This window comes from Lentzea pudingi, assembly GCF_014646255.1.
GTDB lineage: Bacteria > Actinomycetota > Actinomycetes > Mycobacteriales > Pseudonocardiaceae > Lentzea > Lentzea pudingi.
In genome coordinates this window covers 1-57,671 of sequence record NZ_BMNC01000019.1, presented here as the reverse complement: position 1 = coordinate 57,671, position 57,671 = coordinate 1, and the positions used below count along the sequence as shown (strand labels likewise).

The 57,671-nt window shown below is 66.5% G+C and carries 48 protein-coding genes and 5 pseudogenes (1 of these 53 running past the window's edge); 32 read left to right on the top strand and 21 right to left on the bottom strand.

Features of this window, described 5'->3' with window-relative positions; translation table 11 throughout:
* The 4 genes in view from IEY88_RS38145 to IEY88_RS38130 are tightly spaced (at most 53 nt apart) and all read right to left on the bottom strand, a layout consistent with a single transcriptional unit that may run on beyond the window.
* Window positions 1-648: the beginning of a DUF8128 domain-containing protein gene (locus IEY88_RS38145; protein WP_189159794.1), read on the bottom strand. The gene continues 2,001 nt to the left of window position 1, outside the view; 648 of the gene's 2,649 nt are visible here — the first part of the coding sequence; it begins with the start codon at window positions 646-648; its stop codon lies beyond the left edge, outside the window.
* A 53-nt stretch (window positions 649-701) separates the two neighbouring features.
* Window positions 702-2,651: a VirB4 family type IV secretion system protein gene (locus tag IEY88_RS38140; protein ID WP_189159793.1), complete on the bottom strand. Its 1,950-nt coding sequence runs from the start codon at window positions 2,649-2,651 to the stop codon at window positions 702-704.
* The gene (locus IEY88_RS38135; RefSeq protein ID WP_189159792.1) at window positions 2,651-3,916 is read right to left on the bottom strand and encodes a PrgI family protein; all 1,266 of its coding nucleotides are present in this window, start codon (window positions 3,914-3,916) and stop codon (window positions 2,651-2,653) included. The genes IEY88_RS38140 and IEY88_RS38135 overlap by 1 nt, the downstream gene beginning before the upstream one ends.
* Window positions 3,913-5,559, bottom strand: a complete 1,647-nt coding sequence (locus tag IEY88_RS38130; RefSeq protein WP_189159791.1) for a TrbL/VirB6 family protein — start codon at window positions 5,557-5,559, stop codon at window positions 3,913-3,915. Before IEY88_RS38130 ends, IEY88_RS38135 begins: the two co-directional genes overlap by 4 nt.
* On the opposite strand from IEY88_RS38130, the gene IEY88_RS38125 reads away from it, so the two are divergent.
* Window positions 5,546-5,695, top strand: coding sequence for a hypothetical protein (locus IEY88_RS38125; protein WP_189159790.1), 150 nt, complete (start codon window positions 5,546-5,548; stop codon window positions 5,693-5,695). The two genes, IEY88_RS38130 and IEY88_RS38125, sit on opposite strands and share 14 nt — an antisense overlap.
* Window positions 5,696-5,976: 281 nt before the next feature.
* On the opposite strand, the gene IEY88_RS38120 is transcribed toward IEY88_RS38125, so the two are convergent.
* The gene (locus tag IEY88_RS38120; protein WP_189159789.1) at window positions 5,977-6,342 is read right to left on the bottom strand and encodes a pilin; all 366 of its coding nucleotides are present in this window, start codon (window positions 6,340-6,342) and stop codon (window positions 5,977-5,979) included.
* Window positions 6,343-6,497: 155 nt separating this feature from the next.
* The gene (locus tag IEY88_RS38115; protein ID WP_229694141.1) at window positions 6,498-7,406 is read right to left on the bottom strand and encodes a hypothetical protein; all 909 of its coding nucleotides are present in this window, start codon (window positions 7,404-7,406) and stop codon (window positions 6,498-6,500) included.
* 534 nt (window positions 7,407-7,940) lie between these two features.
* On the opposite strand from IEY88_RS38115, the gene IEY88_RS38110 reads away from it, so the two are divergent.
* The 6 genes and pseudogenes from IEY88_RS38110 to IEY88_RS45745 all read left to right on the top strand — a co-directional run.
* Window positions 7,941-9,179, top strand: a complete 1,239-nt coding sequence (locus IEY88_RS38110) for a hypothetical protein (protein ID WP_229694140.1) — start codon at window positions 7,941-7,943, stop codon at window positions 9,177-9,179.
* Window positions 9,176-10,363, top strand: a complete 1,188-nt coding sequence (locus IEY88_RS38105) for a TRM11 family SAM-dependent methyltransferase (protein ID WP_189159787.1) — start codon at window positions 9,176-9,178, stop codon at window positions 10,361-10,363. The genes IEY88_RS38110 and IEY88_RS38105 overlap by 4 nt, the downstream gene beginning before the upstream one ends.
* A pseudogene (locus IEY88_RS44665) lies at window positions 10,360-10,884 on the top strand (DNA cytosine methyltransferase); the annotation flags it as partial. The gene IEY88_RS38105 and the pseudogene IEY88_RS44665, both read left to right, overlap by 4 nt.
* An 85-nt stretch (window positions 10,885-10,969) precedes the next feature.
* Window positions 10,970-11,494, top strand: a complete 525-nt coding sequence (locus tag IEY88_RS44660; RefSeq protein WP_229694162.1) for a hypothetical protein — start codon at window positions 10,970-10,972, stop codon at window positions 11,492-11,494.
* A gap of 415 nt (window positions 11,495-11,909) precedes the next feature.
* Entirely contained in the window at window positions 11,910-12,485 is a 576-nt protein-coding gene (locus IEY88_RS38095) for a VUT family protein (protein WP_189159785.1), read from the top strand.
* A pseudogene (locus IEY88_RS45745) lies at window positions 12,482-12,880 on the top strand (deazapurine DNA modification protein DpdA family protein); the annotation flags it as partial. The gene IEY88_RS38095 and the pseudogene IEY88_RS45745, both read left to right, overlap by 4 nt.
* A 30-nt stretch (window positions 12,881-12,910) precedes the next feature.
* Here IEY88_RS45745 and IEY88_RS38090 read toward each other — a convergent pair.
* The 3 genes from IEY88_RS38090 to IEY88_RS38080 form a co-directional block, all read right to left on the bottom strand.
* Entirely contained in the window at window positions 12,911-13,636 is a 726-nt protein-coding gene (locus IEY88_RS38090) for a S1 family peptidase (protein ID WP_189159784.1), read from the bottom strand.
* Between the two features lie 96 nt (window positions 13,637-13,732).
* Window positions 13,733-16,153: a tyrosine-type recombinase/integrase gene (locus IEY88_RS38085; protein WP_189159783.1), complete on the bottom strand. Its 2,421-nt coding sequence runs from the start codon at window positions 16,151-16,153 to the stop codon at window positions 13,733-13,735.
* Window positions 16,150-17,232, bottom strand: coding sequence for a tyrosine-type recombinase/integrase (locus IEY88_RS38080; protein ID WP_229694139.1), 1,083 nt, complete (start codon window positions 17,230-17,232; stop codon window positions 16,150-16,152). The genes IEY88_RS38085 and IEY88_RS38080 overlap by 4 nt, the downstream gene beginning before the upstream one ends.
* 3 nt (window positions 17,233-17,235) lie before the next feature.
* Between IEY88_RS38080 and IEY88_RS44655 the strand changes: the two genes are divergently transcribed.
* The 3 genes from IEY88_RS44655 (at window position 17,236) to IEY88_RS38065 (ending at window position 19,653) form a co-directional block, all read left to right on the top strand.
* Window positions 17,236-17,874 (top strand): deazapurine DNA modification protein DpdA family protein, encoded by a 639-nt coding sequence (locus tag IEY88_RS44655; RefSeq protein WP_229694138.1) that lies wholly within the window; start codon window positions 17,236-17,238, stop codon window positions 17,872-17,874.
* Between the two features lie 115 nt (window positions 17,875-17,989).
* A complete protein-coding gene (locus IEY88_RS38070; RefSeq protein WP_189159781.1) occupies window positions 17,990-18,316 on the top strand; it encodes a helix-turn-helix domain-containing protein in 327 nt (108 codons plus the stop codon).
* A 140-nt stretch (window positions 18,317-18,456) separates the two neighbouring features.
* Window positions 18,457-19,653, top strand: a complete 1,197-nt coding sequence (locus tag IEY88_RS38065; protein WP_189159780.1) for a tyrosine-type recombinase/integrase — start codon at window positions 18,457-18,459, stop codon at window positions 19,651-19,653.
* A 113-nt stretch (window positions 19,654-19,766) separates the two neighbouring features.
* Here the strand turns inward: IEY88_RS38065 and IEY88_RS38060 are convergent, their stop codons facing one another.
* Window positions 19,767-20,093, bottom strand: a complete 327-nt coding sequence (locus IEY88_RS38060; protein ID WP_189159779.1) for a hypothetical protein — start codon at window positions 20,091-20,093, stop codon at window positions 19,767-19,769.
* Window positions 20,094-20,984: 891 nt separating this feature from the next.
* Between IEY88_RS38060 and IEY88_RS38055 the strand changes: the two genes are divergently transcribed.
* The 4 genes from IEY88_RS38055 to IEY88_RS38040 all read left to right on the top strand — a co-directional run bounded on the left by IEY88_RS38055 (window position 20,985) and on the right by IEY88_RS38040 (window position 24,889).
* Window positions 20,985-21,245 carry a hypothetical protein gene (locus IEY88_RS38055; protein ID WP_189159778.1) on the top strand — a complete coding sequence of 87 codons (261 nt, stop codon included), beginning with the start codon at window positions 20,985-20,987 and terminating at the stop codon, window positions 21,243-21,245.
* A gap of 174 nt (window positions 21,246-21,419) precedes the next feature.
* Window positions 21,420-21,875, top strand: coding sequence for a hypothetical protein (locus IEY88_RS38050; protein WP_189159777.1), 456 nt, complete (start codon window positions 21,420-21,422; stop codon window positions 21,873-21,875).
* A 548-nt stretch (window positions 21,876-22,423) separates the two neighbouring features.
* Window positions 22,424-23,953 (top strand): serine/threonine-protein kinase, encoded by a 1,530-nt coding sequence (locus IEY88_RS38045; protein ID WP_189159776.1) that lies wholly within the window; start codon window positions 22,424-22,426, stop codon window positions 23,951-23,953.
* A 147-nt stretch (window positions 23,954-24,100) separates the two neighbouring features.
* Window positions 24,101-24,889, top strand: coding sequence for a hypothetical protein (locus tag IEY88_RS38040; RefSeq protein ID WP_189159775.1), 789 nt, complete (start codon window positions 24,101-24,103; stop codon window positions 24,887-24,889).
* 403 nt (window positions 24,890-25,292) lie between these two features.
* Here IEY88_RS38040 and IEY88_RS38035 read toward each other — a convergent pair whose 3' ends face one another.
* From IEY88_RS38035 to IEY88_RS38025, 3 genes are all read right to left on the bottom strand, one after another.
* Window positions 25,293-25,502: a hypothetical protein gene (locus IEY88_RS38035; protein ID WP_189159774.1), complete on the bottom strand. Its 210-nt coding sequence runs from the start codon at window positions 25,500-25,502 to the stop codon at window positions 25,293-25,295.
* A 293-nt stretch (window positions 25,503-25,795) separates the two neighbouring features.
* Complete coding sequence (locus IEY88_RS38030) at window positions 25,796-26,293, bottom strand: hypothetical protein (RefSeq protein ID WP_189159773.1); 498 nt, start codon at window positions 26,291-26,293, stop codon at window positions 25,796-25,798.
* 315 nt (window positions 26,294-26,608) lie between these two features.
* A complete protein-coding gene (locus IEY88_RS38025; RefSeq protein WP_189159772.1) occupies window positions 26,609-27,469 on the bottom strand; it encodes a helix-turn-helix domain-containing protein in 861 nt (286 codons plus the stop codon).
* Window positions 27,470-27,599: 130 nt separating this feature from the next.
* Here IEY88_RS38025 and IEY88_RS38020 point away from each other — a divergent pair, with 130 nt between their 5' ends.
* On the top strand, window positions 27,600-28,679 hold the full coding sequence (locus tag IEY88_RS38020) for an aldo/keto reductase (protein WP_189159771.1): 1,080 nt from the start codon (window positions 27,600-27,602) through the stop codon (window positions 28,677-28,679).
* 309 nt (window positions 28,680-28,988) lie between these two features.
* On the opposite strand, the gene IEY88_RS38015 is transcribed toward IEY88_RS38020, so the two are convergent.
* The 4 genes from IEY88_RS38015 to IEY88_RS38000 all read right to left on the bottom strand — a co-directional run bounded on the left by IEY88_RS38015 (window position 28,989) and on the right by IEY88_RS38000 (window position 32,143).
* Window positions 28,989-29,354 carry a glutathione S-transferase family protein gene (locus tag IEY88_RS38015; protein WP_189159770.1) on the bottom strand — a complete coding sequence of 122 codons (366 nt, stop codon included), beginning with the start codon at window positions 29,352-29,354 and terminating at the stop codon, window positions 28,989-28,991.
* A gap of 29 nt (window positions 29,355-29,383) precedes the next feature.
* Window positions 29,384-29,959, bottom strand: a complete 576-nt coding sequence (locus IEY88_RS38010) for an NADPH-dependent F420 reductase (protein ID WP_189159769.1) — start codon at window positions 29,957-29,959, stop codon at window positions 29,384-29,386.
* The gene (locus tag IEY88_RS38005; protein ID WP_189159768.1) at window positions 29,956-31,176 is read right to left on the bottom strand and encodes a CynX/NimT family MFS transporter; all 1,221 of its coding nucleotides are present in this window, start codon (window positions 31,174-31,176) and stop codon (window positions 29,956-29,958) included. The genes IEY88_RS38010 and IEY88_RS38005 overlap by 4 nt, the downstream gene beginning before the upstream one ends.
* 73 nt (window positions 31,177-31,249) lie before the next feature.
* Window positions 31,250-32,143, bottom strand: a complete 894-nt coding sequence (locus IEY88_RS38000; protein ID WP_189159767.1) for a LysR family transcriptional regulator — start codon at window positions 32,141-32,143, stop codon at window positions 31,250-31,252.
* A gap of 317 nt (window positions 32,144-32,460) precedes the next feature.
* On the opposite strand from IEY88_RS38000, the gene IEY88_RS37995 reads away from it, so the two are divergent.
* From IEY88_RS37995 to IEY88_RS37985, 3 genes and pseudogenes are all read left to right on the top strand, one after another.
* Window positions 32,461-32,886, top strand: coding sequence for a Rossmann-fold NAD(P)-binding domain-containing protein (locus tag IEY88_RS37995; protein WP_189159766.1), 426 nt, complete (start codon window positions 32,461-32,463; stop codon window positions 32,884-32,886).
* A gap of 150 nt (window positions 32,887-33,036) precedes the next feature.
* Window positions 33,037-33,387 (top strand): TetR family transcriptional regulator, encoded by a 351-nt coding sequence (locus tag IEY88_RS45635; protein ID WP_373294269.1) that lies wholly within the window; start codon window positions 33,037-33,039, stop codon window positions 33,385-33,387.
* Between the two features lie 405 nt (window positions 33,388-33,792).
* Window positions 33,793-34,572 (top strand): annotated as a pseudogene (locus IEY88_RS37985) (transposase family protein).
* Between the two features lie 1,750 nt (window positions 34,573-36,322).
* Here IEY88_RS37985 and IEY88_RS37980 read toward each other — a convergent pair.
* On the bottom strand, window positions 36,323-38,446 hold the full coding sequence (locus IEY88_RS37980; RefSeq protein WP_189159765.1) for a penicillin acylase family protein: 2,124 nt from the start codon (window positions 38,444-38,446) through the stop codon (window positions 36,323-36,325).
* 483 nt (window positions 38,447-38,929) lie between these two features.
* A complete protein-coding gene (locus IEY88_RS37975) occupies window positions 38,930-39,670 on the bottom strand; it encodes an IclR family transcriptional regulator (protein WP_189159764.1) in 741 nt (246 codons plus the stop codon).
* A gap of 105 nt (window positions 39,671-39,775) precedes the next feature.
* Here IEY88_RS37975 and IEY88_RS37970 point away from each other — a divergent pair, with 105 nt between their 5' ends.
* The 3 genes from IEY88_RS37970 to IEY88_RS37960 are packed head-to-tail and all read left to right on the top strand — an operon-like array spanning window position 39,776 to window position 42,314.
* Entirely contained in the window at window positions 39,776-40,858 is a 1,083-nt protein-coding gene (locus IEY88_RS37970) for a cupin domain-containing protein (RefSeq protein WP_229694157.1), read from the top strand.
* Window positions 40,855-41,667, top strand: a complete 813-nt coding sequence (locus tag IEY88_RS37965; protein ID WP_189159762.1) for a fumarylacetoacetate hydrolase family protein — start codon at window positions 40,855-40,857, stop codon at window positions 41,665-41,667. Before IEY88_RS37970 ends, IEY88_RS37965 begins: the two co-directional genes overlap by 4 nt.
* Before the next feature lie 23 nt (window positions 41,668-41,690).
* Window positions 41,691-42,314: a maleylpyruvate isomerase family mycothiol-dependent enzyme gene (locus IEY88_RS37960; RefSeq protein WP_189159761.1), complete on the top strand. Its 624-nt coding sequence runs from the start codon at window positions 41,691-41,693 to the stop codon at window positions 42,312-42,314.
* Between the two features lie 726 nt (window positions 42,315-43,040).
* Here the strand turns inward: IEY88_RS37960 and IEY88_RS37955 are convergent.
* Entirely contained in the window at window positions 43,041-44,012 is a 972-nt protein-coding gene (locus tag IEY88_RS37955) for a transposase (protein ID WP_229694156.1), read from the bottom strand.
* Window positions 44,013-44,191: 179 nt separating this feature from the next.
* Between IEY88_RS37955 and IEY88_RS44645 the strand changes: the two genes are divergently transcribed.
* From IEY88_RS44645 to IEY88_RS37920, 7 genes and pseudogenes are all read left to right on the top strand, one after another.
* Window positions 44,192-44,644, top strand: a complete 453-nt coding sequence (locus IEY88_RS44645; protein WP_308426048.1) for a GNAT family N-acetyltransferase — start codon at window positions 44,192-44,194, stop codon at window positions 44,642-44,644.
* Window positions 44,645-45,242: 598 nt separating this feature from the next.
* Window positions 45,243-45,449: pseudogene (locus IEY88_RS37945) on the top strand (NCS2 family permease); the annotation flags it as partial.
* Window positions 45,450-45,877: 428 nt separating this feature from the next.
* Window positions 45,878-46,768 (top strand): annotated as a pseudogene (locus IEY88_RS37940) (integrase core domain-containing protein).
* A 376-nt stretch (window positions 46,769-47,144) separates the two neighbouring features.
* Window positions 47,145-47,735, top strand: coding sequence for a hypothetical protein (locus tag IEY88_RS37935; protein WP_189159760.1), 591 nt, complete (start codon window positions 47,145-47,147; stop codon window positions 47,733-47,735).
* A gap of 56 nt (window positions 47,736-47,791) precedes the next feature.
* Window positions 47,792-48,223: a GNAT family N-acetyltransferase gene (locus tag IEY88_RS45630; protein ID WP_373294268.1), complete on the top strand. Its 432-nt coding sequence runs from the start codon at window positions 47,792-47,794 to the stop codon at window positions 48,221-48,223.
* Window positions 48,224-48,873: 650 nt separating this feature from the next.
* Window positions 48,874-49,443, top strand: coding sequence for a hypothetical protein (locus IEY88_RS37925; RefSeq protein WP_189159758.1), 570 nt, complete (start codon window positions 48,874-48,876; stop codon window positions 49,441-49,443).
* Between the two features lie 218 nt (window positions 49,444-49,661).
* Window positions 49,662-50,333, top strand: coding sequence for a class I SAM-dependent methyltransferase (locus IEY88_RS37920; RefSeq protein ID WP_189159757.1), 672 nt, complete (start codon window positions 49,662-49,664; stop codon window positions 50,331-50,333).
* A gap of 1,798 nt (window positions 50,334-52,131) precedes the next feature.
* Here the strand turns inward: IEY88_RS37920 and IEY88_RS37915 are convergent.
* The gene (locus IEY88_RS37915; protein WP_189159756.1) at window positions 52,132-53,055 is read right to left on the bottom strand and encodes a LysR family transcriptional regulator; all 924 of its coding nucleotides are present in this window, start codon (window positions 53,053-53,055) and stop codon (window positions 52,132-52,134) included.
* Window positions 53,056-53,174: 119 nt separating this feature from the next.
* Here IEY88_RS37915 and IEY88_RS37910 point away from each other — a divergent pair, with 119 nt between their 5' ends.
* The 4 genes from IEY88_RS37910 (at window position 53,175) to IEY88_RS37895 (ending at window position 56,967) form a co-directional block, all read left to right on the top strand.
* A complete protein-coding gene (locus tag IEY88_RS37910; protein ID WP_189159755.1) occupies window positions 53,175-54,179 on the top strand; it encodes an SMP-30/gluconolactonase/LRE family protein in 1,005 nt (334 codons plus the stop codon).
* Window positions 54,180-54,244: 65 nt separating this feature from the next.
* The gene (locus IEY88_RS37905; RefSeq protein ID WP_189159754.1) at window positions 54,245-54,709 is read left to right on the top strand and encodes a DoxX family protein; all 465 of its coding nucleotides are present in this window, start codon (window positions 54,245-54,247) and stop codon (window positions 54,707-54,709) included.
* Window positions 54,702-55,412, top strand: coding sequence for a histidine phosphatase family protein (locus IEY88_RS37900; protein ID WP_189159753.1), 711 nt, complete (start codon window positions 54,702-54,704; stop codon window positions 55,410-55,412). Before IEY88_RS37905 ends, IEY88_RS37900 begins: the two co-directional genes overlap by 8 nt.
* A gap of 31 nt (window positions 55,413-55,443) precedes the next feature.
* Window positions 55,444-56,967, top strand: a complete 1,524-nt coding sequence (locus tag IEY88_RS37895) for a S1C family serine protease (RefSeq protein ID WP_189159752.1) — start codon at window positions 55,444-55,446, stop codon at window positions 56,965-56,967.
* Window positions 56,968-57,671: the final 704 nt, after the last annotated feature.

Genomic DNA, 57,671 nt, shown 5'->3' with positions numbered 1-57,671 from the left:
CAGCGGGTCAGCTGAGAAGTCGGTGCGGATCGGCAGCGCCTCGGACCGGGCCAGGCGCAGCTCGCCGCCGACGACCAGCCGCCGCTGCCCGGCCTCGGCTGGTGGCAGGGGCGGTTCGGCGGGGCCGACGCGGGTATGTGAGCCGGGCCAGGCCGCCTCGACCGCGCGTTCGACCAGGCCCGGAGGGATCACCCCCGGCACCCACAGGCGGATCGCGACTCCGGCCTCGGAGAACACGTACTCGCACGCCACGTGGGGCTGACCGGTGAACCAGCGGCGCCAGGCTGGGCGCAGCAGCCCGACGAGGTTGGACCACAACGCCTCGCCGCCCGCGCGATCCACCGTTGGCGGGGCGAGCACGGTGACCTGGCGGGCGTCGGCGACGAGCCTGGCGTGGCAGCGCCGCGCCCACCGGCGCCGGCCGATCACGACTCCCGCGACGACGGCCGCGAGCACCGGGCCGACGACCGGTCCCCAGACGACCGCCCACTCCCGCATGTGGCCCAGCAACCTGAGCAGTGCACCGCCGGGGTCGCGCAGGTAATCCCCGAGCCACCCATTGGCTAGGCCCGCCCGTACGATTCCGTTAGCGACCAGCGGATTAGACAGCTCGGGGTGGGTGAGGGCAGCCGGAATCCAGGCAGACATGACAGGTTCTCCCGAAAAAGTAGGAATGTCGATCGGAGACGGGACGATCGGGGTCAGGAGGCGTCGAGGTCGAGGTCGTCCTCGGCACCGAACGATCCGAACTCGTCACCGTCGGCCGCGTACGCCTGCTGGTCGGCGAAGCCGAGATCGACGAAGGACTGCTCGTCATCGGACTCACCGATGGGATCGGCGTCTGCGGCGTATCCGGCGAGTTCGGCCGGATCACTGGTGACGAGGTAGTGCTCGGTCGGTGAGGCGATGCTCTGGAACGCGACCCTCTGGGTTCCCGCCGACAGCAAACCCTGGCCCCTTTCGGCTGAGAGCAGGAACTGTCGTTCCCCGGCTGACAGGTTGAAGGTCTGGGTGATCTCGTCGATGGCCTGGGATGCTTGCCGGAGCAGGATCTGGGTCGCCGCGTTCGCGACCACGGCTTTGCCGAGATCGTTGCCCAGTACGTCGGCGGTGTCCTGGGTCGCGACGGTCAGTCCCGCCCAGTGTTTGCGGGCGGCTTTGGCCATGCGGAATAAGAAGTCCGCTCCGGACGGGTCTTTCATCAGCAGCCACGCCTCGTCCACGACCACCAGCCGCGGACGGCGAATCGCGGGATTGGACACCCGCCGCCACACCGCGTCCAGGGTGAGCAGAGTGCCGATGGCTTTCAGCTCGTCGGGCAGGTCCCGCAGGCTGAACACCACTAGGTGGCCTTCGGGGGCGGTGGAGGTCGGCCCGTCGAACAACTGCTTGAACGCGCCCTCCACATAGGGATGCAGCCGCGCGGCGAGCTCCGCCGCGGCCCGTTCGCCGGCGTGGCCCGCGGTCGCGAGCTGGTCGCGCAAGGACCGCAGAGTGGGTGCGGGTCGGGTCCAGGTGCGGGCGTCGGCGGTGATCCCGGCCGACTGGTAGGTAGCGGCGATACCCCGGTCCAGCGCGGCCCGTTCGGCGGCCTGCAACTCGTTGCCGACGAGCACGGAGATGACGGTGTGCAGGAACAGCGACCGCCGCACGAGCGCGTCGCGCGGCGCGGTACGGCGTCCATCGGCACGCGTGTGGATGGGCAGGTCGAACGGGTTGAGCCGGACACCCGCGACACCGAGGTGGACATACGTGCCGCCGACCGCGTGTGCTAGCCGGGCGTACTCGTCCTCGGGGTCGACGACCGCGACCTCGATCCCTCGATACAGGCTGCGCACTAGCTCCAGCTTGACCAGATAGGACTTGCCCGCGCCGGAGCGGCCGAGGATGACGGAGTTGTGGTTGTGCATCCCAGGGCCGAACCGGTCCCAGTGCACCAAGCCTTGCGATCCGACGTTGTAGCCGTAGAGCACCCCGGACGGCGCGGCCACCGAGGTCGGGTCGGCCGCGGGCAAGTCCGGGCTGGTGAACGGGAACGCCGCCGAGAGCGCGGAGGTGTCGAAAGTGCGGCGTATCCCGATCAGGTCCAGGCCCATCGGCAAGGTCGACACCCAGCCCTGCAGTGACCGGTAGGTGGTGTGCTTGGCGTCGAGCAGCAGGCTCGCCGCGAGCGACCGCAGCGCCGCCACCTCATCGGCCAGCGCTTGTTCGGACGGGGCGTGGATTGTGAGGTACAGCCCGACGCGGAACAACTTGCCTTCACCGCGGGCGACGCGGGAGGACAGGTCGTAGGCGTCCTCAGTGGCCGCTTCGACGTGCGGGTCGTGCAGGCGGCCGTGCTCGGCGGTGTGCCGCCGACCCGACTCGAGCTTGGCGAGCTGCTTTTTCAACCGTGCGGCGGCCGTGGCCGGGTCGATCGGTTCGACATGCAGCGCGACGTCCAACCGGCCGGGATAGGTCAACAGGGGTGTGAGCCAGCCTGGGTGGACCTCACGCGGGAACCCGGTCACCGCGAAGCTGGAAACCCATTCGGTGCCGACCTCCAGGTGCCGGGCGCCGACGGACAGGGCGTCCGGGGTGAACGCGGTGGCCCGCTGGTTGGCGGCTGCGCGGTGGTGCTGGCCGCGCCGGGAACGTGTTCGGGTGGTCATCACACCCGCCTCCGCCCTGCGAAGTCGTTGTCGTCGGTCTCGTAGTCCCAGCCGTCGTCTTCGTCGTCTGGTCCGTGCTTCTCGGTGTCGGCCACGCCGCGGGCGCGGGACTGCCAGAACGGGCGGTCGTCGCCGAGGTCGCCGTCGGCCACGTCGGTGCCGCGGGCGGTGGTGATGACCTCGTCGGCACCGGCCAGAGCCGCTGAGGGCGGCAACAACGTGTCCGGGTTGCACGCCGAGGCGAGCACGGCGGTGGACTGCCCGGCATCCAGCGGGGTCACCACGATCCCGGCGGGGGAGAGGAGCTCGATCGCCTCGCTCAGGCGGCGCACCAGCCGGGACTCCGCCGCCCGCCGCGCCGCGGCGCTGGCCTGGGTGGTCTCGTTATGCGCGCGTCGGCGGCGGGTCAGCGATGCCAGCACTGCGAGCGGGCCGGGGCCGCCGAGGCCGTCGGCCGGCGCGGCGGCGCCCATGGGCTCGCGCAGGATCAGCAGCACCTGGCGGCGCAGCAGATCGGTCTGCTCACCGAGCTGCACCAGGTAGTCGGCGTGCTCGAGCGCGGCAGCTTCCAGCGCCGGGTGCGGCAGCCCGCCCGCGCGGTCCCGCAACTCATCGATCTGACCGGACAGGTCGAGCCGTTCGGTGCGCACCAGCACCTGCACCGGGGCGGTCAGGCTGTGCAGATAGCGTCCGAAACTGGCCACCAGGGACTCCTGCTCGGACGGTGTGCGCAGCGCGAAGTTCACCGTCGAAGCGACCGCGACGACAGCTAGCCCATCTGCTCCCAGGTCCACGACGCCGGTGTCGGTGACCGCTTCGGCGGGCAACCGCAACGCCGACGGCGAGATCTCCTGCGACCTCGGCGCCGTGTTTTTGCCGGCCTCGGCCGACCTGTTCTTGCCTGTTCCCGCGGTCCGGCTCGCCGTCGTGGCGGCGGTCTGGGCGGTCAGCCAGTGCGGCGCGGGCCGCACGCCTTCGGGGGCGGCCACTTGGTGGCGTGGTCGGATGCGTTGCCCGATCGCGGCGACCAGCAGCCGGTCCATCGAGAGCCCGTCGCGCTGGCTGAGCGCGATGACCGCCGCGCTCACCCCGACCGGGATGGCCACCGCGAGGAACACCGGCAGCGGCAGCACTGCGCGAGTGGCGGTCCACCCGGCGTAGAGCACCAGGCCGGTCACCGCGAGGATCGCGAGCTGGCGGGCGGTCAACGGGCCGATCACCTTGTCGGCCATGTCGACGTCAGCGGGAATGCGCACAGAACTCATGGCGTACCTCCGGGCGTGGGTGGCGGCGGCGAGGAGCGCCGCGGGCGTGTCGGAAGGTCCAGCGGGAGCCGCAGCTGCCGGCCCGCGGGCGAGGCCGGTCGCGGTGGCGGCGGAGGTGCGGGTGGCGCCGGTGCGGGTGTCGCGGGCGGGATGCGACGTGCTCCGTCCAGCGGCAGCGGGTACTGCCCGGAACGGGTCGGCCGGTTGCCCTTGTACGGGTCGAACGGCAGCTCTGGCTGTGTGCTGCGTGCCCGTGCCGCAGGCGGCGCCGGGAACGGTGCCGGGGATGGCGGGCGCGGTGTGCGGCGCACACCGTCGAGCGGCAACCGGTACTGGCCGGAGCGATCCGGCCGGTTACCCCGGTACGGGTCGAACGGCAGTTCCAGCAGCTGCCCGCCACGACGCCGCCCACCTGTGCGCGGCGGTCCGTGCGGGACCGCAGGCGGTGGCGTCGGCTTGACGCGCTCGACATCCAGCGGCAACCGGTACTGGCCGTCCCGCCCGAGAACCGGCTTGTACTCCGGCCACTCACCACCCAGCGGCAGGGTCAGCTGGTGGCCGTGGCCGCTGCTCGACTTGGGCGCGGGTGCTGGCTTGGGTGTGGTGGCTGGGCGGCTGCGGCGCAGCCCGGCCAGCGGCAGCATGTACTGCCCGATGGACGTGGCGCGCACATGGGCGTAGGGGTTCGTGGATCCACCGGCAGCACCGCTGCTTGCTCCCCGCCTCCCGCGTCCAGGGCCGGCCGAGTGCGACCGTGCGCCACTGCCGCCCCCGCCGCGCAGCAGGCCGAAGGTCTTGTACGCCACGAACGCGCGCACCAGCGAACCGAGCATCGACCGCTTGCCGCCGCCGAGCTGGATGTGGTGCATGACCCAGCTCGGGATCTTCACGAGGATCCAGAGCAGCCCACCCGTGGCGATCAGATTGACGACACCGTCCGGTGTCGGCCCGAGGAAGGTGAAGCCGCCCTCGGAGAAGAACACCCGCAGGGCGGTGATCAGCGTGAGCGACTGTCCGACCTGGATGCCGAGCACTCCGAAGAACGCCCGCCACCACCAGAAGGCGACGCCTTCCGTCTGCTCCGTGCCGTGACAGCTCAACGCCAGCGGGGCGCCCGCGACCAGCACGGCGGTCAGCGCGACGCGCACGACGTAGCTGCCGATCAGCGAGACCAGAAGAACGACCAGGCCGAGCGAGATCAGGATGCCGAAGAACCCTGCCGAGGTGATCGAGTTCATCACCGTGTTGGTCAGCAACGCCGACAGTGTCTGGGCCGCGCCGCTGGGGTCCACGCCCCCGCCGACAAGCGCGTAGGACAAGGCGTTGGCGAACTCGATCGCCTTCGCGGCGAGGATCCAGGAGAGGTTCGCGGCGAGGAATCCGACCACGATGCGCGGCGCGGCTTGGCGGATCGTGGTGCGGGTCTGCAGCGTCTTGTAGGCCATGACCACAATGCCCGACACCATGATCAGCAGCGCGTAGCTGGCGATCACGATGCCGCGCGAGGATTCCCACAGCTCACCGATCCGCGGCAGCTGATCCAGCGTCGGCGTGGCCAGCAGCGTCTGAGCCACCAGCCGCAACAGCGAGTTCAACGCGGCGACAACCAGCGCCCAGAAGAAGCTGTTGATGCCGTCGGCCATGCACGCGCCGATGTCGGTGATGCCGCACTCCCCGCTGGGCGGGCTGAGCGGCGTCACCGGTGGTGGCGGGCTCGGCGTTGTCGTGCTCGGCGCGGTCGTGACGGGCGCCGACGACGTGGTGCTCGGCGGGGCCTGAGGGGGTCCGCTCGATGGCGGTGCAGGCGGGCATGGTGTCGGCGATGAGGCGCCGGGCTGCGGGCAGGGGGCGGGCGTGACCGGGCTCGGTTGCGCCACCGCCACCGCGGCACCACCGCTCACGACCGCCAGCAACACGACCAGGAGCAGCCACAGGGCGCGCCGCCGCAGTGCGCCGCGCCGATCGTCAGCATGCCGGGCCAGGATGGGGCGCGGCAGGCGCGGGCTGTGGCACGCCGGGGTGCGACGGGCGTGCCGCACCGGGGTGGTCGCAGACATCGCCTACGCCCCCACGATGCCTTTGAGCACGCTGACGACCAGCGGGGCGAGCGCGGCCAGGCCGTAGCCGATCGCGGCGGCCTTGAAGCAGTCCTTGGCCTTCTCGTGCTCGCCGGGATCGCCCCCGCCGATGACCCGGCGGACTCCGCCGATGGTGAGGAACACCGTCGCCAGCAGGGCGAGAATGCCCATCAGCCAGTTACGGATGTTGGACAGGACCTGGTCGACCGACTGCACCTGCGCCAGCACCGTGACGCTCTCCGCCTGCACGGCCGAGAGGGGCATGACCAGCACCACGACCGCCACGCCGGCCAGCACTACGAGCGTGCGCCGCAGGCAGGCCCGCCACTCCGCCGCCGCAGTAGACATCCGAGGTGTGACGGTTGCGGCGGTGCACGAGCTCGAGACGTGCAGGCGCGTGCGCCGGGCTCGGCGAACCAGTCGAACAGGCGGGCTCACAGGACTGCGGGGAGGGCGGAGCGCGCCACTGCGGTGGCGCGGTGAGCGGTGAATGAGGGAACGGGTCAGGCGCATCGCGGCACTCCCGGAGTCGGGTCCGACGGCCGCCGGGTGGTCCCGGTCGGACGGTCGGGCGAGGTGGTGTGTGCGGGAGCTGCTGCTTCTGTCCCGCAGCCCTCGACTCCGGATTTCGGGGTCTTTTTTGACACGTCGCCCCGAACTTTTTCTGACGACTTCCCACCGACAGTGGTCACTGTGCGTGCCTGACCGGGTGCAGGTGTCGAGGGGCGCGCCGCGTGGCGGGCGGCGGCGATGACGGTCGCCGCGTGGATCGCCTGGACCTCCACCGCGCCTTCGCCGCGTTCACCGGGGTCGTCGTGCGCGGCCTGCTCGCGCAGCCAGGCGACCAGCCGCCGCTCGGCGCGAACACGGACGTGCGCGAGGGTGTCGTAACTGACGCCCCAGTCGGCGGCGGCGTGGGCGAGGGTGTACTCCGGCTCCAGCCGGGTGGCGCCGATCAGCTCGGCTTGCTCGCCGGTGATGACTCCCTCTGCGACCGCGCGGGCGAGCACGAAGTCCTCGTGTCCCCACGGCGGGCGCGGCTCGCTGGAGCGGAACGCGTCCTCCGACGGCATCGGACGCTCCAGCGCCTCCCGGATGAACAGGTGCCCCGCGCGCAACGCCGCGCAGCGCAGCCGCCACATCACCCACGGCCGGGTCAGGTCGATCGTCGCCAGCTCCGAGAGGAACCCGGTCAGCAGCGCGGCGTGAATGTCGTGGTGGTCGTCGACGAACGGCTTGCACAACTCGGCGGCAATGCCGAACAGCGCGGGCAGCGCGACGCCGACACACCCCACCGTCGCGGCACCGCCCTTGTCTCGCGAGCGGGTGACCAGGTGCACCCAGACCGGGTCCACGGTCGACATCGGCAGTTCCGGGTCCAGCAGCAGACCCCGCAACTCATCCAGGGGCACCCGCCGCCGGGGCAGACCCGGGAAACGCCAGCCGTCGACCCAGGCCGGGCGCGGTCCAGTGACCAACCATTCGAACGCCGTCCGCGCGGCATCCAAGGGCAGCGAGTCACGCCCCAAAGGAACACAACTCAATACGTGACGCAAATTCATGACTGGGCTCCCCGCGTGATCGCAGAACAACGACCAGACAAGGAAGCCAAATCAAGTCCACCACAACGCAACCCAACCGCCACCAGAAGTCCACCAAACCGCCACCGGTGATCTTGAGTGATCGTTTCGCGCCGCCGAAAAGATCACTATCCGTTCATGTGGAAGGTTCCTTAAAGATCATTGACGATCGCCTGCAGTAGGCGCTGAACTGCCATGGCGATCGTTAGTGGCGATCCGGTGGCGGCTCGGAAGCCCTGGACGCAGAACCTGGAACACACCGCGAGCGAGACGGAGAAAATCCGTCGAGATTCTCTGTCGACATTCCCTTTGCGGCATGGGCTCTCTGGTCTTCTTCGCGCACGGGTATGAGCGCCTAATCCTTCTGTGACCCTCGGGCAGGCAGCTGAAAACAAGATTTTTAAGAAAGTTGAGTACGGGCTGTCAAAAAACAGCGCGGATTTCGGAGTTGCGAGATGTACGAGAGAGCGCCACAGGGCGCGCCGCACCCGATTGCGAGGAACCATGACTCAGTCCGAGCACACCGCGCGCCGTTCGGTGCCACACGGCCCAACGCGACGCGACGACACCACCCGCCCGCCAAACAGCCGCACGGCAACCCGCTCCGGCGCCGAGCGCCGCCCCTATCCGACCGCACCGTCCACCACCAGGATCAGCCCCGCCACACCCAGTGCGCCCAGTGGCCGCACCCAGGCGCGCGGCTCGGCCCCGACGCCGATCCCGGCGACGGTGTGGACGGCCGGCCCGGCACCGATCGACCTCGACACGGCCTGGCCGGCACCGTTCATCGAAAAGATCGTCGACGCGTTCAGCCAACCCGGCGGACGAGTCGCGCTCCTGCCCTGGCCGACCACGCAACCGACCCCCGACGATCGTCCACGGCTCACGCCGGTCTCCTCCGACGCCCTGCTCGAACACGCCCCTGCGGCCAAGCCCGACGCCGCGCTGGCCGACGCGCTCACCGCCGTCGAAGAGCTCGGCCGCAACGGCCGGGTGGTGCGCATCGCGGCAGACCCGACCACCACCGGTCCAGGGATGCCGCCGTTCTGGGCAGACCTCGTCGGCGACGCCGACCACGCGACCGTGACCGTCGGCGCGCCCTCGCACTCAGGCACCGGCGACGAGTTCCCAGACGGTGTCCAGGACGCGGCATCCGACACCGACTTGATCATCACAAGTCTGTGTCCCGAGCACGGCGGCGACCGGTTCAGCGATCTGGTGGCGCTGGTCGCGGCCCGGCTGCTGCGGGTCGGCGGCATCCTCGTCGTACTCACTCACTGTGACTGGCTCGCGGGTGAGCTGATCGACCCGACCGGCGCGGTCGTGGCCTCGGCACAGAACGCCGACCTGCTCTACCTGCAGCACATCGTGGCCCTGCACGCGCCGGTGCGCGGCGGCCGGTTCGCCGACGACCTCCTCGCCGATCCCGACGGCCCGGCGGCCGACAACGAGGCCCGCGCCCGTCACCGCGCGTCCGTGCGCGGCCTGCCCGAACCCCATCGGCGCATCCACTCCGACGTTCAGGTCTTTGCCCAGCCGCATGACCACGAACCGCCTCGCCCGAGCGCGGCCGACGCGGCACGCGAGAACGGAGGCATCCGATGACCAGCGAGCCGATCCCGAACCCCGCCCAGCCCGCACACCACCGCCCGGAAGGCACGCCCGTGGCCGACGACCGCACCCCGCACGCCCTGCCCGACACCTCCGCCACTCCGGCTCCGCCCAGCGCGGACAACCCGGCGGACGACTCGGCCCAGCGCGTCCCGCGCACCGTCATCGGCGCTCCCCGTGGCACTACCGGCATCGCCTCCGAGCGAGCCGCTGACGACGCGGCGAGGTACATGGCGGTGTCGGTGTGGACGACCGCGCAGACCTCCCCGGCCGCCCAGCGCAAGGGCCGCTACGTCGCCGACTCGACCGCGCACCCGGCCAAAATGCTGCCGGCTGTCGCCGCGCACGCCATCGCCCACTACACCCAGCCGGGCGACCTGGTGCTCGACCCGATGTGCGGCATCGGCACCACCCTCGTCGAAGCCGTGCACGCCGGGCGCCGCGCGGCCGGCATCGAGTACGAGCCGCACTGGGTCGATGTCGCCCGCGCCAATCTTCTCCTCGCCCACGACGCCGGTGTGGCGCACGAGGGCCGGGTGTTCCACGGCGACGCTCGTCAAATCGCTGCACTCCTCCCGCCCGAGTATCTCGGGCAGGCCGCGCTCGTGGTCACCTCACCGCCGTACGGGCCCTCCACCCACGGACAGGTCGCGGTCGCACCCGGCAAAGGAATCCAGAAGTACCACCACCTCTACGGCAACACCCTCGACCGCGGAAACCTCGCCAACATCGGCCACCACCGGCTGCTGTCCGGCTTCACCCGCATCCTCGCCGGACTCGTGCCGTACCTACGGCCAGGCGGACACATCGCCATCACCATCCGCCCCTGGCGCGAACACGCCGAACTGATCGACCTGCCCTCCCAGATCCTCGCCTGCGGTATGCACGCCGGCCTGATCCCGGTGGAGCGCTGTGTCGCGCTGCTGGCGCGCGCGGCCGAGCACGATCTCGTGCCGAGGGGCTCGTTCTTCCAGCGTGACTTCGTCCGCAAACAACGCGAAGCCGGACTCCCGCTGCACCTCATCGCGCACGAAGACGTCCTCGTCTTCAGGACGCCGCTCACTCCCCAGAGTTCACGCGAACTCAAGTGTTCTCAACACGAACCCGGTGCCGCGACGCGGTCACCGTCGAAGGTGGACAGTGGGGTTCGCGCCGAACCCGAGGGCGTGGCGGCATGAACGCACCGCCCCACCGTGCCCGGCGCGGACCACAGCCCACGCCGGGCACGGCGATAACAGCCCTGCCGCAAACGCTGCGCGTTCGCGAGAGCCTGGGTCCCGTCGTGGGATCCGTCTGCACTGGCTATGGCGGGCTGGACCTCGGCGTGCTTGCCGCACTCGGCGGAGGCCGCATCGCCTGGTGCGCCGACCCTGACCCGCACATCCGCCAGATCCTCGACGCGCGCATGCCCGGCGTGCCGAACCTCGGCGACCTCCGCGCCATCGACTGGACAGCGGTGGAGCCGGTCGACGTGTTCACCGCGGGCTGGCCCTGTCAGGACATCTCCGCCGCCGGTCGGCGCGCGGGCATCGAGAAAGGCGCGCGCAGTGGACTGTGGACCAACGTCGTGGAGGGCATTCGGATACTACGACCAGCGTTGTGCGTGCTGGAGAACGTCGCCGCGCTTCGCTGGCGCAACGGAGGACTCCACCGTGTACTCGGCGACCTGGCCGAAGCAGGGTATGACGCGCTCTGGCACAGCGTTCGCGCCGCCGACATCGGCTGCGCGCACCGACGCGAACGCGTGTTCCTGCTCGCCTGGCCCCGCACTCCCGTCGCCGCGAATGCTGCCGACTCCGCAAGCACGCGATGGCGATCACCGGGGTGCGGCCGACCCGACACGCCGCCGCGCGCTGGGGCACCAGGTCAGCCTCCACGACGCGGTGAACGCAGACGTGAGGCTGTTGCCCACACCGACGGCGATCAACCCGAACGACGGCGAGGATCCCAGCCTCTGGCTGCAACGCCGGGAGAAGCACCGCGCACGCGGGATCAACGGCAACGGGATGGGCATGCCGTTGTCTATCGCGGTCAGGCTGCTGTCGACTCCCACGGCGTCGGACGCGAAAGCGTCCACCCACTGCACCCACGATGGTGGCCCGTCGCTGACGGATCAGTGCCGACTCCTGCAGACGCTGGCCACGCCGAGCAACCACGCAACGGGGCGGCCAACGGTCCTCTTGCCGACACCGCGAGCGACCGACGGAACCAAAGGCTGTCCAGCGCAACGCGGTTCCAAGGGCGACCTGATGCTGCCGTCGGCGATCATCCAACTGCTGTCCCGCGCCACGCCGAACGGCACTGTCTAGCGTCCGAAGAGGACTCCGCCACCGGGCTCACCGCACCACTAATGGCCGCGCACGCAGTTGTGGACTGGGGTGAGTACGCCCCGGCCGTGCGGCGATGGGAACGCCTGCTCGGCAGGCCAGCGCCTTATCCAACCCAACCAGGACAACACGGCCGCCCGGTGTTGGCTCCGGCCTTCGTCGAGCACCTCATGGGGTTGCCGCAGGGGTGGATCGACGATCTTCCCCTTCCGCGCACGGCCAAACTCCGTGCCCTCGGGAATGGTGTTGTGCCGGCCCATGCCGCCTATGCCGTGTCGCTGCTTCTGGCCGATCTCACTGCTCTTCTCGCAGACGAGCGTTCTGGCACCGGACGGGACGACGGATGCTCGCCGTGGGCGTGCCGGTCCTGCACGGCCGTCACCGCGGAGCGTGCGGGATGACGGCCCCAATCGCACGCGTCGTGCTGCAGGGCGCTGACCGCGCCGATACCCGGTCCGCTCGCGTCGTCACCGTGGTGGGCTTCGTCGCGGCGGCCTACGTCATCACGGTGGTCACGGCGAACTGGGCCTCTACCCACTGGCCCGCGCTGGTCCTCGGATCGTTGGTGATTCCGGCCGGCACGCTGTGGGCGGGCGTCGCCTTCACCGTGCGCGACCTGCTGCACGAGGCACTCGGCACGGCGGGTGTAGCCGGGGCCGTCGTGGTCGGCGCCGGGCTGTCGTGGCTACTGGCCTCACCACACATCGCGGTCTCCAGCGTGGCGGCGTTCGCCGTGTCCGAGACGCTCGATTCCGTGCTGTACGCCGTGCTGCGCCGCAGTTCGCGGCTGCGTGCGGTTCTGGGCTCGAACCTGCTCGGGCTGGTCGTGGACAGTGTGCTGTTCGTACCGCTCGCGTTCGGCTCGTTCGCCGCCGTGCCAGGGCAGGTGGCCGGCAAGACGGCCGCAACCGTGCTCACGGTCGCGCTGCTCCGGATCGCGTGGCGCCACCAGGGCCGGGCGGTGCCGCGATGAGGTTCTATCTCGGCACGCACCAACCCGCGTGGTTGAGCCGTGATCTCGGTGTACCGCTGCTGGTCTCGCATCGGCGGCTGGTCGGCAGGCGCAGACTGCCGCGCGCGAGCGGGCCGTGGGCGCTGGACTCCGGTGGTTTCACCGAGCTGTCGTTGCATGGGCGGTGGCGGTTCGACGAGCGCGCTTACGTGGCAGCGGTGCGCCGCTACGCCACCGAGATCGGGCAACTCGACTTCGCCGCCCCCATGGACCACATGACCGAAGTGCACGTGCTGGCGCGCACCGGGGCGAGTCTGCGCACACATCAACACCGGACGGTCACGAACTACCTGCGGCTGAAGGAGATGGCGCCGGACCTGCCGTTCATCCCTGTGATTCAGGGCCAGTCCATTACGGACTACCTTCTCCGGACTAGCGTGAGTTGTCTACGTGGTCGCTCGGCTGAATCTGAGACGCTTTCGGATGCGCAAGCTGTCAGGGAGGACGGACAGCATCCGAACGTGAGTAAGGCTCAGGTGAGTGAACTCTCCTTCGCTGCGTCTGATTGTCACGCCTACGACCCGACCAGTTCGGCTGTCGACGGCTGGTGCGCCGCTGAAGCCGATTGCTGGCGCCGGTCCTGTCAGCACCAGCTCGGATTCGTCAATAATTCCCTGTGCCGTGTACTCAAGGCTGATCCGATGTGCTCGATTCCCTACGCGTGCCAAACCGGTGATGATCAACTTCTCGCCAGCGTCGGGTGCGAGCCACAGCAGTTTGGCTCTCCAGCGCCACACCCCATCCGTCTCCAACACGGCGATATCGTTTTCTTCGTCCCTGTGGACAACGCGACTGTCGACGAACTCCGCGCCGAGTCTCAGGCGAGGCTGATCGTCACCAGTGACCATGTGAGCTGCTGTCAACCAACGTCCCGCAGAGATCTGGACTGCGCTTCCGTACAGGAACTCATCCGAGCCAGGCGACTCACGCTTTACTGTGAGTCGAACTGTCGCCCGACCGACAACCCCGACTCTGAGCGGGACCACCAAGTCGGTGAACAGCAGTCGGCTACCGGTGATCACTGCCGCGATCGAAGCTGCCACGGCGACCCAGATCTTGAGGCTTGCGGCCGCAGCGATTGCGGACACGATGCTTGCCACGACCAAGGTCATGGTGGGGGCATTGCTTCGGACTCTGCGGAATGTAGCGCTTGGTGTGACCAGCACGGTCCCGCCTCTCATCGTCTCCAGCCTGCTATCACTGACGACCTAGCTATCGGTGCGGTGGCCAGCCGTGTAACGCGATGGTCCGAACGCCAGCAAAGTCGTTTGCGTTCGCAGTTTTCGCATCTGGGCAAGCTTCTGGTTGGCCGCGTCGAGACTGACCTGCAGACCCTCAACTTCGCCGAGCAAGCCGCGTTCGGCCGCTTCGCGCAGCCGGTCGTTGAGGTTGACGACGATGGTGAGCAGGCGAGGCTCTTGTGCCGGGTCTGGGCGAAGAACTGGACATCGGATACAGGCGTGTTCGTGTCGGCACGGACTTCCGTAGGGGCGTGCGCAGGTACCCAGCTCAACCTTTCGTTTCGTGAAGTGTTGTTCGAACTCGGACCATTCATCGCGGGTCGGGTCCCGGTATTCGCTTCCGGGACGCAGTGCCCGGCGGCGGGTGATGAACGCGCGATGGTGACGCAGGACATCGTCGTTGTAGACGGCGACGTAGGTCTGGGTCGTGTTCAGGTCGTTGTGCCCGAGCAGTTTCGCGGCGATGTGCACCGGCAGGCCGGTGAAGACCGCTTCGGTGGCGAAGATCCGCCGGAAGTCGTGCGGCGTGTAGCGGAGCAGGTTTCCGTCCGGGCCCACCAGTTCGGCGCGCTGGACGGCGAGCTTGAGCAGACGGTGGGTGGTGGCCGCGCTCATGACTCGGTTCTCGGCGCCGTGGCGGCGCTGGAACAGGTGCGGCAGTGGCGCACTGGTCAGTCGCTCATAGGGGTCGTAGCGCGCGACCAGCGGCACGTGTTCGTTGCCGGCTCGGACGCGGTGCACGACGCGGGCGAGCACGTGCGCCAGTTCCGGGGCGACCAGCAGCACGCGCTCTTGGTCGAGTTTGGACGGTGCGATCTGGAACAGCGGTACGACCTCGCCGGTGTCGGGCAGAGTGTGCGTGGTCAGCGCGAGGTGAGTCAGTTCGAGCATTTCCTCGTGCCGGATCCCGGTGTGTCGCAGGGTTTCCACGACTGCCCAGGTCCAGAACGCCTCGTCCTCGGCGCGCTCGACGTCGAGGTGCTCACCGGTGTCGCAGCGTTCGACGCGAACCCGGCAGGCGCCGCGCTGGTTGCCCGTGCGGGCATCGGCGGCGACCTGGACGCGGCGGAACTCGGTGCCGCCGACGCTGATCACGTCGCCGACCGCCGAGGCCGAGGCCGTGGCGAGCAGCTTCTCCAGCCGCTCCAGGTGCTGCTCGACACTGGTGACGAGGTCGGGCAGCAACGGCGCCAGGGTGCGGGTGCGCTGGTGCATGCGGGCGCGGCGTTGCCGCTGGTGTTTCATGCTGCCCCGGACGTCCTCGTCGCGGATCGGGCAGCGAAAGACCCAGGGTGCCCAGGTCGGATCCTCGACTGCCCAGTGCGCAATATCGAGGTAGAGCGCGCGGACGGCGAAGAACACGCTGTATCGGTCCGCGCGGGGCTGTCCCTTGCTCCAGGGTCGGCGCTGGAATCCGACCCGTTCCTTCCACGCGACGGCGACATCCGGTGGAAGGTTGATTGTGTCCAGGTCGGGATGGTGCTCCTCGACGTCCTTCCAGAACGCGCCGGCGATCAGGCCGACAAGGCCGCGCAGGGATACGTGGTCCATGCCGGCGGCACGCTCGTGCAGGTAGCGGATCAGCAATGCCCGCACCGGTTCACTGCTCAGCCCGTGGCGGTCAACGAGTTCCTCGACGCTGAGCTGCCCCCGTTGGCGAGCGGCGCGCATCGTCGGTGTTCCAGGCGGGAACACGTTGTGCGAGCGCAACATCGCCCAGGCCAAGCCGACAGAATCACCGTTGCGCCCAGAGGACTTCAGCGCGGCGTGGCACTCGTGCAGATCGTCCGGTGTCAGCTCGCGGGGCCCGCGGCCGGTGTGCATCACGACGCGCGTGAGGTGATTGAGCGCATCGACTCGGACACGTTCGCGGACGCCAACTCGCTCTGCCGCCGCGTCGATCTCGGCGAAGAACTCCGGGTCGGTCAACGCCTGCACGTGCCGATAGGTGTCGGAGAAGTGGTTGGTGATCATCCAGTCGTAGCCGGGCCGCAACACGCGCAGGCTGATCAAACAGCTCATGCCGAGCGTGAAGTGCCGGCGTGCGTTGAACGGGCTCGTTCCCCCCGCCGCGACCAGTGCGTCGACGCCTGCTTCACGCCAGCCCTTGCCGAGCGATTCGGCGCCGCTGGCCTCCCAGCGCTCCTGCCAGGTCCCGCCTGGGCAGGACTCCAACCACGTCAGCAGCCGCGTCGCCCCGTTCCGGCGGGACTGTCGCTTGTCGGGGTGCTGATCACCGACCGGCAGGTCATAGGCGAGCTGCGCGAGTGCGTCGCGGCGCAGCCGAGTCTGCGGCCACACCACTGTGCGACGCGCGGTGTCCGACGTAGTGGAAGGAGCTGATGATGAGCGTGTTTCCGGCTTCTCGTGCACAGGTGCCGTGGTCATCCGCGGAACCCCGGCTGCCAGCCGAACAGCTCCTGCAAGTCCGTCGAGTCGTAGCCGATGGCCGCTGCTGCGTTGGCCGGTCGGGGTTCGGCCTGTCGCTGGTGGTGTTGGCGGACGTGGTCGACGAGCTGGTCCAGGCGCAGGCGCAAGTAGCGTTCGGTCGTGCTCAGATGTGCGTGGCCGAGCAGGATCTGGATGTCCACCAGCGGCATGTCGGGGTCAGCAGCCATGCGCAGCGCTGCGGTGTGCCGCAAGTCGTGCAACGTCCAGTTCGTTCCCAGCACGGCGTTCGCCCGCCGAAGGACCGCGCGCATTGCCTCGTAGGTAAGCGCTCGCCACGGGCGGCGCAGGGTCCACCACAACGGCTTGGCCGGTCCGATCAGCTCAAGCGGCAGCTTGTTGTGGTAGAGCCGCAGCCAGACGAACGCGTCGGGCGATGCGGGCAACCACTGCAACTCGTTGGTGCCCTTGCGGATCACGCCGATGAGCTGCTCGCCGTAGTCGACTCGGGCTTGGTCGAGCCGCAACAGTTCGTCTGGCCGGGCAGCGGTCGAGACGTAGAACGCGAGGATCGCTCTGTCGCGGTTGGACGGCATCCGCTCGAACAGCTCGTCGAACATCCGGTCCGGGATCGCTCGCGGCTGCGTGCGGGAAACGCGCTGCCGGTACACGGCGCGGCGCCCGGTGACGAAGGGCTCCATCGGGTTGTGGTGAGCATCTGCACGACCACCGCGCGGGCTCGTGCGCGCAGGAACGGGATTGCGCAACGGTCCCCGGCCTTGCACCAGGAAGAAGTCGTAGAACCCGCTGACGACCGCAAGATTGTGGTTGATCGTCGCTGGCGCGAACTGTGCTGTGAGGTACCGCTTGCCGGTCCGAGCATTCACGCTGCCCGGCTCGGGCGAATCCGCTCGACGTGTCCGGTGCTTCGTGGCCGTGCGCATCCACAGTACGAAGTCACGCACCTCGGCACGATCGGCGCGGTCCCACACCACCTCGACCGCCCACAGAAACCGCAACCACCGCAACAGCGCCCGCGCATACGACTCCACGCTCGACGCGCTGAAACCGGCGGCCACTGTATGGCGAAGGTACTCAACAACTTCCGCGACCTCGACGCCCTCCGGATCGACCACGAGCCACGGCACTCCAACGTCGCGGCCGCCTACGACGGCACCCACCCGCGGAAGAACCAGCCCTGCCGGCCGCACAAACGGCGATGTTGCTTGATCGTCCTGCACGAGGACGTATTCAACCTGCGGGCCAGGGCTACAACGCAAGCCCACGGACCTGCGTTAGTCCGGTCAACACACCACCGCTGCGCTGACTCCTATGAACGGCATGGCGTCGAGCTCGCTTCGCTGCCTGTGGTCGGAGTAGGCAGCGTCTGCCGCCGCCAGCACACCGACGAGGTCGAGCAGATTCTGCGATCGCAGGCGGCCCGCGGATACCGGCTGCACGCCTTCGGCGCCAAGGTCCTCGGACTCGCCCGGTACGCCGATGCGATCCACTCCAGCAACTCACTGGCGTGGAGCCTGCGCGGCCGGCACGTCCCCGGCTGCACACCCAGCCATCGCAGCGAATCCAACTGCCTGCGCTTCGCCCTGCAGTGGCACACGCGACTGGTCACCTCGCTACCTGTCAACACCTGCGACACGACACCGGGCCGCAAGCCGAGTTCCACCCGACCACCGCGTACTGCCCGGCACAACGCTGCATGACCGCAAAGCGAGCCTGGCCGCACTGGCCCTGGCCGTCGACGGGTACCTGGAATCGGTTGGCCTGTTCCTCCCCGCCTCACGCCTAGCGAGCCTCATACAGGATGGACCCACAGTCATGTCTTCGCGCACTCACCCGAGGTCAACCCGCAGCGAACCACAGTCGATCGGGGCTAACCGCTCGAGTCACCATGAACCAGAAGCCGTGCCCGCTTATGCCCCGTTGTGCTCAAGCGGGCAGCAGCTGCTCTACACCCCGGCAGAGGCCGCCGAAATCCTCGCGGTCAAAGAGTCCTGGCTACGACGGCAGGCCGGCCTACGCCGAGTTCCCTCTACGCGTCTCGGCAAACACCTGAGGTTCTCCCACGCAAACCTCGAAGCGATCGTGGAATCCGCCCAGCGCACCACTTGCACCCGAACCGCACCACCCGGACGGCGACGCTGAAGTCAGCAACAGCGAGGCGCTAAGGATCTCTGTGGATATTCAAAGTACTTGTGCGCCACCACTTCCCCTTTTCGCTGAATGGAGCGTCCATGTTCGTGTCACGTCCGTGACCCCCACACCAATGCGAGAGAGGTCAGCACATGCCTTGGGTAGAGCGCAGCGGCGAAAACTCATGGAGGGTCCGCTACCGCACCGACAACCCCGACAAGCCCGTCGACGCGATCTCAGGATTCACCAGCCAGCAAGCAGCTCAAGACTACGTCGACGACATGAAATCCGAGCAGCGCAAGGGAACCTGGCTTGACCCCGTCGGCGGTCAGACCACTCTCGGCGAGTTCCTCCCTGACTTCTGGGCGGCGATCGACGTCGATCTGCGCACCGAGGAGAACTACCGCAGCATCGTGCGCAAACACATCGAACCCCGCTGGGGCGACACCGCCTTCGCCGACTTCAAGAACCTCAAGATCCAGGCGTGGGCCAAGGAACTCCGCACACATCTGTCCGCCGTCACAGTGCAGGGCATCACCAAGCTGTTGTCACTGATCCTGTCCGACGCGGTCGACGAGAAACTTATCGCGGCTAACCCGATCCGGCCGCCGCGCCGGGGCCGCCGACGCCACGGCCAGCGCCCTAAGAAGAAGGTCTGGGCCGAACCCGCCGAACTACTCGAAGTCGCCGACCAGATCGCCGCCTGCTACGGGCCCAGCGGCGCCATCCTGGAGGTCACCGCCGGATGGACCGGAGCCCGCTGGGGCGAACTGACCGGCCTGCAACGGCACAACGTGCACCTGTTCGACGACGACACCGGCTTCATCGTCATCGACCCCGACACCGGCACCCTGCACGAATCCGCCTCCGGCAAGCTGTGGCTCGGCCCGCCGAAAACCGAGGCCTCCGCCCGCACCATCAGCCTCGTCCCGTCCAACGTCCGACTGCTGCGTATCCACCTCGCCACACACAAGCACCCGCACGTCTTCATCGGCCCCGACGGCGGCCTCCTGCGGCGCAGCAACTTCGCCCGCCGCGCCCAGCGCCCCGCCGCCGACGGCAACCTCCACGTCGACAGCCCCAGCATCCGTCTCCACCCAGCCAAACCCGGCCTGACCTTCCACGGCACCCGCCACAGCCACAAGACCTGGATGATCGACGACGGCATCCCCGAAATCGCCCAAGCATTCCGCCTCGGCCACGTCATGCCCGACAAGGTCCAGGAGACCTACTCCCACGTCGCCGCCGCCGTCGAAGCACGTCTGCTGCAACACCTGCAGGAACGCTGGGACAAGGCCGTCATAAACGCGCCCGTCGATGTCGACAGCAACTGGCGCCTCGCCGCGTGACAACCCCGCCGTCCAACCAAATCCACCACCGTGAGGCCCTCGACCATCCCAGTGCGTCCGCTCAGCGGGCCACACGCGCACACCTGGCCCGACGGCGCTGTCAGCGCCGATTGTCAGGGCGCTGGTGTGGCTCGCACCAAACACGCCATCGCGGCGTGTGCGCTGCCCCGGAATGGCGCGGTTTGCCTGTTGTTGACGTATACCGGGAAATCGTCGAGCTTAGCCATCAACTCCACGGCCGTACGGACGTAACTGGCATCACGGCGCAGTTGAGTCTGGTGACGATGCTCGTGCGGCGCGATGACAAGACGTGCGCGATCGAGCCGCGGAAGCTCCTGACGATGGTTGACGAAATCGCGGCTACGCCTGATGAGGCACAGCGGCGGCCGTTCAGTGTGGAGTCCACATAGGCCGCGATCATGAAGCTGCAGCAGCGCCATCTCAGCGGACGGCGTTTTCTGTAATGGTGGCAGCTAGACCCGCTACTCCTTCAGATGACGGCATCGCCCTTGGCGGCTCTTGAGCGCTTCTTCTGCCTAGCCAGCGCGAGCCAACTAACTCAGCGGTGCGGATGCATCTGAAGGCGGAACGGGTTGCAGCGGCGGCTCGGCGGAGTTGTACGAAGGTGTCAGCTCGGCGGAGACGTCGGGAGGTGCAGGGTCCACAGGCGCGATCGCTTTCGGCTGTTCGCGAGCGGCGGTCGCCTGGATCGGCGGATCTGCAGAGGAAGGACGACCAGGTTCGCCGACGTCAGCGCGTCCTTCCGCAATCGCGATTGCCCGCGCGACAGTGAGTGCGCCTTCGGGGCCGTGAGTGTTCACAACCTCGCGCAGAAACCTCCGTCGACCGGCGTTGTCCCACCAGTCGACCGTCCGGGTCAGGAACCCGCGTCCACCAATCAGGCCACCAAGGGCCGTCGTCCACCAAGGCATCCGAACGCACACTCCACCTGCGCCGACCCCGAGTGGCCAGCGGTGACGTGTCATATTCGGGTCTTGGTCTTGGTCTTGTGCAGGTGGTAAGGCTGCGTGGCCGCTTCTACTCGGCGAAGCGGGTGGAGCTGAAGCGGGTGGTGAGCCACTTCTCAGGGCGTGGTGCCGAGCTGGGACGTGTTTGGCGTTCCGCCCTACGCGGCTTCCCGTTTGGTGAAACGGGAGCCCTGGTCACGGCGAGGGTACCGCGCAGTTCCGCATCGCACCTCAGCCCGGTCATCAGCGCCGAATGGATCTGCAGCTGTTCAGGTCCTGCCATGGGCAAGGTCCTTTACGTAACCCGTGCCGCTCACCAGGCGATACACCCCTATACCGGCGAGTAGTGGAAGGGGGCACGGGATGAGGGAAGGGGTCGTGTCCGGTGCCTGGGCGCGGACCGTGCTCGTCTTGGCGGTGGGCGCGCTGCTGGCGGCCGGGGTGATCAACGTGCTGATCGCGGTGACCGAGGCGGTGCTCTGGCCCGTGGGCGTCGGCGTGGGCTGGGTGGTCGTGGCGGCCGGCGTGAGCATCTGGGCCGACACGGCGGCTACGTCCAGATTGAGAACACCCTGCGCGGCACCGGAAGGGGTGGCCGCAGCAGAGGCAGTTCGTCAGCGGTGAAGTACGCCACGCGGTCTGTGCATGATTGGCGACGGCGCGGACGATGCGCTGCTGTGCGGTGTAGAGCTGGGCGTTCATCGGCGTGGGTGCGGTGCGGTCACGGGTACCGCCGCCAGGTCACCCGGTCGGGGACTTGCCGTGCCGGAACGCGGTGGGGGTCGCAGAATCCGTGGGGTGGAAGCCTCTGACCGCGTGTTGCTGATCGACCTGGAGAACGCCGTTGGCACGATCCACGTGCGTTCGCGCATCCTGCGTGCGAAGGTCCACGCCCTCCTGCAGGCGGTCGGGCCGGTACACCACGCCCTGGCCAGTCACGCCCAAGCCGATCCGGTCGAAGACACGGTCGTGAGCGTGCTCGCCGAGCTGGGTGTTGCGGCCTGGCGGGTAGAGCAGCACGACAACGCCGCCGAATTCGCACTGATCAGCCACGCGCGCTACGCCTATCAGCAGGGTTGCCGCACGTTCGCTGTCGCCTCAGCGGACCGTGCATTCACCGCGCTGGCCGATCTCGGCGCGTTCGACGTCCTCGCGTGGGAGGGACAGCAGGTGTCGGCCAAGCTCGAAGACCGAGCCCAGAGCGTGATCCGCGTAGCGCGACCGACACCTATTGATCCCGTACCGGCTCAATGAACTGCGCGGCGGGAAGACCCGCCCGCCCAGTCCAGCAGTTCGAGTTCGGGAAGTTGCTTGTTGTGCAGCCGGGTGAGCGGGGCACCCACTGCTCGGGAGTCAGGTCGAATTTCGTGGAAATGGCTAGTACTTCCACATGGCTGACGTCGATCGAACCGCTCAAGTGACAATATTTCCGATCACTTTGCCGCTTGGATCGAACCTGGACTGTCGTTCGTCGGACGCAATTGGCGCTCGGGCTCGCGCCCTGAGCCTGGGAAGCGCCGCCTCTCGGGCTGCCGTTGTCGGCGCTGCGACATCAAGCTGTCGCAGGGCATCCGCAGTGGGGAAGCCGCGACGGAGCAGGTCGACTGAGAAGTAAGCGTTGAGGTTGCCGTCCCAGCCGTACTACACGTGCGCGCCGCCCATCGGACCCGGCGCCACCGTCACGGTGCTGCCAACGGCGGGCAGGGCCCCCTCCTCGGGGGTGTCACGTCGCCCGTCCGGATGTGTCGGGGGTGCCCGGTAGCGTTGCTGCTTTCGATTTCGTCGAACAGGAAGTCATGCCGATGCAGGTCAAGCTTCGCGACCACGAGTGGTCGATCGGAGATCGGATCGGGGAAGGCGGCTACGGCCAGGTCTACGAGGCGACGTCGGCGCAGGGTGAGCAAGCCGTCGCGAAGCTCGTCCCCAAAGAGCCGGGTGCGGAGCGCGAAGCGCTGTTCGGCAACGACCTGTCCGGTGTCCGGCACGTCGTGCCCGTGATCGACCAGGGGGAGACCGAGAACCACTGGGTGCTTGTGATGTCTCGCGCGCAGAAGTCCCTCAAGGAGCACCTCGACGAGCGCGGCGGGCCGTTCGACACGGCCGAGGCTGTGGCGATCCTGACCGACATCGCCGAGACGCTGGCCGATCTGGACGGCCGTGTGGTGCACCGAGACCTCAAGCCGGCGAACGTGCTGCTGTTGGAGGGCCGCTGGTGTCTGGCGGACTTCGGCATCGCACGGTACGCCGACGCGGCGACCGCGACGGTGACGCGCAAGTACGCGGGCTCGCCACCGTATGTCGCACCGGAACGGTGGCGCGGCGAGCGTGCGACGAGTCTGACCGACATCTACTCGTTCGGCGTGATCGCCTACGAGCTGCTGGCGGGCAAGCGGCCATTCGTCGGCACGGACGATGAGGTGCGGCACCAGCACCTTGAGGACATGCCGGCCCACCTGGAGGCCGTTCCGGCGCTGCTAGCGGCACTGGTGGAGGAGTGCCTGACCAAAGCTGCAGCAGCTCGTCCGAGGCCGGCCAACGTGGTCACCAGGCTGACGAAGATCGAACAGCAGGTACCCGCCGGTGGCCTGGCTCGCCTGCAGGAAGCCAACCGCGCCGAGGCCATTCGCCGCGGCGAAGCCGCCCGAGACGCGTCACAAGCTCGCACAGAAGCGGAGAGCAGGCAGGAGCTCTTCACCGCGGCCAAGGCGAACCTGGACCGGGTGTCGGCGATGTTCAAAGAGGCCGTGCTCGACGCCGCCCCCACGGCGAGGCAGGTGCGCCTCATAGGCGATGGCAGGGCACTCGACGCCACCCTCACCGCGGCAGAGGCGCGTTCGATCGTTGGCGGCTGGGCGCTGAATTTGTGCGACGCCGTGCTGAGCATCTCTGATGCCACAGCGACCTCGGCGAACCCGTGGGGCAGACGGCAGCCGCCGGCGTTCAGCGTGATCGCGCACGCAGAGGTCACCATCCGGATCCCTCCGGACCGGTTTGAGTACGAGGGCCGTCAGCACTCGCTGTGGTACTGCGATGCCCACGAGACCGACCATTTCCAGTGGTTCGAGACGGCGTTCATGGTCGCCGCGTACGTCCCCAAGCGTGGTCGGCTCGATCCGTTCGCGATAGATCCCAGCGAGCACGCAGCCAAAGCGATCGGCTCCGGTATGGCCGAGTGGCAGCTGGCGTGGCCGTTCACCCCACTGGGTGTCGGCGACATGGACGAGTTCGTGACCCGGTGGGCCGGATGGTTCGGCGATGGTGCGACCGGCCAGCTTCGGCACCCAAGCCACATGCCCGACCGGTCGCCGGACGGCAGCTGGCGCAAGAACTAACTGCGTTAGCTTGCGACAGAAATTCAACCGGACAGGCTGGGCGAGTTCGGCCAGATGGAGGCACCAGTGTCATCGGCGTTAACCCAGGTCGGGACGATGCTGGCTTCGCGAGCAAGCCGGGCTTGCGGACTGTGCGGCCAGTTCCGGATGCCGACCAAGGCCCATGTGCCCCCGCAAGCGTCCGGAAATACCAGCGCTGTGAAGAGAGCCCCGGACGTCATCGATCAGGGCGGCGTCCGCAGGCAAGGCAGGTGGTCCGATGGCGGCATGTGGGTGCGCGGCCTTTGCGGCGACTGCAACAACCTGGCGGGATCCTTGTACGACAAGGCATACGCCGATTTCGCCAGGCAAGTTGCGCTGATGACGTCGCCGTTCGCCAAGCGTATGCAGATCATCCGTAGCGAACCACCAGCGGTGTTCTTCGCTCCCCAGCTGGTCGCCAAGTGCGTCCTGTACGGGATGTTCGGCATACATCCCCGGTTACGCGTCCTCTTCCCAGAACTTGCCGACGACCTCGTGCACCAGGCCGAGCACATCCGCTGGCCCGGCAAAGTCGCCTTGAAGCTGGGGCTCACCACACCCGATCTTGACCATCGCGGTCTGCTTACCAGCGGCGTGTCCATGATGAAAGTGTTGGGACGACGTCTTGTTCACTTCCCGTTCGCAGAGATCGTCTTCCCCCCATTGGTATGGGCCCTCGTGCCGATCGACAACACGCCAGAACTGGGAGCGGACGACACCCAGTACCTGACCGACGCTTCCAGTTGGGTCCGTTACTCACGGGACCGCACGAGCGTCGATCTCCGATCCCTCACTCGAAACCTCCCCACCTTCACCCATCCGATGCTGTCACTCGAACGCGGTTCCTGGACCGAGCTACATGGAGAGGCAGGGACGGATGCCGAACCCGTCATGGTCCACGGAAAGCTCCCCTGATCTCTGACTTGCTGTTCACGGTCTCGCTGATCGCCGCCGAGGCACGTCTGTTCCAGACCGCGGGCGTCACCCCCCGAGACGCTGTGGCGTCCCTGGCGTGTGGCGAAACGCGACGAGGAGGCAGCCGACACGGTGTCCTTCACCCTGGTGCCCGACGACGGCGGCCCGGTTCCGGCCTTCGAACTGGGCGGGCGGATGAGGTCCGGTTCTCCGGCAGGGTGGCGGGCTTCAACACTGTCGGAGCAGAACCGGGCTACTGGGTTTCGTGGTGAGATCAGGCTCGTGACTTGGTAAGCACCATCAGCTCGGTCATGCCGTGCGTCATGCCCAGCGCCAACGGCCGCTGAGGTGGTGGCGGGGTCGTGGTGCTGACGCGGGGCTCATGTCAGCACCACGACCCTGGTCAGGAGTTGTTCGGGCCGATGAGGCCGCTGAAGAACCTCACCGCGCCCGCCACAGCCGCGCATCCGCCGAGGACAGCTGCGGCGGGCGGCTGGTCGGCGAGCAGGATCAGCCCCGCGGTCGCGGCGCCGGCGAGCAGCGCCAGCAGCAGGATCACTGCGGCCCGCAGGCTCAGCAGCGGCTTGGAGAACTCCGAGTCGTCGCGGGACATGTACCTTCTTCTCCTCTGAAACTGATCGTCCGGAGCAAGGCCCGGCTGTGCCGGGTCTAGGTGCGTCCGCGCTGGTAGCCCCACGTTCTTCTTATCGGAACCCAGCCGTAAAAGATCTTGAAAAAGTCGTGGGGTAGGTCGTTTTCGCTGACCTACGAGAGGTCGCTTGGGGCCAAGGCCTTAAGGGACGTCTCGGTGGGTCACCGGGTCGTCTGTAGAGCGAGAAGTGGGAGTGCGCGGTGGTGGGTGGTGAGCAGTCGGTCGGCGCGGGGTCGCCGCCTGCTGTTACGCACCTACAACTGGGAAACTCGACCGCGAACGCGCAGTTCACGACCTCCGAGGACGCTGGCGCGTCGTTCGACGCGGCCGTCGCGGCCGCGCTGTTCAACCCGGAGTCGCTCAAGGCGCTGTTGCGCGCCGAGCACATCACCGGCAAGGAGGCCGCCGACGTCGAGGCCGCGGCCGCGAGCCTGCAGCGCCGCACCGAGGATGCGGTCCTGGTCATGCAGCTCGCCGAGGACGGCTTCGCGGGGCCGAAGTACGAGGTGTCCCAGGCCGAGCTCGTCGCGTACGCGCTGCCGATCCTGCGGTCGTGGCTGCGCCGGGGCGTGATCTTCGAGTACTGCATGAAGCGCGGCCGTCCGGTCACCGCCGACGCGATGGACCAGGCCTACCTCGCCGGAAGCCTCGACGAACATCTGCACGAGCGGCTGAGCCTGGCCGGCGAGACCATCGCCAAGGCGCTGCCGGTGTTCTGCGAGCGCGCCCTGGTGCAGCGCGGCTGGACGCACGAGGGCGGGGCCAGCCTGCTCACCTACTTTGTCGGCGCGACGCTCAACGAGTTCCCTAACATCTTCCGCAAGTGGCGGACAGCGCGCGAGGCCTGGCGCCAGGCGCACGGCTACGGACTCAACGCCGATGACCTGGGCAGACAGCCGTTCGGAAGCGATGGCGAGGACCCCGGCGAGTCGGTGGTCTCGCGCCAGTTCGTCCTGGACACGCTCAAAGGCCTGCCCGACAACCTGCGTGAGGTCGCGACCCGGATCGTCCTGGGCGACGAAGGCCAGGCCAAAGTTGTCAGCGCTCGGCGCGCCGCAGTGCTGTCGTCAGCCGTGGCGTGTGGCGCGACGGTACGCATGGGGAGTGTCGCCGAAGACCCGGCGGAACACTGTGGTCAGGTGGCTCTGGCTGGACATGCCGACCAACAGGGCGATCTCCGCGATCGGCCGGTCGGAACGAGTGAGCAGCTCGGCCGCCCTTTCAACGCGGCGCTGGAGCACATACCGGTGCGGCGACACCCCGATGGCCTTCTTGAAAGCGCGGCCGAACTGGTGGCGATCCAACTCGGCGACACCGGCCAGCCGGTCGAGGCGCAGGTCGCCACCGAGCTCGTCGTCGATATGTTCCAACACCTCGCGCAGCCGTGTTCCGGCGAGGGCCGGTGTCGGCGCAGCCGAGATGTTCACCCGGCTGGAATAGCGGCGCAGCAGATGCAGCGCGAGCGTGGTCGTGACGCCATCGACGAAGAGCTGGCCGGCCACACCGCCGGAGGTCGCCTCGTCACGCAGCGCGAGCGTGAGCTGGCGGACCAGCGGGTCGACTCGGTTAGTGAACCCGATGAACTCGACGCCGTCACCGGCCCCGGCCGGCACCTGGGCGGGATCGAGCCGGATGGTCACATAGTCGAGAAGACCGCGGCCGTGGCGCGCCACGCGACGTCGGTTGGCCGGGATGAACGTCACCGCGCCGGGAAAGTCCGCACCCGCGTACCTGTGGCCGTCCTCGATCCGTGCCTCCGTGCGGCTGGTCACCCCACCGAGCGTGACCAGAAGAAGGTGCTCGGAAAGCTGGCACACGCCCTCGGTGGCGGGGCCGCTCTGCCACCGCGCTACCTCGAGGCCGACTCCCGCCCAACGGTACTCGCGCAGCTGAAGATACCGGCCACCCGGTTCGCGCACGGCTGTCACAACACCAGTGTTCGGACAGGCTCGTTAGCACCGTGTGAGCCGGGGGCTTCACCCAGGAGAAGTCCGCGAATCTGCAAGCGGCGCAACAAAGTGAAAGACTCGACGCGGACATCGGCTCACCATGTGATCCATGGAAAGCACAACCCCTCCTTCCACCCACGACGGCCGCACCCAGGGTATGGTCTCCCGGCGCGGAGTGCTCGCCGCCACTGGTGCCGCCGCGCTGGCGATCGGGATTCCCGGCGTCGCGGCCGCCGACCACCTTCGGGGTGGCTCCAGACCGGTCACCCGTCCGTTGCCCGACTCCGGAGGCATTATCCCGGTGATCGGACTCGGCACGTTCATGACCTTCGACCGCCGACCGGAAACCGACCGGTCGTTCATCCCCGTCGTGCTCCGCGAGTTCTTCGACGGCGGTGGCCGGGTGATCGACACCTCGGCGCTCTATGGAGCGGCCGAGACGAACACCGGCCAGTACCTGCGCGAGCTGGGTCTCACCAACCGGGTGTTCCTGGCCGACAAGAGCTGGAACTGCGGAGAATACGCGTTCGACGACAGCCATGCGGTGCGCCAGTTCACCCGTTCTCAGGAGCGTCTGCATCGCCGGCGGCTCGACTTGGTCGGTGTGCACAGCATGACCAACGTCGGCATGATCCTGCCGGTGCTCAACCGGTTGAAGGCACAGGGCGCGATCCGCTACGTCGGCCTGACCTCCCACGAGCCCTACCAGTACGCCGGGATGCGCCCGCTCATCGAGACCGGCGCGATCGACGTCATCCAGGTCCGCTATTCGATGTTCCAGCGCTCGGTCGAGGACGGGCTGCTCTCGATCGCGGCGGACAACGGCGTCGCAGTGATGGTCAACATGGCTCTGGAGAAAGGACGCCTCCACCACGCCGTAACCGGCCACTCCGTCCCGCGGTTCGCCCAGGACGAGGGGTGTGAGTCATGGGCCCAGTACTTCCTGAGCTACGTCGCCGCACACCCCGCGGTCACGTGCGTCCTCCCTGCGTCAACCAATCCCGCCCACGTTCGAGAAAATCTCCTCACCATGCACCGCCCGCTCCCGGACCAGCGCCAACGCCGCCGGATGCTCGACCATTTGCAGGAGATCCCCGAGTTCGCCCGTGTCGCCACCACACCGTGGTACCCCGGCAAAACCTTCGCCAACGGCCTCGTCCGACTCCCACAGCCGCACCCGACCGGCTGACCGGCGCGCCAAGGGCAATCACCATGTTGAGCATGTCGAACGGCTGCCAGCGAAAGGATCGCTTGTGGCCGGGTCAGGCCGAGTTCGAAATAGCGCTCCTCGGACAGCTCGGTCTGGCCGGGCGCTCATGTTGTGTCAGCAAACTCCAGGCGTAGTCGGCATCGTCGGCCGCTCGGGCGAGACAGCTGGTGCGAGCTCCGCTGTCCTGAAGGACTGCATGGAACTAAAGGTGACCGAGTGTGCTGGCCGAGGTGAGACCGAGCGCCAGGATCGTTGCCATCGCGCGAAATCGCATGAGGTCACCCTTCGTCAGTTGCCACGGTCGTAGGCGGGGTCGCGGGCGAGATACGCTTCGCGCAGCCGGTGGATGCGGAGCACCGGGTCGACCCCGCCGGGGTCGAGGTCGAAGGTCCAGCTGGATTCGTCATGGGTGGGCGCGCACAGGCCCATCGGCAGTGCGTCTTCGAGCCCGAGCAGCCGCCGCACGATGATGGCGCGGCTGGCCCAGGGGCACGCGCGCGCGGCGATGAGCCGGTAGCGACCGGCCGTGATGGTGTGTCCCTCGCGGCCGTCGGCAGTGATCCGGGTGGAAAGATAGTTCTGATTCCGCACATAGGTTCCATCCGCCCGCGTGTCGGGATGGGTCGTGCGTGTATCCGGTTCCTCGGTGGACATGAGATTCGCTCCTGTCGGTGCTGGGGTGTTCAGCGAACCAACGCGAATCCATTGGACCAATCGACGATGCCGTCGTTGGCCAGGCGTAGCTGGAGGAACCCGAGCGCCTCGAGTTCGTGCGCGCGATCGAGCTGTCCGCTGTCGACGACGGCTAGCCCGCCGGCGACGATGAGGTCCGAGAGTGCTTGCTTGGCGGAATGGTCATCGCCGGCCAGCAGTACGGTGACCGGATTCTCCCCGACTTTTCCGCTGGTCAGCGTCGCGGCGAAGGTGGTGTTGAACGCCTTGAGGACGCGGGCGTCAGGGAGAGACTTCTGGAGTTCGGCGGCGGCCGAGCTGCCGGCGGGCACCTTCAGCTGCTCGAAGGTCTCGAAGTCCAGCGGGTTGGTGATGTCAACAACGACGCGTCCGGCGAGCTGGTCGCGGTACCGGCCGGTGATCTCGTCGAGTGCTTCGTAGGGAACTGCGAGCACGACGATCTCTCCGGCCAATTCGGCGGTGTCGTCACGCCCGATGTGCCGCGCGATCGCGCCGCCTGCGGTGAGCAGGTCACCGATGGCCGTGCCCATGGCGCCGCTGCCGAAGATCGTTACGGGAATGGTCATGATGTTTTCTTCCTTTCCGTTGTTTCATCGTTGATGTAGCGCGGCTGGGCGACGGCCACACCCGCGGCGGTGAAAGGTGCGAGCACGGCGAGCAGGACCACGATGGGCACCGTCCATCCGCCGGTGAGGGCATTCGTCCAGCCTGCGGCAAGCGGGCCGAGGGCGGCGACGAGGTAGCCGACGGTCTGTGCCATGCCCGACAACCGCGCCGCGCTGTCGGCGTCGCGGGCGCGCAGTGTGAACAGGGTGAGGGCGAGGCTCAATCCCCCTCCCTGGCCCAGTCCGAGCACGGTCGCCCACAGCAGAGCGCCACCGGTCGGCGCGATCACGAGCCCCAGCAGGCCGATGCCGAAAGCGGCGGTGACAGCGAATACGAGGCTGTGCTGGCGTCGCATGCGGACAGCGAGAACCGGTATCGGCAGACCGCTGGCGATCCCGGCCAGCCCGACGAGCGACAACGCATAGCCTGCGGCGTCTGCGGTCATACCGTTGTCGGTCAGCAAGGTTGGAAGCCAGGCGGCCAGCGCGAAATAGATGCCGGACTGCAGGCCGATGAACAAACCTGCTGACCAGCCGAGGCGTGTACGCCACACCGGGACAGCCTCGGCCTTCGCAGCCGAGTCACTGTCGGCTGAGGGGCCTCGCACAGCACGCGGCAGCCAGGCGAGGAAGGCGACAGCCGCAGGTAGCCCCCACATCGCGAGGCTCCCGCGCCAGCCCAGGCCCACAGTCCTGCCAAGCGGTACGGTCACCGCGGCAGCCACCGCCGCTCCGGACTGCAACGCGACCGAGTAGACCGTCATCGTCGCGCCGAGCCGGTGCGGCCGGTAGTGCTTGATGGCTGCGGGTATCAAGACGTTGCCCACAGCAATGCCGCTGGCTGCGACCACGGTCCCCGCGAACAGCAGCGGAAGCGGCGCGAGCAGGCGCATCACGATGCCCACGGCGATCAACCCGACCGCTATGAGAACCGCCCGGTCGATCCCGAGGTGCTCCGACAGGAACGCCGCCCCCGACGCCACAAGCCCCAGACACAGCAGAGGAACCGTCGTGAGCAAGCCCAGCATCGTCACGCCGAGTCCGGTGTCTTGCTGGATCTCCGTCGCGAGCGGGCCGATCGCGACGATGGCGGGACGCAGTGCGAGAGCGGCCAGCACGATCGCCGCAGTCAGCAGGAGACCGCGGTCGCGGCGCTGTGCCGTGTGCATGAGTTCCATGCTCGGAGGCGACCGCGGAGCTGTAAAAGACCGATAAGCGTGGACGACGTCCGCGCCGACCGAACGCCGCTGCTCAGCGAGGTGATGCGGCGGCCTGTCGCAGCAAGCCCAGGAACGCTGTGGTCGCCGCCGACGCGCCGGCGGAACTGATAGCAGTGATGGTGTGCAGCGCGGCGCGGTCGCTCAACGCCACAACACGCGCTCTCTCAGGAGCTGCGGATACCGCGCTGGAAGGCACTACAGCGACTCCTGCCCCGAGCGCCACCAACCGCGCCATGTCGGAAATCTGATCCAGCTCGAAGGATGCCTCGACGTCAACCTCGGCGCGATCGAAAGCCTCGGTGACCGCGCGCCGCAGACCGCTGCCACGCCGGTAGTGGATGAACGGACCCAGTTCAACCAACTGCCCGACCGAAACCGGCACGCCGGATCGCAACGCGGCGGTCTGCGGTATGACGGCCACCAGCGGATCGTCAATCAGCGGCGTCGCCGTCAATGCTGCCGGCAAGTCGGAGTCGCGCAACGCGACAACCGCGACGTCGAGATCGCCATCCACCACGTCATGTGCGAGATCATGCGATGCGCCTGTACGGATGAACAAGCGGACACCTGGGTGCTGTTCGTGGAAGGCGGCGACCAGTCCGACGACTTCCAAGGACGGCGGTGACCCCTGAATCATGCCGATGCGCAGACGTCCTGCCAGCATCCCCCGCAACGCGGCCATGTCCTGCTCCACCCGATCAGCCTCGGTGAGCAAGCGCCTTGCCCGTGGCAGCAACGCCTCGCCGGCCGTGGTCAACCTCATCCCTCGCCTGCTGCGAACGAACAGCTCGCTGCCGAACTCGGCCTCGAGACGCGCGATCTGTGCGCTCAGCGCCGACTGCGCGACAAAACAACGCTCCGCGGCCTGCGTAAGGTTGCCCGTGTCAGCAACGGCCACGAAGTAACGAAGATGGCGTAGTTCCACGCGCGCATCCTCACATTCGATCAGAAGAGATCATGGACGGGCAGGAAGTGCGCCCTGCCGCGATGAGCCTGGACCTAGCTATCCGCACGGGCGCCGGTCTGGACACGAGCTCGATCGCTCCTTGCTACCGAAGTGTCCTCGCACGCGAACTCAACCACGAACTTCCTCCTGATCGACGGGTTAGCGGCGGTCGAGATGACCGTCACCAACCCTATTCAGCCTCAGCGCGCATTGAGCGAGAGCGCTCAAGTGGCGGTGAACCCGGGAACGGTCATCGGGCCGCTATCGCCCCTTCCGTCGGCACCTCGGTGGACATCGTGCGGCGGCTGCTGCTGCGGCAGGTACCGAGTTCACCGAAGATCGGCTTCTCGCTGGTGGACGTGCGAGACGTGGCGACGGCGCACCGACTGGCCATGGAGTCGCCGATCGCACCGGGCAGCTGGTACATCCTGGCGGGAGACTTCCTGTGGATGCGGGACATCGCGACTGTGCTGGCAGTGGAGTTCAACCGGCGCGGCTACCGCGTGCCCACCGGAACAATGCCGACATCAGTACTGCGGCTTGCGGCGGTGTTCGACCTTTCGGTCCGGCAGGCGCTGGACTTCGTGGGTCGTAGACAGCTCGTCAGTGCCGACAAGGCTCGCAGTGAACTGGGGTGGACCACACGCCCGTCGCGAGAGTCGATTGTGGACACCGCCAACAGCCTCATCGAACTGGGGCTCGTGCCAAAACCGGCGGCGTAGAAGGCCGTTGTTCCAAGGGATCGTGCCAACCTGACGACGACGTGATCTTGGATTGGGTTGAAGACGACAGGAACTGACACCTCATCAGAATCAACCGGCAGCGAGGACGAGTTCGTGCGGAAGGCGGCGGACGAAGGGCTGTTCCTCGACATGCGAAGGTCTGGGCGTGGTGGGCGGACACGGCTCACGAATCCGCAAATGCTCCTTGGTGGTGTGAGTCGCGGTGCCGAACGATGTCAAGGAAGCTTGTGGTGCGAGATCAGGGCGACGGCCCTACGGCTCTACGCCGACACCGGGAGCTCCGGGCTCGCGCCGCGGGCTGCGGCCAGAGAGATAGGACTGTCCGCCCAGGCGCTCCACCACTACTTCGACAATCGAGACGCCTTGGTCGCCGCGCTCGCCAACGACGGACTCCGCGCCGCCCCGTCGGCGATCGCCCGAGATCGCGACTCCGCGGGCACGGACCGACAAATCCGCGGTCGGCCCGCGGCGCGGCTTTGAGTTGGCCTGGGCGTGCTTCGAGGGCTGGACCCCCGCCCAGTTCATCGCACTGGGCGGCTCCGCTCACCTGCCGACCGGCGAAGGTTTTAGTGTTGACAGGTTCAGGGGGAACCGCCAGGGGGAGCTGTCGCGATGAACAAGAGACAGAAGACAGCTATCCACACGACCCCGGGGGAACAGAATGTGCTTACCCAAACGAATGGCCAGGCGTTCGGGCAGCGAATGTGGAAACTGCGCGATGCGCAGAAATGAGCTTTTTTCATCCTGATCTGGATGTGTTGGGTGGCAACGGTTCTGGTCGGCTGCGAGTTGGTGACGGTCGGCGTGGCGGGCTGCGGACATGGCGAAGCCGCTGGTAGCCGAGCTTTCGACCAAGAACGCTCGGGCAACCACCAGGGGCTTCACATGCTGTTCTATCGTGCTGCGCTGCCGTTGTCAGTTCGGACGGTGTCGTGGGTAACCGGTGTGATCCGAACACATCGCCGCCAGTCGGGCTCGGTGTGGCGCAAGCTCGAGCCGGGCCGCCAGGCGCTGCTGATGCTGGTCTACCTGCGCAAAGGCGAGTCGTTCGCCGAGGTCGGCGCCGGTTTCGGGGTGTCGGCCACGACCTGCTAGCGCTATGTCAACGAGACCGTCGGGTTGCTCGCCTCTCGAGCGCTGCGACTACGACAGGCACTGCGGGCCGCCCGCCGGCAGCGGGTGCCGCACGTGGTGCTCGACGGAACCCTGATCCCGATCGACCGCGTTGCCGCCGACAGGGCCTACCACTCGGGGAAGCACAAGATCCACGGAGTGAACGTACAGGTCATCGCCGCACCCGACGGCAGGATCCTCTGGGTGTCGGGTCAGCTACCCGGACACGTGCACGACACCGCCGCGGCCCGGATCTGGAACATCCTCCCCGCGCTGCGCACCGCAGGACTGGTTGCGTTGGTGGACAAGGGATATCACGGCTACGACCCGACCTGCAGGCATGTGATCACACCCTACAAAGGACGCGACAAACCCGACTCACAGAAGCAGGCCAACCAGGCTCACGCCCGGCTGCGCGGCCCCGGCGGACGAGCCCACGCCCAGCACAAGACCTGGCGCATACTACGGAAACTACGCAGCTGCCCACGCCGAACGTGGCAGCTGGCCAAAGCCATTCACGTCATCCATAACTACAACGCCACAACAGGATGAAAAAGGCTCAATCTTATATCTGCTTGGATGGAGAAGACAAATTGAGAATCGTTGCGCCGCTCTCGCGGAGCAGCGATTCTCGCCTCCGGCTGGAAATGCACATGGCAGCACGCGAAGTTCCGGGCGGCGTAGAGCACAGAACTCATGTCAGCAAGGTAAGGATGTCGGATCGGCCTTCTGAACCGCCGATCCGACATCCTATCTTCACCGAAGTCCTGAGAGGGGGGCTCAGGACTCGGGAAGTTCTATGACTGCAACCTATCCGCACCTCGCGCTGGTGTCTTCGTCCGTTCGAGGCGAAACGAACGAAGATCGAACTCGCGTTTACCAATGCCCGAGGTTGAAGTTCGGAGTCAGGGGTGGGTACTCGTCGAGCAGACTCAGCCAGCAGGTGGCGCTTCTCGCGTGCGCACGGCGATCGGATCGGTCAGCACGCGCACCTCCTGTATGGCCGAGTTCGCGCCCTGTCCAGCAGCTAGGTGCTTCGGGACGCCGCCGACAACAGTCGCAGTTCGCTGCCCCAGCAGTCTGCGCCAGTGCGTAACCCGGTCATCAACAACGACGAGAACCCGACTCGGCGGAGTGGAGCTCAGCCTGAACGCGCAAGCCTGAGCTGGGTCAGGTGCTGTGCTGGGGGAATCCGAATGACCCGCTCGTAGAACTCAGGTGGGTCATTCGGACTTTACGTGTTTTCGAGCTCTTTGAACCGGCCGCCTACTGCAGACGCTCTTAGTTGACGGCAGGGTGCAACATCAACATCAACATCAAAGGCTTCGCGTAGCCGCCATCTATCGCTCGTTTGTTCCACTGGCACACGTCTCGCGTTCGATGTGCGGCTCGCCCGCGTAGAAAGTCATCACCCCTTCGCTGGTTGCGCCGCTCCTGTCGCACTTTTCGGTGAAGACGCGAATCGCGTATCTGATGTGTTCAGGACGCGGTTCCAGGTCCGTGTCAACCGAGCCTTCGAGGAGTACGCAGCCAATCGACCTATCTTCTCCCCTTGTTACGACTGCGCGAAAACTTGACGGGGTGACCGTTTCCACTCGCGCGGCGTAGAATGGCGCATTCGTTGCAGGAGTCCTGCTGAAAGTGACATAGTCACCCAGGAGCACTCCGGGTGCCAGGTTCTCGCCGGTAGCTGAAACTTCTGCGGCAGACGCCGCGCCTGCGGTTGTGACGGATAGAGCGGTGAAAGCGGCGAGGGCTAAACTTGAAAACCGAACTTCGGCATCCTGAGCCCTTCTTTTGTCTTGTCTCGATACTATCTGAAACGTAGCCTGGAACCCAGCTTTTGCAATCGCGGTGATATTTCGAACAGTGGGTCACGCAGATGTCAGGTGTCGCTGGTGCATCGCCGATCGAAAGTCAATTCAATAACATATTGGCATCATGATACTGACTTCCGCGGGTCGAGAATTGGGCTGGAGAGTCAGGCTGGCAACTGAGTGGGTGACGCCAGGGATTCACCGGGCTTCAAGGCAGCCTGATGTTGTCGAAGGAGCCATTCAGATACCGTTTCGTCGGCTCGTCGAAGGTTGTGGATCGCCAAGTAGTTCATGTTCGTACAGCGATTTTGCACACACGAACACCTGTCCGCTCCCGTGGTGGTCTGCGGCATCACCAGGCTGTTGATCTTGAGCTTTCAACGACTCGGGCAAGCGTGAGAGCCATGCTGAGCGAGTGCCAGAGCGCGGGAGTGTGCGATCGAAATTGCCGCTTTCCGCGCCAGGAAAGAGTTCTCTTCGAAAGCTCAGTCAGCTAGAACGGTCGGTCTGAGTTTCTTGTATCGACCCGCGCGCCACGCTTTGGCCTCGGAGTAGTACCACCTTGAGAACCGCCGGTCCGACGCCCCGCCTGCCAGACTGCTCTCCAGTCCGACCTCCGCGAAGTCAACGACGAAGCGGTACGAGGGCGCGAAGGTCACCAGTCTCTCAGCCGAACGATAGATCTGCCCCTGGTGAGGTGTAGCCCGACTGCCGACCAGAGTCAGCGGACCACGGTCGAACCCGAGCCAACGCGGGATCTTGCCGCCGAAGAGAACATGTCGCTGCATCACCTTCCGCACTTCGCCCCACGGACGAGGAGCGCCGGACAGCGCTCGTTCCGCTACCTCGGCGAACAGCTCTTCTCGGGTTCGGCCGCCGAACCACGGCGACCGCTCCGCCATCACCACCGTGTCGAAGCTGGAGTAGAAGTCCGTGAACAAACCTGTCTCAGCAGCGAGGAAGTCCACAGCGGCGTGCCCGAGGGCGGGGCCGAACACCGTGCGCAGGAGTTCGTCGTAGAAGCGCTCGAATGCCTCCGCACCGCAGGACTCAGCGTCGTACCGACAATCCCATCCCCGGATGGCCTCTCCGTCGGGAGTGTCAGGCAGGAGGGGCTTGAGCACCTCGAGGAGCAGTTCCGCCTGCTTGGAATGAACATCGAGTTGGATTCGCTTCATGGTCTCGGAGTCAAGGTCGTTGCGCCCCGTGAGCAGCTCGGCGATGCGGTTCGCGCGATAGGTGCCCATCGCCGCGTTGATTACTTGTGCAGTGCCCAGGTCGTTCAGGTCGTTGTTGGCTGTCACCAGAAAGCCCTGCGATGGGTCGAGTGATCTCGGCAAAACGGCAGGACTGTGGAAGCCGCGCCAATCGTTCGCCGGGTCCCATCCCGGCACGGGCACCAGTCCGCTCCATCCTTCGCGTCGGATCGGCAGGAGGCCGGACATCTGATACCCGATGTGCCCGTCTCTGTCCGCGAGCACCCAGTTGAATGACGTTTCGATGGCACCTAGGTGTGCCATGCCCTCGGCGACCGTCCTCGCCTGCCACATCTCGACGATCGCCTCGGTAGACCGGGCGCCACTGTCTGCTCCAGACCACCGAGTCGACAGGTAGTAGCCGTCCTGGGTCGGGTCACCCTCCAGCACCCCGTGGTCATCGGTCTCCCAGAACGTGACTTCCTCGACGTCACCGCCTTTCTTGGCGATGGCCTCGATGCGTGCACGTAGTGGGAGCCAGTCGTCACCGCGGCGCACCTTCAGATCGCGGACTTCCTCGATCCAAGAGTCAGTGGCGTCGGCGAAGCTGTAGGTCGCGCCCCAAGCGAGGTCCGGCGTGCGCCCGATGAGCAGCCCGATGACTCCCGGCATGGTAGCGCCCACGGCGTACCGGTCGGGCGCCTGCACCATCACCTCGTACCAGAGCGCGGGCAGCTGACTGATGTCGAGGTGCGGGTCGTTGGCGAGCAGGGCCCGGCCGGAAGCCGTGTTCGCCCCCGACACCGCCCAGTTGTTCGACGCCATCATGCGAGCTCCGGCCGCGAGCGTGCTCACTTGTTCTGGGACGACGCGCTCAGTCAGATGAACCTTTCGCAGCAGCTCGAGATCCAGTCCACCCAGCCTCCCTGGGAACAGTGCCTCCAAGAGCTCAGCGGGCAGTCCTCCCTGAACAAGTTCCACGATCCAGCGCTCCAACTCTCCCTGCGACTGAGCGAGAGTGAGATAGCCGCTCATCCGTGACAGCAGGATGCTGTCCTCGATCCGCCACGGCTCAGGGCGGTTGCGCAGCAGGCGCATCTCCCATGGCACCGACTTTCTGAACGCGTGATTCACGCCGCCGGCATATGCGGCGGCCAGGGCGCGCGCTCGGGGACTCAGGCGGTCTCGAGTCGTCGTGAGGCCTCCATGCCAGTTCATCCTTCGGACAAACCTGTCCGTTTCGACGAGCGAGGAGTCGAGCACCTCTGCCGCGCGACCACGGCCGATGATGCGCATGAACAGCATCTGGAGCCCGCGGTCATGCGCGTGAGCAATCCCCAGCCCGCGATAGATGCCGATCTCGTCGACAGCTTGAACGTGCATTACGCCGCTGCGGTCGCGGTGGAGCTTCACCAGTTCATCGCTGTGAATGGTGCCACGCGTCCGCCGGTTCCTAGTCACTGCGAGGTGTCCCCTTCGTGATGCGTCGGCATGGCGATTGCCGCAGCATGACGAGAGCACGTTCGGTGATCAAGCGTTCGACGAGCCGGGAATTTCAGCTGACTGTCCTGGGCGATTCGCACAGCAGAACTCGCCGCTGAGAGACCCGAGTGGGGGTGTCACGGTCGAGGGCGCGCATGATCATGCGCTGGGCAGTGCGGGCTTGGTCGCGGACGTCGTGTCCTCCCCGACCGGTCGCCGACCACTGCGCGGTCGACAAGGGAAGTCCGTCGAGTTTCCGGAGACGGCAGCATTTGTACAACTGGCGATGGTCGTCTTGCCAGTGTGAAGGGCATGGGCCGGGACTCCGCTCGCGGAGACGGAACTGCTGCGGTCGAGAAGGGCTCGACTTCTTCTCCCACGCTGCTGTCCTTCCAGATCCATGTGCTGACCTCCTCAACGGAGTTCGAGGTCGTGCTCGATGTCGGCGGCGCACCCGGCGAGCGCTCTGATCCAACCGGGAATCCGGTCGCGGCGGAAGCGGATGCTGGGCATGGCGATCGCCACTCCTGCGATCGGGCGCCCTTGGGAGTCGCAGACAGCGACTCCCAAGGCGACCAGTCCAGCCTCGGTGCTCTGGTTGTTGATCGCGAAGCCGCGGGTGCGGACCAGCGTGAGCTCGCGACGCAAAGATACGAGATCCGCGTCGCTGGAATCCTCGTAGAGCGCGGTGACGTCGGCGGGCCGCATCGCGGCGAGGATGGCTTTTCCGCACGAGGTCAGCCGTGCGGGCAGCGTGTGGCCCGCACGGCTGCCAACGCGGAGAGTCTGCGTGCACTCTGCGGTGGTGACGAACCTGGCCTCGGTGCCCGCCAGCACGACGAGGTTGACGGACTCCTGCACGGCGGCCATCAGAGCGTGCATGTGAGGCACGGCCACTTGTCGCAGCAACGCGACGGGCGCGCGCGTTGCTGCAGCCGGGCGGAGCGCGGCGCCGGCCTCGTAGGACCGGTCTGGCCGCTGTTCGGCGTAGCTGCGGTAGACCAGCATTGAGAGCAGGCGGTGTGCAGTGGACGCCGAGACTCCCAGTCGGTCAGCAGCTTCGCTGACCCTCAGCGGACCTTCCTGCTGAAGCAGCGTCGCGAGGTGCAGCGCGTGGTCCACCGACGCGATCGGATAGGGCGGCTTGTTCTTCACAGCAGAAAAGGTAGTCCCACTTTCCAGAATCGTGCCAACCTGTCGAGGAGCGAGCATCTCTTCGCAAGCCCCAGGAGCACAGCAGTGACATCGACACCTTCACCGGTGCGCGTCAGGTCCACCGGCGCCGCTGACCAACCAAAGCCCAGCGCTGAAATCGAGGCGCTCTACCGTGACTTCGAGTCGGCGATGCTGGTTCCACTGTGGACGGAGATCGGCGACCTGATGCCGCTCCACCCGATCTCCAGCGCGCTGCCGCACCTGTGGCGGTGGCGGAACCTCCTGCCCGTTGCCGAGAAGGCGGGCGAGCTGGTTCCCGTAGGGCGTGGCGGCGAACGTCGGGCGATCGCGCTGGCCAACCCAGGCCTGGGCGGGCGTCCGTTCGCCACCCCGACGCTGTGGGCCGCGATCCAGTTCCTCAACCCCGGCGAGGACGCGCCGGTCCACCGGCACACCCAGCACGCGTTCAGGTTCGTGGTCGAAGGTGAGGGCGTCTGGACCGTCGTCGACGGAGACCCGGTCGCGATGCGCCGCGGCGACTTCCTGCCTCAAGCCGGGTGGAACTGGCACGGTCACCGCAACTTCAGCGACCGCCCCATGGCATGGATCGACGGCCTGGACATCCCGTTCCAGCACCACATCGGCTCCACGTTCTTCGAGTTCGGTTCAGAGACGGCTGAGACCGACGAAGCACCGCCCACTTCACGCGCCGAGCGGTTGTGGGGGCATCCTGGCCTGCGCCCGCTGACGCACCTGCGACCCACGTCCGCGACCCCGCTGCTGGCTTACCGGTGGGAACACACCAACCGTGCGCTGTCGGAGCAGCTGGCGCTGGAGGCAGAGGGCTACGCAGCGACTGTCGCACCTGGACACGCTGCCGTCCGTTACACGAACCCGACCACCGGTGGAGACGTCCTGCCCACGGTCCGCACGGAGTTTCACCGGCTCGCACCGGACACGGGGACCGCCTCTCGGCAGGAGGCCGGCTCGTCGGTGTTCCAGGTGTTCGAAGGAACCGGCGAGGTCACCGTCGGCGACGCGTCGTGGACCGTTGAACGGGGTGATCTGTTCGTCGTGCCTTCCTGGCAGCCGTTCAGCGCATCGACCGAGCACGGCCTGGACCTGTTCCGGTTCAGCGACGCCCCGATCTTCGAGCAGCTGCACCTCGACCGCAGGAGCGTGTCATGAAGCTGGCGACCGTGAGCACCGAGCACGGATTTCGTGTAGTTGCCGCCAAGGCGAACGGATATGTCGACCTCGGCCCCGGCGACGTGGGCAGCCTGCTGGCCAGCGGCGGCCTGCCACCTGCCGCCGACGGCGAAGTCCTGGAGATCGACCCCGCCCGATTCGCTCCGGTGATCCCGAACCCAGGCAAGATCATCTGCGTAGGGCTGAACTACCGCACTCACATCATCGAGATGGGACGCGCCCTTCCGACCCGCCCGACCCTGTTCGCCAAGTACCCGGAGGCTCTCATCGGTCCACATGAGACGTTGGTGCTGCCGCCGGAGTCCGAGTCGGTGGACTGGGAGGCGGAGCTGGCGGTCGTCATCGGGCACCGGGTGCGGCGGGCCGACGGGGCGACTGCGGAGAACGCCATCGCCGGGTACACCGTCATGAATGACGTCACGCTGCGGGACTGGCAGTTCCGCACGCAGGAGTGGTTGCAGGGCAAGACGTGGGAGGCGACTACGCCCCTGGGTCCCCACCTCGTGACCCCGGACGAGCTCTCGTCCGACGCCGTGATCAGCTGCGCGATCGACGGTGAGATCGTGCAGAAGTCGACCATCGCGGACCTGTTGTTCAGCCCGGTGGATCTCGTCAGCTACATCTCGACGATCTTGACTCTCAACCCCGGCGACGTGATCGCCACCGGCACTACGAGTGGTGTGGGACATGCCCGCACACCACCGCGCTACTTGCGGCACGGCCAGACCATGGTCACGCGAGTCGAGGGCATCGGTGAGATGGTCACACCCGTGCGGCGGGCGTCATGACACCGACTCGGCAACTCCGCTGGATGGCCGAGGGCCACGAACTCTTCATGTCTCGGCTCTGGTCGATCGACGACGAGCAGCTCGCCAGGCCGAGCGGACTGCCAGGATGGTCCGGTAGGCATCTGTTGTCCCACATAGGACACAACGCGCGTGCACTCGGCCGTTTGGCACATTGGGCAGCGACTGGCGACCCGACACCGATGTACCCGAGTTCGTCCGCCCGTGCCGAGGAGATCGACACGGGCGCTGATTGGCCGCTGCCAAGGCTTCGTGAATTCGTTGCCGAGGAGCAAGAACGGCTCGCTGCTGCCTTCGACCTGATCACTGGTGAGCGCTGGGAAGCGGAGGTGATCACGGCACAGGGACGCATTGTGCCGGCCAGCATCATTCCGTGGCTGCGCGCTCGCGAACTGTGGATCCACGCGTACGACCTCCAGCTCGGTGGTGACTTCGCGTTCATGCCAGAGGATTTCCTCGGTGCTCTCGTGGAGGACGTCCTGACGCATCGACGCACCAGGCAGACCATCGAAGTGGAGGTGTCCGGTCCCCCGGCGGACTTGGCCCGATGGCTCACCGGCCGCGGCGCCTCCCCTCGGCTTCACCTGGCCGCGGGCTTCGAACTTCCGAAGCTGCCACCGTGGCTGTGATCCTTTTAAGACGATCATGAGCGCCGCCGTGCAACCGACATGGGTTCCGTTCCGGCTGCAGAGGTCAACTTCGACGTCCCGCGCCTCGGTCGTGCTGAAACGGCGATCGCCTGGCGGGCCAGGCCGTTCGTGGAAGATGGAGTCACTGGACCATCGCCGAGCACGCCAGGCGCGCGGCGCGGCCGAGATGCAACATCCGCTGTCGAGGGCGGCGTGGGATACTGACTAACTTGAGTTTTAACCTGTCCGGCGGGGTCGTGGGTTGTTCGATCTGGTCTTGTTGCCGCGTTTGGGTTTCTGTTTGTTTGCGCTGGTGACGGTGTGGACGTCGTGGCGTGTTGCGGGCTGGTGGTTGGGCAGTCCCGTGGGGCGTCCTGGGCCGGGTCGTGAGGGTTTCGGGACACGGGCCGGACAGGCCAGTTGTGGACGCAGGTTCCGAAACCCCCGGCGGATCCGTGCCGGGCTCAGTCGCTGGGCCGGTCTGGGTTTCTCCCAGGGGTGTCGCAGATCGATGGCGTGATCGCGGGCGAGGCGGAGCTGGGTGAAAGCAGTCAGCAGCAGCCAGGTCCAACGGTCGGCCGCGTCGGGTGAGCGGAGCTTCGGTGTAGTCCAGCCGAGGGTTTGTTTGAGCATGCGGAAGGTGTGCTCGATATCGAAGCGGCGCAGGAACGCCTGCCAGGCCAGATCGACCTCGGCGTGGATGAGGCTGGTGCGGGAGTGCCAGAGCTACACGGGTTTCGGGATCGCGCCGGAGGGCAGCCGCTCGACCTGCAGGAGGATCACAGTGCCTTCCAGGATGGGAAGGTCTCCGGTATGCCTCGCCCAGGCGGTGCGGGAGGTGAGCTTGGGGTGTAACCGGTCCCAGGCCCGGATCAGCGCCGGTCCGTAGAGCCGGGTCGTGGTCTCGAGGGTGATATCCGGCTCGCCCCAGGTGGCGGGGTCGCCGAAGGCGAACTCGTCGCTGTGGCGGCGAGGCCGGCCCGGGCTGGGGCCAGGCCGCAGCGGCGGCGCGGGCCGGCGCAGCACCCGGTCCGACCGCATCCGCACCAGCACGACGACCGGAAGATCGGCCAGCATGTGAGCGAGCCGGGGTCCGTCGTAGCCGGCGTCGGCGACGAGCAGGATCTCTGGATCCCCTGGCGACCAGTGCCCGGCGGTGATCAGCCTTTCCGCGATGTCGCGGATCTGCCGGGCGGTCACGCTCGCGGCGTCGTCTCCGGGCGCGAGCCGGACCGCGTCCAGCGGCGCGGTCCAGGAGTGTCGCCCGCTCTCCAGGGCGACGACGACGGAGTAGGGCCAGCCCGGCACCATGATGTGCTGGTCCTTGCCCCGGCCGTAGGTGTGACACAGGATCCGTTGCGGGCACGTGTGTGCTTCCGGGCGCAGCCAGCAGGTGACGTCCACCGCCAGCACCAGCCGCCCGTCCGCGGCGCGAGGCAGCGGCACCGCCGCCAGAGCGGTGCGTAACCGGTCGAAGTCCACCCGGCCCCGGGCCAGCGCGGCGTAGCCGCTGCCATGCCCGCGGCGATGCTCACCGGCCAGTGACAGCTCCGCGACCGAGCGGACCGGCCCGTCCGCACACAACACAGCGTCGGCCAGCTCGAACAACGCGTCCGCACGCCGCGTCAGACACCGGTAGAACTCCTGCCGCAACGCCGACAACTCCCCGACCGCGGCGGCGTCCTGGGCATGGTGCACACTGATCAACTGAAGCCCTTGGTCTCGATCTTCGTCTGTCGCAAGAAGAAGAATCGACCAAGGGCTTCACTCATGATCAACCAGGGTGATGACCAACCCCTCAGAGGTTAAAACTCAAGCTAGGGCGTGTTGCCAGAGCTTTGCTATGAGCGTGTGGGGTTGGAAGACCATGTCGGTGCCTGACAGCCAGCAGTTCGTGGTCCGCTCGGCGCGACGGGGAGACGCCGATCAAGTCTGGCCTTTGGCGAACGACTTCGCGACGTCGTTCGTTCCAGAACGAGGAGCGTTCGACAGGACATGGCATCGGCTCAGCGACGCACCCGGCACTCTGGTCGCTGTCGCCGAGGCGGTGGGGGTGCAAGATCGTGGGCTATCTGCTGGCCAACAACCACCTGACCTTCCTGGCCAACGGTCCTGTCGCCTGGGTTGAGGAGTTGATGGTCGAGAGTCACCGCAGGTCCGGCGCCGGCCGAGAATTGATGGGCTACGCGGAGAACTGGGCAAGCGAGAGCGGCGCTGCCTACCTCGCCCTCGCGAGTCGGCGGGCTGGCCCCTTCTACCTCGCACTCGGCTATGAGGACTCGGCCGTCTTCTCAGGAAGACCTTGGTGTAGTGCTACGGCGTCACGCTGATGCTGGCGGCAAGCCAGTGGAGCGTCCCGGCCGGTCACCGAGACCGGGATCGAGCGGGCTCATCGGGTGAACGCGTTGTTCGACGTGCACCATGACGATCCGGAGCTCGGCCACCGGTTCCTGGCCGACGGAGTCCGCGACGCCGGCCTGTCGACGGGGGATCGGACAGCGTGGCGGATCTGCTCGTCCATGGGAAGCTTTCGCGTTGCTGCAGAATAATGTTCTCGACTGGCGCACTTAGTACACCGGAGACGAACTCCGGACCGCGATCGTCACCTGGATCGAACGCACCTGCCGCCGTCACAGACGCCAAGTCCCCCTTGACCGGTTGACCCCCATCGAATACGAAGCAATCATGATCACGCCAACCAGCCAGGCCGCGTGACTACCACTGTCTCTTGCTCGTGCAGCAGACACCTGGCACTTACCTGAGAGTTCGATGCGCAATCGCTTGGCGATGGACGTGACAGAGGCAGGCTCGATGTTCGACCGCCCAATCGTACAGACGAACTTGATGACGACCGTGAATGGTGCGCAACGCGGAACAAGTCGGAGACGTCTGTCCTCCAGCGACGGACCCGACGACAAGGCTTGGTACGGTGGCGTCACGGGGTCCGCCCCGAACACCGTGCTCCTGGAGTCGGCGGCGGGCGTTGGTGAAGGCGTCCGCACCGGTCTGGCCTCGGTGGTAATCGGCGGCCTGATGATGACCCAGATCCGTCGAATCCCGTGGCAGGAGATGGACTACACGATCCCGGTCTTTCTCACGATCGCGATCATCCCGTTGATCGAACGTTTGCCGAACGCGCGGTCCCAGCTAACCTGAGAACGTCGATGGTCACGATCGGCAACGCTGCCCGGTTTCCGGCACCCCCAGGCCGAGCTGGGCGCAGGTGGGGTCGTCTTCTCGCTTGCCCAAGGCGGCGACCCCACCCTCCTGCTCTCGTTGCGCAACGAGACGCGTGAATCTGGCGGCTTTGAGGTGGAATCTGCAGATCGACTGCGATCTCGTCACTCGTGATCATCGGGTGCATGTCACGGCGCATGTGGGCCTGTTCGGCGATGATGAAGGTGTCTTTGGAGTCGCTCTTGCCCCGATGCGTGATGGACGGCCCGGGACCTGGAGTATGTGTACTTGGCGGCGCGTTGGTGAGGGTGTGTCGGCTTGGTCATGGGTTTGGCCTCCGGGTGCGGTGGTGATTGCGAAGTCAGTCACCACGGCCAGAGGCCTCGATGGGACACGCTAACGCCCGCCTGACCGTGCATCGACGCTTGGTCCGGGTTTCACGGGTCGCCGGGGGCAGGCCGGTCGCTCACGTGGTCAAGGAGCCCGGTGTCTCGCGGCAGTGCGCGTATCGCTGGGTCGGCCGGTTCCGTGACGAGGGACTGGCAGGTCTGGCCGATCGGTCCAGCGGGCCGCACCGCACGCCGTCGCGGACCTTGGCCGAGACCGAGCTGAGGGTCGTGGCCGCACGCGGCGACATGCGCTGCGGCTCGGCACGGATCAGCGCCCGCACCGGCCTCCCGCCCGCACCGTGTCGAGGGTGCAGGCACGGCGTGCCGCGCCTGCACGGATGCGATCCGCTGACCGGGCAACGCATCCGCGCCACCCGCCACACCACCCGCCGCTACGAACATCCGCACCCTGGTGACCTGCCGCACCTGGACGTCAAGAAGATCGGCACGATACCGCCCGGAGGCGGCTGGCGCGCCACCACTCCCGGCTCGCCTACGCCGAGATCCTCGCCGACGAACGCGGCACCACCTGCGCCGGGTTCCTGCTCCACGTCGCCTGGTTCGCCGACCAGGGCATCGGGCGCGTTCACCGTGTCCTGACCGACAACGCCAGGAACTACCTGATCTCCCGCGACTTCGCCGCCGCCATCACCACGATCGGCGCCCGCCACAAGACCATCACACCGCATTGCCCCTGGCAGAACAGCACAGTCGAGTGATTCAATCCGCACCCTGCAGGCCGAGTGGGCCTACCGCGAGGTATTCCTCGACAACCCCGCCCGATCCGCAGCACAGGCGCCCTGGCTCGACCACTACAACACCGAACGCGGTCACCACGCACTCAACGGACACTCACCCAGCAGCCGCGTCCAGTCACCAACCTCATGACCAAGTACATCTAGAGCGGATGTCGGCCGCGCCGATCGGCTGTGCGCCGCCGGCGTTGAGCTCTGGCCGCCGCCTTCGTTGCTGGACACTCGACGTCGAGGACTCTGGTTGCTCTCCGCGGCGATCACCACGCAGCGGTGATCGCCTGGTCCGCGTCTGCATCGGCTCCGCTCGATTGGCCGCCGAAATTCTCGCTGACGCACCGGTGCGCACTTTGCCCTGGGCGCCGGGTACAACCTGGACCGCCGAGGAACCAACGACTCAAGACACGTAGTGGTGATCTGTACAACGCTGCACGGTCCGGTTAGTGGCGTCCCGCTGATAGGAGACTGGCCGAATTGGCACCCCACCGACAGCGCACTCAGGGGAGCAACGCTTGAAATCCGTGGATCTGAGGAGAAGGGCGTACTTTGCGGACGCCGACATCGCCCGGTTCCGCGAGGAGCTCGACGAACATCGGCACTGGCTGGTGATGTGGTTCTCCTCGGCGATCCTGCCGCTGCGGGCGCGCAAGACCCGGAACCACTTGGCTGATCAGGGAACTGGATCACATCTCATCGGCCCTGCCCGTCGAAACGGATCAACCCCGCAGCACAACTCCTACCGAGTCAAACACGCAGCCGACCAGAGCATCCGCCACGCCAGCCCGGTCGCTCCTGCTGGCCCGTCCATGCGCGCCAACCCAGCGACCAGCAGAACATGGTTGGCCACGATCAGTGATGGTCGAGTTGTAGCTGATGTCGACACTTTGCCGGGCGACCTGGACGGCGGTGTAACGCACATCTGCGGGGAGTTCGACCGGCTTCGTCGTGGTGGTCTCGTCATGCTGACCAAGAGCACGGGCTTCACCCTTGCACTGCCGAGCGCGGACGCCAGCATTATCCTGCTGGAACCGATTGGAACGCACCTGACAACGCAAACTTCATCACGACTGCGTCAGCCAACGATCATAGGTAGTTCAAAATGACAGAATGGAATGTTGTTCAAGCAAGCATCGAAAGGTCCTCGCGCTAAGCAGAGCTTCTGCGGGCCGCGTTTATCGAGTTTGAGTCGCTATACACGCCAGAAGGATTCGCGGCTACGGTCATCGATCCGTTGCGGGTCAGGCGGCGCATGGCCAGCGGCGCAACTTGGGTTGTCGTGGAGGAGGGTGCTGTATGCGGTACTATTTCGGTTGCGCGAAACATGGAGTGCGCATACATAAATGGCATGGCCGTACCTCCTTCGCAACGTGGGCGGGGCCTCGGTCCCGCGTTGTTGGATAAATCCATCTCCTATGCGGAAGTGCACAATTGTGAAAGCGATAGACCGTCAACTACGCCATTCCTCAAAGCGGCGATTGCTCCCTATCGAGCTTCTGGCTTCACGGTCGATCACGCTTCCCGCAAGAGCGATCTGCATGAAAAGCCACTGATTCACATGACCAAGTATCCTCCTGTCGTGAAAGGGAATTAAGCGGTGAGGTTCATTTGGGAGTAGTTGATCATAAGTGGGATGCGAAAACCTCGCTCCGAATGATCGTTTCGCCTATAGGCGCGAGCGGACCGTTCGCATTGATGACAGGTTGTCGTCATCAATGAGCAGCGGTTGCCGAGGTGACCCTGCGAAACAGCTTGGACTCGGTGCACTCTTGAAGGCCGTGCAAGCCCACCGAACATCGACGCGGCGAAGTGCTCCGGGCACCGACATCGCCGTTACCTTGTGGTGCGTTACGCAACATTGGCTCGGTAATGGGGCCAGGTTCGGACGGGGGAGTCAGTGGCGAACTCGGTCTTGGGCTGAGTGCTGCGCCAGTGGATGTAGGCGGCGATCTCGGCGACTGCTAGGTCGGTGCCGTTGAGTGTGAAGCAGCGCAGCGTGACCCCTGAAGGACGTCCGCGGCGAGATGCTGCATCACGGAGATCGCCGCACCGGGCACCCAGGTCGCAACGCCTCCGCCAGCACCCGATCACTCCAGTTCGGCGCCACCATCACTCGCATCGACGATCCGCGAGCGAGCACGGACCGGACGCCTTCCAGGGCCCCGGTCTGGAAGCCTGGTTCAACTCGATCTTCGCACGGCCGCCTGTAAGCTCGACCCGAGTCGTGTCGGTGAGGCGGCCATCGTGGTCGACGGTCTGAGGACCTCGGCGGCGATCTTGAGCGACATCGACCTGCCGTTGGCGTTCGCGCCGGTGAGCACAGTCAGGCTTGGCACCCTTCAATGTGAGGACGCGCAGTACGCGCGCTCGCACCGCTTCGAAACCTGGTCGAGGAGCACCTCGCCGAGACAGCCAGGCAGCCAGGCCGGAGCGGGGTTCACTGCCGGCGGGCGGATCACCGATGTGCTGCCCTTTTCGCGTGCTAGCGTGCGGCGTGGTCGCGGTACAGCGCGCCGGGCTGGAACTGGGCCGGCCGAGTTTGCCGTGCACTGGCGGGATCACGTCGATCAGCAGTATCCGCAGGACGCGGCAGCCGGCAGCTTGACCGCGCCTTGCAGCAGCAGGCTTACCGAGGGCATGCACACGAAGATCAAGCTGCTCGAGAGGCGGGCAAACCTACGGCGTGGCCAGCTTCAGCCGGCCACGCAAGAGAATCTCTCGTCGGCTGAGTCCGCCGTCGGCACGGCTCCATCCTTCATCACGCAAGCAAGGATGGAGCCGAATGTTTATGAACCCGCGCCGCCGACAATATAGACGTTCGATTGCCAAGTACACGTTGACAACACGAGCGTTCGACGAACTGGCCCTGCGGCGCGTCTTGACAAGATATCGCGCAGATGGCGATTCTCTGTCCTAATCAACAAACGTTGCGCGGCGAAGGCCTGCAAGAGTGGCCTCGTTGGCGAGCGGCGAGTACATGAAGCAGCTGCAGGGCAGTCTCGCGCCTGATCGTGCTCACCTGACAAGCTCCAATGCCTGTCGACTACTCGCAGTGCGGACATAGGGGATCTAGGCATGAAAGCAGTGTGAAAACGAGTTCTCTGGCAACTTTCTGCAGCGCCGCATTTCGGTCGCCGAAGACAGTCGGAGCTGTCTGGCCTAGCTCACCCCGGCTGGCTGCTCGTCTGGCAGCCGTCGTACCTTCGGTTGGTGATCCCACCATTGTGGAACTTGGCCCGGGGACGGGTGCGGTCAGCGCCGCGATCGAGGAGAGGCTTCAAGGCAGGGGGCGGCACATCGCTCTGGAATCCGACCCTTCGATGGCCCACTTTCTCCACCGGAAAAATCCGCGCGCGAAAGTCCACCTCGCTGATGCGGTTGACCTGGGCAGCATATTGGCTCGAGAACGGCTCGCCGACGTGGACGCGGTCGTATCAGGCTTGCCGTGGGCACTCATCTCGGCTGACAAGCAAAAGCGCATCCTCGGGCAAATCGCTCATTCGCTCGCGCCATCAGGGGTATTCACCACTTTCGCATATGTCCACGGGCTCGGGCTGACCGCAGCTCGACACTTTGGCCAGTCCTTGCGCTCTGCATTCGACGAGGTCCTGTCAACCCGCACGGTATGGGTAAACTTTCCGCCTGCCATCACCTATGTTTGCAGGCGACCTCGGCGGGCTGCGTCAATTGAGATCTCCGCCTGACTGCGCTTTTGGTTCTTCCTATGCGAAGGACGTCGTAGGGTGTCTGGCCCCGATAGCCAGTGTCTGCACCGAGCCTCATCTCGGCACATCGGCTTCGGCGACATGGTCCGCTCCGGCGGGCTACTCAGTCACGGTCAGAGCGACCTTTCACCGCACCGCATTCGCACCCGCCGGACCTAGCGCCTTCAGCTGTCGCTCAGCAGGCTCGTGCTGTATCCAGATGCGGATATGACGATCGCAACCAGCAGACACTCTCGTTTGGTGTTCTTTGTTCTACCGGTGGAACTGGTCCAGCGTGTTCGACCGAGCACATCTTCCAGTAGGACGAATTTTGCTTGCTGCGGTGCAGGCAGCGCGACAGGAACTCCATGAAAGTGGCAGACGGCAGCGCTGCAATCGAATATCAGTGCCTGGACAGTGCGCCACAACGTGACTGCTCAAGCCACCCCTGCTGATGGCCGCTAGCCTTTTCTGGCAACGTCTGGAGGTGCCGGACCAGGTCGATCGTGTGTTCTGGACGGCCTGGTCCGGCACCCATGTTCCCGGCCGTGCAGGCGCCTGTGGGAGATCCGACGACAACCTGGAAAGTACAGTCCGGACAAGGCCAGATTAGCTAGCGACAAGCGATGCGTCTTCACTTCATTGTCACGTCTGGGACGAACATGAGTCTGGCGAGACGCCGCATCGCTCAGCGGCACCAGTCGTATCGAGTTCACAAGATGTGTCGAAGTCCAGGTGTCTTCAGGCAGTGTTCACCGCGCTGACAAGGCGACCCAACCCAACGCTCTCAATGAATGGACTGGTGTCGGTACGCAGTGGTGGTTGAGAGAGTTAGGTGTGCGTGGCGAGATCGGGTCGAGTGAGATGAAGGTCGATCTGGCGTCAGATCGGCAAGCCGCCCGGCTCGCTGTTCACAGTCCGCGAACACCACAGAGGGGTCGCTCTCAGGCCCGCGCTGGAAGTCTGATCATGGCTGAGCTACAGGAGATTTCAGACCGACTTTGTGCTTGGCATCGGAGAGGTCACCTCAGGTCTCTTCAGTGCAGCCGGCCACGACCGTCACAACGCGCCCCCATCCACGAGCAGTTCGCAGGCACGCTTGATGTTGGCGCTGCTGGCGTTCTCCGAGTTGATGAAGGGTAGATGTTCACCGAGGCTCTTTCGGCCACCACACAGACACTGCTGAGTGATCTCCGCCTCGAACTCCCGCAACAAGACGCACTTCCAGGAAAGTCCCCGAACTCAGATATCCAACAAGACGAGTCAGTCCCAGAAGCCATCGATCCTTCGCACCGGCATCGTTGCCGAGTCTTGTGGCCTGGCGACGCGAGGGCCGCCGGCGGTCAGCCTAGGGTCCCACCGGCGACGGTGAGCCGAGCTGGGCCAAGAGGGTGGCTACTCGGCAGTTACCCGCGTGCGTTGCGCCGCCACCAGCTGCGCCCGCATCGCGAGCCCCGCGATGTGTTGTTCGACGGAGACGCTGGAGTGCCATGGCTGTTCATCCACCTCGCCAGTATCGAAGCCTGCCCTCGGTCAAGCGTCTACCGATCGTGGCCAGCGGTGTCGGCGCCCGGCACGCGATCACAAAGGCGACCGGCTGGTAGTTGTTCGACACGACCGAGTAGATCGGCCGCGAGGCTTTCGGCACCGATTGAGCCGAGATCGAGGAGCCTCAGGTCGGGCATCTCGCCCGTGCAGCCGCCGATATCTACCCCGAACTTGAGATGTTCCGCGCATCGACGACTGTGCTGAGACCGTTCTCCCGCAGCAGGGATGCGACGGAGATACACGTTCTCGGTCAGGTGTTCGTGGCGGCTCGGTCAACGGATTTCGGTGCGGTGAGCTCGATCGCTACGCGGACGAACTCCCGGATGGCTGGTGAACGGCTGCCCGCGGGCCAGACAATGGACATGAGGTACGGACTGGCGTCTTCGACAGGCAGATAGACGATATCCGTACGGGGATTGCGCTGTGCCACGGTCCTCGGAATGAGAGCCACTGCCTGGCCGAGGCCGACGACTTCGAGCAATTGGGCGGTGTCGCCGATGGCCGGGCCTGCAGATCCGGCGGACCGCACGCCGACGCCTGCGACGTCCTGACCCGACCAGTAGGCTCGTTCGGCGGAGGTCTCGTTCGGCCAGCGTGGAAATGGCAGGTCGGCGAGGTCGGCGCAGTACAGGCTGGTGCGGTCGGTCAGCGAGTGCCCGACCGGGAGAGCGGCGACTCTCCTTTCTGTCGCCAGCTGCTCGCTCTCGAGTCCGCTGTCGTTGTAGGGCGAACTGGTCAACGCCATGTCCACGGCGCCGGTGCGCACCAATTCCGCTTGGCCGCGGTAACCGCTGACGACGATGTCCACTTCTGGCACGCCGGGTGCCCGGTACGCGTCGACGATGCGGTCGAGCAGCCCGGATGCGACTCCCGGTTTGGCGGTCACTTTCAGCCTCTGTGCGGCGCCGGCCGCGCGGCGGGTGCGATGGGTTGCCGCGTTCACCGCGTCGAGCGCCGCGCGCGCTTCGGTGAGCAGCGTCCGACCAGCGTCAGTCAGCGTCAGGCTGCGGCCGCCGCGCACCATCAGCTGCACGCCCAAGCGGTTCTCGATCTGGCGAATCGCCCTCGACAGTGGCGGCTGGGCGATGCCTAGCCGTTCGGCTGCGCGCGAGAAGTTGAGCTCCTCGGCCACCGCCACGAAGTAGCGCAGTTCACGCACCTCAAGCACGTCCATACTTCCAAGGTATAGCACCTGACCGGCTCGGTCTTTCCGTTCTTGGCACCCCCGATGGTCGACTTGGGTCACACGGCGATTTGCCGGTTTCCTACCAGTTCGATGATCAAGGAGTGTGTATGCGAGCGAGGTATCTGGTCAGCGCAATGGCGACACTCGCCGTTGTCATGACCGCCGGAGCGGGCTTGGCGTCTGGCGGCGAGAACGTCCAGGCGCCGCGATCTCCGAAGGGCGCACTGCCCGATGTGATCAACGCCAGCGCGCCGTCGCTCCACCCTGAGGGAGTCGCGTGGGATCCGGCGCGAAAGTCGTTCCTGGTCGGCTCAGTGCGACACGGAACGGTGTCGGTCGTCGGTCTCGACGGGCAAACCCAGACGCTCGTCAACGAACCGAGGATCGTGTCCACGGTAGGGGTGCACGTCGATGTCAAGCGCAACCGGGTGCTGGCGGCGTATGCGGACTACGGCGTCGGTACGCGGTCCACTGAGGCCACAGCTTTCACCCAGGCCGGGCTCGGGATCTTCGACCTGACGACGGGCCGGACGCTGCACCTGGTCAACCTCGCCATCGGCCCAGGTCCCCACGTGGCGAACGACTTCGCGCTCGACCCCGCGGGCAACGCCTACGTCACCGACACCGCGTCGGACAAGATCTTCAAGGTCGACGTGAACGGACGCGCGTCCTTGCTGGCCCAGGACCCCCGCTTCACCGGTCCGGCCGGTGACGGGCTGAACGGCATCGTCTGGCACCCCGGCGGCTACCTGCTCGCCGTGCGCTACGACACCGGTTCACTCCTGCGGATCTCGTTGCGTGATCCCGTGAGCATCGTTGAGGTCCGGCTGGACCAGCCGCTGGTCGGTGGAGACGGCATGCTGCTGCGCCCGGACGGCACGCTCGTCGTCGCGACGAACGCGCTGGGCCAGAGCCTTGAGGGAACCGTCCGCGAGCTGCGGTCGCGCGATGGGTGGGCGTCGGCCACCACGACGCGAAACGTCTCGCCGTGGACGGATCCGGTTCCGTCCACTGTCGCGCTCACCTCGAACGGCAGCTACGTGATCAGCGGTCGGATCGACCTGCTGATCGGCGGCACGCTGACTGACGAGTTCACTCTGCGCCGCTTCTGACCAGCCCAGGGTGTCACAACCCTCTGGCACCTGGTCCTGAGCCAACAACCCTCTGGAGAACGACCATGATCAAGATTCGTAGCTTCCTCGCGGGCAGTTCCAGTTTGGCGGCCGATTACGGGTTGCTGGCCCTGCGTCTCGGCGTCGCCGCGGTGTTCATCGCCCACGGTGCCGGGGACATCTTCGAAGCGGGAGTGTCCAACAACATCGAGAACTACCAGGGCGCGGGGATCCCGCTGGCGGCGCTGGCGGCGCCGTTCACCGCCTACATCCAGTTCCTCGGCGGCATCCTGATCATCCCCGGTTTCCTGACTCGGCCGATCAGCGTTGGTTTCCTCGTGGTGATGGCGGGTGCGCTGATCTTCGTGCACCGAGGCGAATCTCTGGTCATGGGGCAGGACGGGAGCGGAGCCGGGTTCGCGTTCATCATGGGCGTGGCAGCCCTGACGCTGCTGCTGCTCGGGCCCGGCCGCTACAGCGTAGATCACCTGGTTTTCGGGCATCAGGCAAAGCAGTCCACCCATGCCTGAAAGCCGAGTCCGGGGCGGCGCAGTGCGACCGATCTTCGTCGCACTCGCCGTTCTGGGCGCCATCAACCTGACAGCGTGCAGTACGCCCGACACGGGGGCTGCAGCCAACAGCGGCGCTACGACTGGCAGCGCGCCTGGCGAGTCAGCGCCGGGGACGGAAGCCTCCGGTAACAACCTGCTTGCCCGATTGCGCAGCGGCGGCACGGTGGTGGTCATACGGCACGCCGCTACGGATCGGACTCAGCAGGACGTGGACGAGCGCGGCGACGGCCGCCGAGTCGACTTCGGTGACTGCGCGACCCAGCGCAACCTCAGCGATCAGGGGCGGTCGGACGGCCGGAGCATCGGCATGGAAGTCCGTGACCTCGGCATTCCAGTGGCGGATGTATGGGCTAGCCCGTACTGCCGGTCGAAGGAGACCGCGGACCTGGCGTTCGGGCGGGCTGAGGTGGTTCCTGGTCTCGAGCGGCTGTATCCGCAACGGGACGAGGTGGCGGACCGGGCACTGAGCGAGCGCATCCGTGAGCAGTGGCCCGCCGGTGGCGAACCGAACCTGGTGATCGTCAGCCACGGCGTCTACCCGAGCGTGCTGGCGCCCGCCGTTACCCTAGGTGAGGGCGAGGCGGCCGTGTACGGCGGGCGCGGCGACGCGGTGGAGTTGCTCGGCCGCCTGACGCCTGGCGATTGGAGCAAGCTTGAATGACGGGCGATCGACTGAGAGCAAGATATTCTGGGTGCTGCGGGTGGCGGTGGCGGCCGAGTTCATCGGCCACGGCGCCTTCGGCGTCATGGGTAAAGACGGCTGGCTCCCGTACTACGCCGTGTTCGGCATTGAGGACTCCCTCGCCAGGAACCTCATGCCGATCACGGGGCTCATCGACATCGCGCTGGGCGTCCTCGTCTTGCTGCGGCCGACGCGCCTCCCGCTGGCCTTCATGGGGATGTGGGGGCTGTTCACCGCGGCACTGAGGCCGTTGGCGGGTGAGGGTGTCTGGGAGTTCCTGGAGCGTGCCTACAACTTCGGCGTTCCGCTCGGCCTGCTCCTGCTGGCCGGTCTGGGCTCGTCGTGGAGTTCGTGGCTTGGTCGTATCCGCCAGATACCGCGTTTGGACCCGGCGCGCGCCAGGCGGTTCGGCTGGGGATTCCGGCTGGTCATCTCGATCTATCTGATCGGGCACGGAGGCCTGGGTGTCTTCTCCGACAAGCCATCGCTGATCAGAGGATACGACTCGGTCGGTCTGACGAACCTGGTAGCCGATTCGCGCACCCTCAATCTGACGGTGGGCCTGTTCGAGATCGGCGTGGGGCTGCTGGTACTCGTGTACCCGGCCTTCTGGCTGTCCGTGTTCGTCGTCATCTGGAAGTTGGTCACCGAGCTCTTGTTCGTGACCATGGGAGCCCGAGGCGCGTGGTTCGAGGTGATCGAACGCGGCGGAGCCTATGCTGCTCCCGTCGTTCTGATCTTGTTGATGTCGATCATCCGCGGAACGGCAGGCTCAGGCGGCGCTAACAGTGTGGTGCGCGGTTTCCTCAGGTCGGTGCGGCGACGCATGTCCACGCTCCGGATGTTCGCAGTCGTTGTCGGCGTCATGGCCGTCACTGCCTGCGCCACGCCGGCTCCGCCGACCGGGACGCTGACGTCCGAAGCGGCGCGAGACAGCACTGGCTCAAGGGAGGCGGACCGGGAGCTGCCGGTGGACGAGGTGCTGCTCAGCGTCGTGTCGATCGAGGCACAGCACAGCAATGGTGACGTGATCGGCACCGGGTTCCGCGTCGCGATTCCAGGCATCGTCGTGACCAACGCGCACATCGTTCGAGACGCCGCTGAGGTCACGGTCGTCATACCCGATGGGACGCGGCGCACCGGACAGGTGCTCGGCAAGGCGGTCGAGCTCGACATCGGGGTGGTGCGGGTCGACGACGGTGGGTTGCCGCCGCTTCACTCCGGGTCCGGACTGGCTGGACTTCGGGTTGGCGACCAGGTGTTCGCAGTCGGTTCGTCTGGTCCGAACACCCTCGCCACGGCGACGGTGACCGCGCTCGCCCATGAGATCCGGGTGGGGAGCGAGTCGCCGCAGGCCGCACTGCGAACGGACACCGCTCTTGATCCACGCCTGACTGGAGGGCCTCTGCTGAATAGGCGAGGCGAGGTCGTCGGGGTGACCACCGTCGTCGCCGACGACGATTCAGGTGATGGCTTCGCCATCCCGGTCACCGATGCGCGTGCTGCGGTCTTCCGCATCGTGGGAGACCGCTGACCGGAACTGTCGGCGTGGCCCGACTGTCTCGGGTCAGAGGGACCACCGCGGCCACCCTTCGGCCGAGGTGAGCCGTCTGGTGGGGGAGCAGGCCGATCTCGCGGAACCTCGCCGAGGCGATCGTCTTTGCGGCCTGCGGCAAAAGCGCAGCTGATCGGGCCTTCCGCGGCCGGCGCAGGTGTGCTGCCGGTGCAGCGTCCAGCACCTTGGACGCTGCGCCGGGACCTGCGCTCGAGGAAAGGCGCGGCTGTGGGCCAGCCGCCCCAACCACTCCCTGTCAGCGCTCACGTCAGCGGGGTCCACCGCCGCCGGGCAGTGGGTGATCTCCCATTGGCCGATCTTCTCGACATCGAACCCGAAAATGCCCTGCCGCTGGTCGGTGTTGCCACCACCCACACCCGTCGACCACGAGGCAGGGTCTTCAGCGTCGCCCCAGCCGGTCGCACAACCGTCCGAGCTGGTCGAACGCGCCACCCGCCGCGGGCATACCGACCATCCCCAGTTGCACCGGTTCGATCGTGAACACAAGCGCCAGCGGGGCCGGGAGCCGCGGCTGCGGCGAGCATCGTGAAACGCAGAAACGCACCCAGACCGCGTATATAGGTCGAACTGACCTTTACATCGTTGGAACAACGATGCAAATTTAGCGCCTGAGAGCGCGTCCACGCATAGCCCGCCGTGTAGGAGCCAACGATGTCTCGCAT

What these genes read in the sequence shown, in the direction of transcription:
- IEY88_RS38140 (WP_189159793.1), bottom strand. Translation starts at nt 2,651, where the DNA reads ATGACCACCCGAACACGTTCCCGGCGCGGCCAGCACCACCGCGCAGCC.
- IEY88_RS38135 (WP_189159792.1), bottom strand. Translation starts at nt 3,916, where the DNA reads ATGAGTTCTGTGCGCATTCCCGCTGACGTCGACATGGCCGACAAGGTG.
- IEY88_RS38125 (WP_189159790.1), top strand. Translation starts at nt 5,546, where the DNA reads ATGCCGTCGGCCATGCACGCGCCGATGTCGGTGATGCCGCACTCCCCG.
- IEY88_RS38130 (WP_189159791.1), bottom strand. Translation starts at nt 5,559, where the DNA reads ATGGCCGACGGCATCAACAGCTTCTTCTGGGCGCTGGTTGTCGCCGCG.
- IEY88_RS38120 (WP_189159789.1), bottom strand. Translation starts at nt 6,342, where the DNA reads ATGTCTACTGCGGCGGCGGAGTGGCGGGCCTGCCTGCGGCGCACGCTC.
- IEY88_RS38105 (WP_189159787.1), top strand. Translation starts at nt 9,176, where the DNA reads ATGACCAGCGAGCCGATCCCGAACCCCGCCCAGCCCGCACACCACCGC.
- IEY88_RS44660 (WP_229694162.1), top strand. Translation starts at nt 10,970, where the DNA reads ATGCTGCCGACTCCGCAAGCACGCGATGGCGATCACCGGGGTGCGGCC.
- IEY88_RS38095 (WP_189159785.1), top strand. Translation starts at nt 11,910, where the DNA reads ATGACGGCCCCAATCGCACGCGTCGTGCTGCAGGGCGCTGACCGCGCC.
- IEY88_RS38090 (WP_189159784.1), bottom strand. Translation starts at nt 13,636, where the DNA reads ATGACCTTGGTCGTGGCAAGCATCGTGTCCGCAATCGCTGCGGCCGCA.
- IEY88_RS38085 (WP_189159783.1), bottom strand. Translation starts at nt 16,153, where the DNA reads ATGACCACGGCACCTGTGCACGAGAAGCCGGAAACACGCTCATCATCA.
- IEY88_RS44655 (WP_229694138.1), top strand. Translation starts at nt 17,236, where the DNA reads ATGGCGAAGGTACTCAACAACTTCCGCGACCTCGACGCCCTCCGGATC.
- IEY88_RS38070 (WP_189159781.1), top strand. Translation starts at nt 17,990, where the DNA reads ATGTCTTCGCGCACTCACCCGAGGTCAACCCGCAGCGAACCACAGTCG.
- IEY88_RS38065 (WP_189159780.1), top strand. Translation starts at nt 18,457, where the DNA reads ATGCCTTGGGTAGAGCGCAGCGGCGAAAACTCATGGAGGGTCCGCTAC.
- IEY88_RS38060 (WP_189159779.1), bottom strand. Translation starts at nt 20,093, where the DNA reads ATGGCGCTGCTGCAGCTTCATGATCGCGGCCTATGTGGACTCCACACT.
- IEY88_RS38055 (WP_189159778.1), top strand. Translation starts at nt 20,985, where the DNA reads ATGAGGGAAGGGGTCGTGTCCGGTGCCTGGGCGCGGACCGTGCTCGTC.
- IEY88_RS38045 (WP_189159776.1), top strand. Translation starts at nt 22,424, where the DNA reads ATGCAGGTCAAGCTTCGCGACCACGAGTGGTCGATCGGAGATCGGATC.
- IEY88_RS38040 (WP_189159775.1), top strand. Translation starts at nt 24,101, where the DNA reads ATGCCGACCAAGGCCCATGTGCCCCCGCAAGCGTCCGGAAATACCAGC.
- IEY88_RS38035 (WP_189159774.1), bottom strand. Translation starts at nt 25,502, where the DNA reads ATGTCCCGCGACGACTCGGAGTTCTCCAAGCCGCTGCTGAGCCTGCGG.
- IEY88_RS38020 (WP_189159771.1), top strand. Translation starts at nt 27,600, where the DNA reads ATGGAAAGCACAACCCCTCCTTCCACCCACGACGGCCGCACCCAGGGT.
- IEY88_RS38015 (WP_189159770.1), bottom strand. Translation starts at nt 29,354, where the DNA reads ATGTCCACCGAGGAACCGGATACACGCACGACCCATCCCGACACGCGG.
- IEY88_RS38010 (WP_189159769.1), bottom strand. Translation starts at nt 29,959, where the DNA reads ATGACCATTCCCGTAACGATCTTCGGCAGCGGCGCCATGGGCACGGCC.
- IEY88_RS38005 (WP_189159768.1), bottom strand. Translation starts at nt 31,176, where the DNA reads ATGGAACTCATGCACACGGCACAGCGCCGCGACCGCGGTCTCCTGCTG.
- IEY88_RS45635 (WP_373294269.1), top strand. Translation starts at nt 33,037, where the DNA reads ATGCGAAGGTCTGGGCGTGGTGGGCGGACACGGCTCACGAATCCGCAA.
- IEY88_RS37965 (WP_189159762.1), top strand. Translation starts at nt 40,855, where the DNA reads ATGAAGCTGGCGACCGTGAGCACCGAGCACGGATTTCGTGTAGTTGCC.
- IEY88_RS37960 (WP_189159761.1), top strand. Translation starts at nt 41,691, where the DNA reads ATGGCCGAGGGCCACGAACTCTTCATGTCTCGGCTCTGGTCGATCGAC.
- IEY88_RS37920 (WP_189159757.1), top strand. Translation starts at nt 49,662, where the DNA reads ATGCCTGTCGACTACTCGCAGTGCGGACATAGGGGATCTAGGCATGAA.
- IEY88_RS37915 (WP_189159756.1), bottom strand. Translation starts at nt 53,055, where the DNA reads ATGGACGTGCTTGAGGTGCGTGAACTGCGCTACTTCGTGGCGGTGGCC.
- IEY88_RS37910 (WP_189159755.1), top strand. Translation starts at nt 53,175, where the DNA reads ATGCGAGCGAGGTATCTGGTCAGCGCAATGGCGACACTCGCCGTTGTC.
- IEY88_RS37905 (WP_189159754.1), top strand. Translation starts at nt 54,245, where the DNA reads ATGATCAAGATTCGTAGCTTCCTCGCGGGCAGTTCCAGTTTGGCGGCC.
- IEY88_RS37900 (WP_189159753.1), top strand. Translation starts at nt 54,702, where the DNA reads ATGCCTGAAAGCCGAGTCCGGGGCGGCGCAGTGCGACCGATCTTCGTC.